Raw genomic sequence first — 56,684 nt, forward strand, 5'->3', positions numbered from 1 at the left:
GGCCAAGGTCAAGGCCGCCGCCGGCCGCGACGTGCAGCTGCTGGGCGAAGGCTGGAACTTCGGCGAAGTGGCCAACGGCCAGCGCTTCGTGCAGGCCGAGATGCTGTCGCTCAACGGCAGCGGCATCGGCAGCTTCAACCCGCTGATCCGCGACGCGGTGCGCGGCGGCGGCTGCTGCGATTCGGGCACCAGCCTCGTCTCGTCGCAAGGTTATGTGAACGGCCTCTGGTACGACCCCAACGACTTGGGCGGCGGCCGCTCGAAGACCGACCTGATGTGGCAGGGCGACGTGATCAAGGCGGCCTTGGCCGGCTCGATCCGCAGCTACCCGCTGACCACCCACTGGGACGCCACGCTGCCGCTCGAGCAGATCAACGTCGGCGGCATCCCGGCCGGCTGGGTGATCGACCCGGCCGAGGTGGTGAACTACTTCGAGAACCACGACAACCAGACCTTCTTCGACATCAACGCCTACCGCCTGCCGCTGGCCACCAGCAAGCAAGACCGGGCCCGCGTGCAGATGCTGGGCGCGGCGCTGAACACCTTCGCCCAAGGTGTCGCGTACTTCCACGCCGGCGTCGACACCGAGCGCAGCAAGTCGATGGACCGCAACAGCTACGACTCGGGCGACTGGTTCAACAAGCTCGACTGGAGCTACACCGACAACAACTTCGGCGTCGGCCTGCCGATGCAGCGCGACAACGGCAACGAGTGGTCGATGATCCAGCCGCGCCTGGCCAACCCGCTGATCAAGCCGACGAGCGACGAGATCGGCTGGACGCGCGACGTCTTCCGCGACCTGCTGAAGATCCGCCAGAGCTCGACGCTGCTGCGCCTGCGCACGGCCGACGACATCAAGGCCCGCCTCACCTTCTTGAACACCGGCTCGGGCCAGGAGGCCACGGTGCTCGCCGCACTGCTCAACGGCAGCGGCTACGCCGGCGCCAACTTCCAGAAGCTCGCCTACTTCGTCAACGTCGACAAGGTCGCGCACAGCGTCTCGGCCGACGCACTGAAGGGCCAGGCCTTCCAGCTGCACCCGGTGCACCAGTCGCCCAACGCCGCCGACAAGCGCGCGGCCGAAGCGAGCTTCGACGCCGGCACCGGCACGGTCACCGTGCCCGCCCGCACCGCGGTGGTCTTCGTCGTGAACTGAAACCCGGAGCCGGGCGCCTCAGCCCGGCTTCTTCGGCGCCAGGAGCTTGTCGACCCGGGCCTTGGCGCGGTTCGACACCACCATTTGCTCGAAGCCGTTGGCGTCGGCGTAGAGCTTGGCGCCTTCGGCCCGGCAACCGGCCGACAGCTGCCCCAGCGCGTCGGCCGGCATCGCCTTCTGCGCCGCGTGCGCCTCGTCGATCAAGCGGTCGGCCTCGGGCTTGCGCAGGCCGCGCAGGTAGGCCTTGCCGATGAACGTGAAACCCTGCTCGGTCAGGCGCACCAGGGCCGGTTTGACGCTGCGGTCGCCGGCCTTGTAGCGGCCGGCCATCTCGGTCGCGTCGCGCTCCAGCACCGCCACGCACGACGCCGCGCGCTTGAAGAACAGGGCATCGGCATCCGTGCCCGCCGCGTGGGCAGGCGCGGTGGTCAGGCACACGGCGGGCAGGATCAGGCAGGGCAGGCGTCGGAACACGGTGGGGCGTCGGGGCACGGGCTCGGTCGGGGCAGTATCGCGTGTCCGCCGGCCGACCCGGGCGCCGGCGCGGGCATCGTGCCCATGGTCAAGCCCCAACGCGGCCACGGCCGCCGCCGCCGACACGGCGCCGCGAATCCCCGCTGCCGCGTGATGCTTTGACGCGCAACAAACTGAACTTCCGGCGTGCGCGACACACTGACCAGACTGAAGCCGCTGCGCCCATGCCCACGACCCGCCTTCCCGCCGTGGCCGGTTCGTTCTACCCGGCCGAGCCACAGGCCTTGCGCGACGAGATCGCGCGGTGCTTCGCTTTGGCCCGGCCGGCGCTGCCCGACCCGAGCGGTCGCCCGCCCAAGCTGCTGGTGGTGCCGCATGCGGGCACGGTCTACTCCGGCCCGGTCGCCGCCAGCGCCTACGCCACGCTGGCCGCCGCCGCGCGGCACGGGCGCATCCGCCGCGTCGTGCTGCTGGGCCCGGCCCACCGGGTGCCGGTGCGCGGCCTGGCAGCCCCGGCCGCCGGCATCACCGCCTTCGACAGCCCGCTCGGCGCCGTGCCGCTGGACACCGCCGCGCTGGCCCGCCTGGACGATCTGCCGCAGGTTGAGCGCAGCAACCTCGCCCACGCGCAAGAGCATTCGCTCGAGGTGCAGTTGCCCTTCTTGCAACAGGTGCTGGGCCACGACTTTGCGCTGGTGCCGCTGGTCGTCGGCGACGCCCGCCCGGCCGAGGTGGCCGAGGTGCTGGAGCGCCTGTGGGGCGGCGACGAGACGCTGGTGCTGATCAGCAGCGACCTGTCGCACTACCTGCGCTACGACGACGCGCGCCGCTGCGACGAAGCCACCGTCGAGCGCCTGTTGGCGCAGGACGGCACGCTGGAGCCCGACGAGGCCTGCGGCGCCCGCGCGCTCAACGGCGCACTGCGCGTGGCCCGCCACCACGGCCTGCGCCCGCGCCTGCTCGACCTGCGCAACTCGGGCGACACCGCCGGCGACCGCCGCCGCGTCGTCGGCTACGCGGCGCTGGCGTTCGACGCCCCACCCGACCCCGAGCCAGCGCGCGCCGACAACGCCGCGGCCGACGTCGACCACGCCCTCGGCGCCGCGGCCTTCGCGGTCGCCCGCAACGCGATCGCCCAGGCGCTGGGCGAGCCGCCGATCGCCGAGCCGCCGCACCCGGCGCTCGACACCCCGCTGGCCTGCTTTGTCAGCCTGCACAGCGCCGACGGCGACCTGCGCGGCTGCGTGGGCCGGCTCGACACCGAGCAGACGCTGCGCGAGGCGCTGCGTGCCAACGCCCTCGCCGCGGCTTTCCACGACAGCCGCTTCCCGCCGCTGGCGGCCGACGAATGGCCCGGCCTGCGGGTCGAGGTCTCGCTGCTCAGCCCCTTGCAGCCGCTGCCGGCGCGCGACGAGGCCGAAGCCCTGGCCGCCATGCGCCCAGGCACCGACGGCCTGGTGCTGAGCTGGCGCCACCACCGCGCGGTGCTGCTGCCGCAGGTCTGGGACCAGTTGCCGACGCCCGGCGCCTTTCTCGAGGCACTGAAACACAAGGCCGGCCTGCGCAGCCACTTCTGGGCCGACGACCTGCGCCTCGAACGCTTCGAGGTGCGCTACTTCGAGGGCCGCGCATGAAGCCCGACACCGTGCCCGAAGCCACCCACCCGGGCCGCTGGTGGCACCGGCTCGACGATGGCCGCATCCAGTGCGACCTGTGCCCGCGCGACTGCCGCCTGCACGAAGGCCAGCGCGGCCTGTGCTTCGTGCGCCAGCGCGTCGGCGATGCGATGGTGCTCACCACCTACGGCCGCAGCTCGGGCTTTTGCATCGACCCGATCGAGAAGAAACCGCTGAACCACTTTCACCCCGGCTCCAGCGTGTTCTCGTTCGGCACCGCCGGCTGCAACCTGGCCTGCAAGTTCTGCCAGAACTGGGACATCTCGAAAAGCCGCGAGATGGACCGGCTGATGGACGCCGCCTCGCCCGAGCGCATTGCCGAGGTCGCGGCCGAGACCGGCTGCAAGAGCGTGGCCTTCACCTACAACGACCCGGTGATCTTTGCCGAGTACGCGATCGACGTGGCCCAGGCCTGCCACGCGCGCGGCGTGGCCACCGTCGCAGTGACGGCGGGCTACATCCACGCCGAGCCGCGGCGCGAGTTCTACGCCCACATGGACGCCGCCAACGTCGACCTGAAGGGCTTCACCGAAGACTTCTATTTCCAGCAGACCGGCGCCCACCTCGCACCGGTGCTCGACACGCTGCAGTACCTGAAGCACGAGACCGGCTGCTGGTTCGAGATCACCACACTGCTGATCCCCGGGCTGAACGATTCGAGCGAGGAACTCGAAGCGATGAGCCGCTGGATCGCCGAGCACCTGGGCCCCGACGTGCCGCTGCACTTCACCGCCTTCCACCCCGACTACAAGATGACCGACGTGGCGCCCACGCCCACCGCCACGCTGACCCGCGCCCGCGCCATCGCGCTGGCGCAGGGGCTGCACCACGTCTACACCGGCAACGTGCACGACCGCACCGGCGGCACCACCTTCTGCCCCGGCTGCCACGCGGCGTTGATCGAGCGTGACTGGTACGACGTGCTGCGCTGCGAGCTCGACGAGCGCGGCACCTGCCCCCACTGCGGCACCGTGATCGCCGGCCGCTTCAGCCGCTTCACGCGCGGCTTCGGCGCGCGCCGCGTGCCGCTGCGCGTGGCCAGCTGACGCCGGATCACATCGTCAGCCGCAGCGGCCAGACCTGATCAGCTGACCGCTTGCAGCGGCCAGGTGTGACCAGCGAGTGAATCGATCACCGCCTGCTGTGCCGGGCTCACCGGCCGCTCGGCCTGCACCAGCACCTTGACCTCGCGCACGATCGGGCAATCGGCCGTGCGCACGTGCGCCAGCCCCGCCGCATCGGCGATCGACTGCGGCATGAACGCCACGCCGAAGTTCGAGCGCACGAAGGCCTGGATCCAGTCTTCGCGGTGCGACTGCTGCACCACCTCGAGCCGCACGTTGCGCTCGTCGAGCAGGCGCTCGATGTAGCTCGAAAACTCGCAGTAGGTGCGTTCGCAGTAGCGCTCGCGGTCAAGCTCGGCCATCTCGATCGTCGCGCGGCCGCCGAAGCGGTGGTCGTCGCCGATCGCCACCACGTAGTCCTCGCGAAACAGCGGCGTGGCCTTGAAACGGCGCGGCGTTTCGTAAGGGCTGCACATGATGCCCAGGTCGACCTCGCCGCGGTCCAGTTCGTCGGTCAGCGCCTCGAGGTTGCCCTCGCGAAAGCTCAGCTCGATCGCGTGCCGGTCCTGGCTCTCGATGAAGCCGGGCAGCACCTGGTGAAAGTCGATCGTGCACATCACGCCCACCTTCACCACCTCGTGCTGCTCGCGCGTCAGGCGCCGCGCCTGCTCTCGCGTGGCCTGCGCGGTGTCGAAGATCTGGCGGAAGTTCGGCAGCATCGCGCGGCCCAGCTCGGTCAGCTGGACCGAGCTCTTGGTGCGGTCGAACAGGCGGCCGCCGATGGCCTCTTCGAGCCGCTGGATCGCCTTGGTCAGCGCCGGCTGCGAGACGAACGCGCGCTCGGACGCGCGGGTGAAGTTCAGCGTCTCGGCCACGGCCAGGAAGTAGCGGATCTGGTAGAGCTCCATCCGCGGCAGTCGCGCCAGGGCCCTGCGTCCTTACACCGGCGGCGATAACCACCGCACATGGGCCGATGAATTGATGCGATTTCACGGCAGAAGCGGCAATCCAGACACTGGCGGCCATTCCACACCGAGCCGCCATGACCACCCCGCCCACCCCACCCCGCACCCTCGCCATCGTCGGCGGCGGCTTTGCCGGCACCACGCTGGCCAAGGCGCTGTCCGGCCGCCTGCCGCCCGGCTGGCAGCTGCTGCTGATCAGCGAAGAGAGCTACACCACCTTCAACCCGATGCTGCCCGAGGTGGTGGGCGCGGGCGTGTTCCCCGAGCACGTGGTGGCCCCGATCCGCGAGATGCTGCCCGGCGTGCGCTTCGTGATGGGGGCCGTGCGCACGGTCGACACCGGCGCACGCCACCTGGTCTGCGACACGCTGGCCGGGCCGGTCGAATTCGCCTACGACCAGTTGGTGCTGGCGGTCGGCCAACGCGCCCGGCTCGACCTGCTGCCCGGCATGGCCGAGCACGCGCTGCCGCTGAAGCTGGTGGGCGACGCGATGCACATCCGCAACCGCGTGCTGCAGGCGCTGGCCCGCATCGAGCTGGCCTACGACCCGGCGCAGCGCCAGGCCCTGGGCCACGTGGTGGTGGTCGGCGGCGGCTTCTCGGGGGTCGAGGTGGCCGGCGCGATCGCCGACTTCCTGCACAGCGCGCGCCGCCACTACCCGAAGGCGCGCGAATCGCTGCTGCGCGTCAGCCTGCTGCACGACGGCGAGCGCCTGCTGCCCGAGCTGCCGGCCACGCTGGGCGAGGCGGCGGCCCGCTCGCTGGCCAGGCGCGGCGTGCAGGTGCGCTGCGGCGCGCGCGTCAGCCAGGTGCATGTCGACGGCGTCGAGCTGGCCGATGGTGAGCACCTGGCCAGCGCCACCGTGGTCTGCACCATCGGCACCCAGCCCAACCCGCTGGTGGCGCGGCTGGCGCTGCCCACCGTGCGCGGCCGCATCACCACCCAAGCCGACGGCCGGGTCGATGGTGCGCCGGGGCTGTGGGCGCTGGGGGATTGCGCCGCGGTGCCTAACGCGCTCGATGGCCGCATCTGCCCGCCGACCGCGCAGTTCGCCGTCGCCCAGGCGCGGCAGCTGGCCAACAACCTGCTGCGCCTGTTGCGCGGCGAGCCGACGCGGCCGTTCGCCTATGCCGCGCGCGGAATGATGGCCACCACCGGCCACCTCAAGGGGGTGGCGCAGGTCTTCGGCCTGCCGCTGACCGGCCTGCCGGCCTGGCTGCTGTGGCGCGGCTACTACCTGCTGCGCATGCCCACGCTGGGCCGAAAGCTGCGCATCTGGGTCGAGTGGACCTGGGGCCTGTTCTTCCCGCTCGACATCACGCACCTGCGCTTCACCCGCACCGCCGAGGCCGAACGCGGCCCCGCCCCCTCTTCCCTCTCACCCCGTTCCTAGGAGACCCCCCATGTTCATCGGCAAGACCGCGCTGGTCACCGGCTCCACGTCCGGCATCGGCCTGGGCATCGCCCGCACGCTCGCGGCGCAAGGCGCCAACGTCGTGCTCAACGGCTTCGGCGACAGCCGCGAGATCGAGCGCCTGCGCCACGAGCTGAGCGAGGTGCACGACGTGCAGGTGCGCTACGACGGCGCCGACATGAGCCAGCCCGAGCAGATCGAACGCATGATGGGCCGCGCGATCGCCGAGTTCGGCGCGATCGACCTGCTGGTCAACAACGCCGGCATCCAGCACGTGGCGCCGGTCGACGAGTTCCCGGTCGAGCGCTGGTACGCGATCCTCGCGATCAACCTCAGCGCCACCTTCCACACCGTGCGCTTGGCCGTGCCGGCGATGAAACGCAAGGGCTGGGGCCGCATCGTCAACGTGGCGTCGGCGCACGCGCTGGTGGCCAGCAAATACAAGTCGGCCTACGTGGCCGCCAAGCACGGCGTGGCCGGCTTCACCAAGACCGTGGCGCTCGAACTGGCCGAGGCCGGCATCACCGTCAACGCGGTCTGCCCGGGTTATGTGCTGACGCCGCTGGTCGAGCAGCAGATCCCCGACACCGCCAAGGCCCGTGGCATCACCGAGCAAGAGGTGATCCGCGACGTGCTGCTCGCCGCGCAGCCGACCAAGCGATTCGTCACCGTCGAACAAGTGGCCGCGTTGACCGCGTTCCTGTGTTCCGACGATGCCGCGTCCATCACCGGCGCCGTGCTGCCGATCGAAGGCGGCTGGACGGCGCAGTGAATCACCGGCCCACCGGCCACCCCATCAGTCCCCCATCCAAAGTACCGAAGGAGAAACCCATGAAGAACCGCTCGATCATCCGCACCCGTTCGTCCCGCTGGGCCCACATCGTCGCCGCGCTGGCGGCGATGGCCGCGTCGCTGGCCACCACCGGCGCCCATGCCGGCGAATGCCCGGCCAACCAGGTGATGCCCAACGCGCTGGCCGGCGCCGCGACCATGCCGATGGGCGTGGTCGACACCGAGCTGTCGTCGGTCGACCTGGCGCAAGAGAACGTCAAGCTTGAGCACCGCCGCCTGCGGCTGCGCCACATGACCATCGCCCCGGGCGGCGTCGTGCCGCTGCACAGCCACCAGGACCGGCCGGCGCTGATCATGGTCAACAGCGGCGAGATCTACGAGAACTCCAGCAAGTGCGCGGTGCCGATCCTGCACAAGGCCGGCGACATCTCGCGCGAGTTCCTGGGCACCCAGCACTGGTGGAAGAACTCCACCAGCCAGCCGGTGGAGCTGACCATCGCCGACATCGTCAACGACGGCAAGCCCGCCACGATGATGGAACACATGTAAGCCGCGCCGCGCTTCGACCGACCCACCAGACCGCTGCCCGCCGAGACCCACCATGCCCTCCCATCGACCCTCCAACAAGACCCCGCCCGCGTCACCGCTGAACGGCCACGAACGGCCCGGCCAGGTGGTGCTGGTGCTGCAAGGCGGCGGCGCGCTCGGCGCCTACCAGGTCGGCGTCTACGAGGCGCTGCACGAAGCCGGCATCGAGCCCGACTGGGTCATCGGCACCTCGATCGGCGCGATCAACGCGGCGCTGATCGCCGGCAGCCCGCGAGAGCAGCGGCTGCAGCGGCTGAACGCCTTCTGGCGGCATGTCGAGCAGCAGTCGTCGCTGGCCGGCCCGCTCGACTGGCTGGGCATGGGCAACCTGCTGGCCAACATGACCACGGTGATGCGCGGCATCCCGGCGTTCTTCGAGCCCAACCTCGGCGCGCTGCGCGGCACCCAGGCCGCGCTGGGCGTCGACCAGGCGGCCTACTACAGCACCGAGCCGCTGCGCCGCACACTGCGCGAGCTGGTCGACTTCGACCAGCTGCAAGACGGCGGCATGCGGCTGACGGTGGGTGCGGTCAATGTCTGCAGCGGCCAGATGCGCTATTTCGACACCCGCCAGGAGACGGTCGGGCTCGAGCACATCATGGCCTCGGGCGCGTTGCCGCCGGCCTTCCCGGCCGTGCGCATCGACGGCGAAGCGTATTGGGACGGCGGCCTGTACTCGAACACGCCGATCGAGGCCGTGCTCGACGACAACCCGCGCCGCGACGCGCTGATCTTCGCCGTCAACGTCTGGCACCAGACGGCACCGCAGCCCGAGTCGATCTGGCAGGTGATGGGGCGGCAGAAGGACATCCAGTACGCCAGCCGCGCCGACAGCCACATCGCACGGCAAAAGCAGATCCACCGCCTGCGCCACATCATCCGCGAGATGCACAAGCTGATGCCCGCGGCCCGCCAGCAAGAGGCCAAGGACCTGGCCGCCTGGGGCTGCGGCACGACGATGCACGTGGCCCATTTAGTGGCGCCGCGCCTCGAAGGCGAAGACCACACCAAGGACATCGACTTCACCGCCGCCGGCGTGCACGCGCGCCGCTCGGCCGGGCTGGTCGATGCGCGCCGCATGATCGAGCGCGCACCGTGGCGCGCACCGGTCGACCCGATCGAAGGCGTGATCGAGCACAGCCTCGACAGCCTGCAGCCGGCATGAGCCCCGCCCGCCCGCCCGTAGGGGCTCGTTCCCTCTTGGAGGGGCGGGCCGCAGGCCCGAGGGTGCTCCAATGAGCTGGGTCGCATGGCTGCTGGCGCTGGGCGCCGGCGCCTGCGCGCTGCTGATGGGCGCGGCAATCCAGCGCGGCGCCACCTGCACCGTCGCCGCCGTCAACGAGCTGATCGACCAGCGCCGCGCCACACGCCTGCGCAGCCTGCTCGAAGCGTCGTGCTGGGTCGCCGGTGGCCTGCTGATGCTGCGCGCCCTGCCGCTGCCCGCGCCGATGCTGCCGGCGCCCTACGCACTCAGCGGCTGGACGGTGCTCGGCGCCGCGCTGCTCGGCCTGGGCGCCTATGTCAACCAGGCCTGCGTGTTCGGCGCGATCGCGCGGCTGGGCAACGGCGAGTGGGCCTACCTGGCGACGCCGCTGGGCTTCTACCTCGGCTGCCTCAGCGTCGGCCCGCTGTTCGCCGGCGCGCGGCCCCAGCCGCTGCCGCCGGGCTCGCCCCTGTGGGCGGCGCCGCTGGCGCTGGGCACGGCCTTCGTCGTGTTCGTGCTGTGGCGACTGGCCCGTGCCTGGCCACAGCGCGCGGCGCCCGCGCGCCACTGGTGGACGCCGCACGTGGCCACCGTGTCGATCGGCCTGGCCTTTCTCGCGCTGCTGCTGCTCGAAGGCGCCTGGGCCTACACCGACGCGCTGGCCGAGCTGGCGCGTGGCATGGCGATGCAGCACGGCTTGCGCCTGGCCTTGTTCGGCTGCCTGCTCGGCGGCGCGGTGTGGGGCGGCCGGCGCGCCGGCCTGTGGCGCGCGCGGCCATTGCGCCCGGCCGATCTGCTGCGCTGCCTGGGTGGCGGCCTGCTGATGGGCTGGGGCAGCCTGCTGATCCCGGGCGGCAACGACGGCCTGATCCTGCTCGGCCTGCCGCTGCTGTGGCCTTACGCCTGGGTCGCGTTCGCGACGATGTGCCTGGTGATCGCCGTGGCGCACTCGGCCACCCGCATCGCGGTGCGCCGCTTCGCAGAGGTCTAAGCCGAGGTCCGAGCCGAGCCCTGTCCGGCCTCAGCGCAGCAAGCGCTGCGCCAGCATCGTCGCCTGGCCGACGTAGGCCCCGCCGAACAGCAGCGCGTGGTTCAGCAGGTGGTACAGCTGGTACAGCCCACGCCGCCGGGCATAACCGGCGTGCGCACCCATCACCGCCTGCCACGCGGGCCAGAAGCCCGGTGGCGGCGTGCCGAACAGCTCCATCATCGCGACCTCGGCTTCGGCGTCCGACACCGACACCGCAGGGTCGAAGACCACCGGCACACCGTCCTTGCGCATGCCCCAGTTGCCGCTCCACAGGTCGCCGTGGATCAGGCTCGGCCGCGGCACGTGGCCATCGTCGAAGAAGCGCGGCAAGGCCTGTTCGAGCGCGCCGACGGCGTGCAGCAGCTCGGTCGGCGCACCGGCCGATTGCAGGCGCGGCAGCAGCGCTTCGAGCCGCTCGCTGCGGTAGAAGGCCAGCCAGCCGTCGAGGCCGCCGCGCGCGCTCCAACGGTTGCGCTGCGTCGTGCCGCCGATGAAGTTGTCGCGCGCCCAGCCGAAGCGCCCGTCGCCCCGGGGCCGCGCCGCATGCAAGGCCGCCAGCGCTTCACCCAGGCGCTGGCCGAAGCCCTCGTCCGGCGGGCGCAGGTCCAGCCATTGCATCGCCAGCGCGGCCAGGCCCGAGGCCGCATCGACACCGCACCACGCCACCTTCGGCACGGCGATGCCACCTTGCGCGGCCAGCGCGCGCAGGCCATCGGCCTCGGCGTCCAGCCGCGCCAGGTCGGCTGCCGGCAGCGTCTTGACGAACAGCTGCGCGTTGCCGCGTGCGCGCCAGGTGCTGCAAAAGCCGCTGGCGCCCAGCGCCTGCACCACCCACGGGCCCCCCAGCGCCCGCTGCAATGCGGCCGCGACCGGCATGTCAGAGCTCGACGATGGTCTTGAAGCCGCCCCAGAACATGCGCTTGCCGTCGAACGGCATCGCCGCCGGATTCATCATGTCGGCCAGGCGCGGGTCGCTCATCACCAGCTTGTTGATGCGGTCGCGCTCGCGCCGGTTCTTGTAGACGATCCACGAGAACACCACCACCTCGCCCTCCTTCAGCTTCACCGCCTGCGGAAACGAGGTCGTCTTGCCCAGCTTCACATCGTCGGCCACGCACTCGGTGTACTGCAACGCGCCGTGTTCCATCCACACCTTGCCGGCCTTCTTGGCCAGGCGCTTGTAGTCGGCCAGCTTGTCCAGCGGCAGCGGGATGACGAATCCATCGACATACAAGCTCATGCAGCTTCTCCTTCGGGTTGGGTGGCGGGTGACGACGAGGAAGACGACGCGAGCCGGCCCGTGCGCAGGAACGCCGCACCCAGCCCACCCGCCAGCGCGGCGAACGCCGCGCCGAGCACAAACGCCAGCTGATAGCCCTGGTTCAGCGCATCGACAGGCGGCACGCCGGCGGCCTGCAGGCCGGCGGTGCGCGCCGCCGCGCCGCTGGCCAGCACCGCCAGCCCGAGCGCACCACCCATCATGAAGGCCGTGTTGACCACGCCGGACGCGAGGCCCGAGTCGGCCGCGTCCACATCGCTCATCGCGGCCAGCAGCACCGGGTTGAAGGCGATGCCGCCACCCAGGCCCAGCAGCAGCATGCCGGTCAGCACATCGACCACGAAATCGCCTTGCACCGGCGCGCGCGCAAACAGCGCCAGCCCCGCCGCAGCCAGCCACAAGCCCACCGCCAACGGGCCGCGCAGGCCCCACCTCATGACGATGCGGGCCGACAGGCCCAGCGAGAACACCGCCATGATCAGGTTGGCCGGCAGGAACCCCAGCCCTACCTGCCAGGGGCTGTAGCCCAGCACCAGCTGCATGTACAGCGCCGAGAGAAAGAACCAGGCGAACATCGCCGCGGCCCACAACACCCCCACCACGTTGGCGGTGGCCACGTTGCGGCGCTTGAACAGCGTGAGCGGCATCAGCGGCACGGCGACCTTCGTCTCGACCAACACGAAGGCCACGAACAACGCTACCGCGAGGCCCAGCAGCCCCAGCGTCTGCGCCGAAGCCCACCCGGCGGCGTTGCCGTTGACCACCGCATAGACCGCCAGCATCAGCGACAGCGTGATGCTGCCGGCGCCGGCCCAATCCAGCTTGGCACGCTGCGCGGCCGACACACCCGCGGGCAGCAGGCGCAGGCACAACGCCACCACCGCCACACCGATCGGCAGGTTGACCAGGAACACCGCACGCCAGCCCAGCGTGCCGGTCAGCAGGCCGCCCAGCAGCACGCCGATGCTGCCGCCACTGGCGCAGACAAAACCGTAGACGCCCATCGCCTTGGCGCGCTCACCGGCCTCGGTGAACAGGTTCATGATCAGCGACAGGGCCACCGCCGACACCACCGCGCCGGCCACGCCCTGCACCGCACGCGCCGCGATCAACACCACCTGCGTCGGCGCCACGCCGCACGCCAGCGAGGCGAGCGTGAAGCCGACGATGCCGGCAATGAACAGGCGGCGATGGCCGTACAGGTCACCCAGCCGGCCGCCCAGCAGCAGAAAGCCGCCGAAGGTCAGCATGTAGGCGTTGACCACCCAGACCAGCGAGGTCTCGCTGAAAGCCAGGTCGGCGCGGATCGACGGCAGCGCCACGTTCACGATCGTCGTGTCGAGCACGATCATCAGCACGCCCAGGCACAACAGAATCAGCGCGAGCCAGCGGCGGCGGTGGTCCAGCAACAGAGGGTCGGTGGTCATGGGCGATCAGGTCCGGCAAGGGTTCATCGGCGCACTCAACGCCACGACGAACGGCCAGACGCCGATTCGACATCAGCACCACGAAACATGTCGAGGGCAGGGTTTCGGGCGGGGTGGCCCGTGAAGCGCCCCGTCGCGCTTCAGCATGAAGCAAGGCCGCTCGACGGGCCTCAGCGCTTGATCAGGCCTTGAGCCAATCCACCAGTTCGCGCCCGAGCAGCTTGGCGATGAGCTCGTCGTCCGGCAGGTTCACGAACGCCTCGGGGTCCGTCGCCATCACGATCCCGGTGTTCTTGAACTCCTTCGCGATCGCCTCGACGAACGCGAACTCCTCATGCTCGCAGGCGCCGATGAACAGGAAGTAGACCTCGTCGCCGCGGTGCTGCGAGGTCAGCAGCACCTCGCGGGTGCGCTGCTTGTCGCGGAAGCTGTCGCCCGGGTCGTTTTCGCCGTCGGTGACGAACAAGACGATCGAGCGCTTCTTCTCGTGCCGGTGCGTCGGGGCCGACTTCGGCGCATCGGGCGCCAGGCCGAGCAGGCGCTGCCAGAAGCGAGGTTTCACCGGCTCGTGGTCACGGTGGCATGGCAGCCAGCCGAAGATGCGCAAGGCCTCTTCCAGCGCGAAGCTGTAGGTGGTGCCGCCCTTCCAGCCCCGCACCTTGTCGACCACGTGGTTGACGATGTAGCCGCGAACGTTCGTCTCGTCGATCGTGCCCAGGTGCTGCACCGAGTCCTTGCCGTTGCTGAAGGTGACGAGGTCGATCTTGCCGTCCGGGTCGAGCACCTTGGCCAGCGGCACGAAGCGCTCGAGCAGGATGTCTGTCGTTCCTTCTTCGTGCTCGTGTTCGAACGAGCCCGACACGTCCATCACGACGAGCAGCTCGGCGCGGATCTCGGGCGGCACACCGGCCTTGTCCAGAGACAGGCGGAAGGTGGTGGCCGACTTGTTCAGGTCGAGCTTGAAGGGTTGCGTCATGTCGATTCCTTTAGTTCTTCAGCTGTTGAAGGATGTCTCGAAGCCGATAGCTCATGTTGAGCGCCTCGGCGGGAAAAGCGCGCCCGGCCTTGGCCAGGGCCTGCAACGAAGCCATCTCGGTGACGAGCCCCTGCACCTTCACCAACGCCACGCCCTGGATCGCGCCGATGAGCTGCAAGGGTTGCGCGACATGGGTGCGGTAGGCACCGTCACCCTGCCTCGTCTGCGCCAAGGTGGCGCCGAGGCTCATGTGGCGCTCGGCAAATCGCTGCGCGAGGGTCGGCGACGACCCGGCCAGGCGGTTCGACAGGAACAGCGCCGCCAAGGCAGCGGCCTCCACCTCGACCTGGCGCCGCTCGAACGCGCCGGCCCGCTGGCGCAGCCCATCCTGCAGCGCCAGCAAGCGGCCCACGCCTGCGTGCATGCGCTGCAGCAGCGATCGAAGCTCGTCCAAGGCACCCGCCAGCTTCGCCGGCGTGTCGATCTTGCGGTTGACCGACTTCGCCAGGCCCGCGAGCAAACCCCCTTGGGCATGCGCGCACACCGCCTTCAAATCGATCGCCTCGAGGATGCCCGTCATGCGTGCCAGGTCGGCGCGCGCCTGTTCGATGAACGGTGCCGATACCGGGGCGACACTGCCGCCGCTGAAACCATCCTGGCAAGCCCGCTGAACCTCTTGCCCCCAACGCTCGGCTCGGCGCTGGCTGAGCATCGCGACCGTCAGCGCCTGCAGCAGGCGAGCGGCTTCATCGCAGACCGGCTCGGACGCATCGGCCGACAGCGCTCGCAGCTCATCGACATGCACCTCGATCCGCTCGGGCCGCACACCGTCGATGGCCGTCGGCTGTGCGACGGCGGATGAAGAAGCGGGCGGCGCCGTCTTCTTGCCGCGCGCACCGGCCGCCGACGGCTTCACGACGGTCGGCCGCAGAGGCCCTGGCTTGTGCGCCACGCGCTCGCTCAGCAGAAGTGGCCGAGCACGTCGTTGAAATCGCCCTTGAAGCCGACGCCGACTGGCACGTATTCCCAACCGCCGCTCGGGGCGAGCATCACGGTGCCGAGCTGCACGACGTTGAACTCGCCGAACTCGTCGGACAGCTGGTACTTCCCGAGCACCCGGCCCGAGTCGTCCGAGATCGTGACCACGCAGATGTCGATGTCGGCGAACGCGGCCTCGTCATCGTCGTCATGCTCGTCCTCATGCCCTTCGCCGTGATCGGCCTTATGGACCGTGGCGAAGAGCGGGATCTCGTTGACGGCCGGCGGCACCTTCGAGCCGTCGACTGTCAACACCTCGGCCTGGCTGCCCTGCACGCGGATGTCGCCGGAGTGCGAGAGCCCACCCGAAGGCGTGGCGAACGAGCCATCCGGGTTCGTCTTCAGCGCCCCGGTGCGCGACATGCGGGTCGTGTTGTAGGTCGAGAGGATGCCCTCCAGCGCCGTCACCTTGGCCCCATGGCCACTGTTCACCGCTTCGAGCGCGTGCACATCGACATCGTCCTGGTGATCGGCCTTGCAGTCCCACTCGACCTTCACGCTGAAGCGAGCACCTTTGCTCAGCGACAGCGTGAGCCGGCGAACGGGCGCCGCATCCGGCTTCTGGAGACTCAAGGTCAGCATCTGGTTTTCATCCCTGTGTGGTTCGATCGGCTTGCTCCACGCCCCTCAGGCTGACAGGGCACCGAAATGGTGGCTTCGATGCACGCGCCGACGAGGGCCTGGCGACAAAGCGGCTCAGGGGCGGAGGCGTAGAGATGAAGCAGCTGAGACAACGGCGTGGCCGAAGGTCGAGTTCAGTTTATCGCTAGCCGGCGTGCGAAGCCGCGCAGCTGGCACCCCGGCGCCGTGGCGAACTTCCCGAAGAATGCCGACACGTTTTCTGCCGCAGCGAAATAGCCCACCCGTGTACGCCATAACTGACAAACTGATCAAGACCGGCCTAGCATGCAGGCCATGGCTGACACGATCCGCCTCCCCGACGAACTCGGCCGGCTGCTGAAAACGCAGCGAGAAGCCGCTGGCCTGAGCAAGAAAGAACTGGCCCAACGCGCCGGCAAGGTGCGCGAGGTGAGCTATCGCCTGGAAGACGGCGACGACGTCACCGTGTCTTCACTCTTTGCGGTGCTCTCGGCGCTTGGCCTCGGCATGCGCATCGAGAAGGTCGGCTTGCCGACCATGCAAGAAGTGGCAGCCCGGTTCAGCGATGACGACTAGGAGGACGACCATGCTGCCGGAGAAGCAGGACTCACAACCCTCGGCTGTCACTCCATTCGTGCGGCGCGCCGCCGCCGCAATCGAACTAGCCAAGGCACAAGGGACCGGCGTAGCGGCCGAACTGGTGATCTCGAAGTTGGCGGCAAAGCTTCGACAAGCCCAGAAGCGCTAAGGCGCCTGATCAGCACGAGGCGCCGCGATTCCAGGCGCTGGAACTCAGCGGGGCCACCAGTCCAAAAAAACAGGGGCAAGCGTGAAGAACAACTATGTGCTGGTCGACTATGAGAACGTCCAACCGGACATGGCCTCATTGTTGGCCGCAGACGTCTTCAAAGTATTGGTCTTCGTCGGCGCGGCTCAGACCAAGATCGGCTTCGAGTTGGCCAACCTACTGGCCACCAAGAATAACGGCTCGAAGTTCATCAAGATCAGCAGCAACGGGCGCAACGCGCTCGACTTCCACATCGCCTATTACATCGGCCGCTTGTCGACACAAGAGCCGGACGCCTACTTTCACGTGATCTCTGCTGACAAGGGTATGGATCCGTTGATCGACTACTTGCAACACCAGGGGATCCATGCCAGTCGCTGCGTCAACGTGCAAGACATCGCAATCGTCAAGACGCCGGCAGCAGCGACCTCCGAAGACGAAAGGCTGTCGACGATCATTGAATACCTCGTCCGACGCGGCTCACAGCGACCAGCCAGTTTGAAGACGTTGCAGGGTTCGATCGCCGCGTTGTTTCAACCGAAACTGGACGAATCAGAAGCCAGCTCACTGCTTCAGACCCTGCAGCAGAACGGCGTCTTCGACGTCAGCGGCAACCGGGTGACCTACTGCCTACCAGATTGCTGAGGAGACATCCTGTGCCGATCTTCAAGAACACTGCTGGAAAGCTGAAGAAGCTCAACGTCCTTCCCCTGGACAAGGAAAAGGCACTTCAGCAGCTCCTGGAAAGCAATCTGCAAGAAGTGCTGGACCTTCGATTCCTGGCGACGGAGTACCCGACCACCTTCGGCGGGCGAATCGACACTCTCGCGGTAGATAGCACGGGAGCGCCAGTGATCATCGAGTACAAACGCAACAGGAACGACAACGTCATCAACCAAGCGCTGTCCTACCTGAAGTGGCTCAAGACCCAGAAGCCGGGCTTCTTCGAGAAGCTGATGATCGACAAGCTGGGGCCGCACGCGGCGGAGCACCTGAGACTTGACTGGCACAACCCCCGCGTCATCTGCATTGCCGAGTCGTACAGCAAGTTCGACATCGATACGGTGGAGGTGGTGCCTCTGCGCATCGAACTGATGCGCTACCGCTACTACGAGGACGGTGTCTTCGCGTTGGAGCCGATCAACCTGCCTGAGGAGCCCGTCCTCGCCGCAACTTCCGCCAAGCCACCCCAGGACAAGGCCGATGCCAGCGCACCCTCATCCTTCGATCTGCTGCTGAACAAAGCCTCGCCAGCCACACGCGAACTCTTCGAGCAACTGCGCGAGCGGGTTCTAGCCCTCGACGAGACCATCGTCGAGAAACCCACCGCTTTCTATGTCGCCTACAAGGTGTCAAACAATTTCGCCGAGGTCCACATCGGCAAGAACCAGCTGAAGATCCACTTGCGGCCGATCGACTACGTGGACCCTCAAAATGCGGTCGACAAGATCCCAGAGGGCTACAACTGGACGATGGATCGCCGGGTCTACCTCAAGTCCGCTGACGAGTTGGACTATGTGGTCGGCATCATTGAACAGTCCTACAAGAACGTTCTCTAGGCAGATCGACGCCGTGCCTTCCTACACGCCGGCGGAGCCTCAACACAAGCCATGAATCAAATCGAACAACAGTTTTTCAACGATCTCGAGAAAAAACTCTGGACTGCCGCGGACAAGCTGCGGTCTAACCTGGACGCAGCCGTCTACAAGCACATCGCGCTCGGTCTGCTGTTCCTCAAGTACGTGTCTGACGCGTTCGAGGAGCGACAGAAGGAACTGGACGCCCAATTCCGCGATCCGGCCCATGACTACTACATGGATCCGGCGGACTACTCCGAGAACTACGAGGCAAACGTCGCGGCTGAGCAGGAGGTGCGCGACTACTAACATGCTGCAGCCCTTCAGGGGGCGGGTGTACGACCCTGCCATGGGCTCGGGAGGCTTCTTCGTGCAAAGCGAAGACTTCATTGAAGAGCACGCCGGCAAGAGCACCAACGGCCAAGGAAACAAGGCCAGCGGCCAGATCAGTGTCTACGGGCAAGAGAGCAACCCCACCACCTGGAAGCTGGCCGCCATGAACATGGCCATCCGCGGCATCGACTTCAACTTTGGTGGAGGCCCGGGCGACACGCTGCAGAACGACCTGCACCCCGACCTGCGGGCCGATTTCGTGATGGCCAACCCGCCCTTCAACATGAAGGAGTGGTGGAGCGAGAAGCTGGCCAATGACCCCCGCTGGCTGCCTGGATGCACGCCGCCGCAGGGCAACGCCAACTTCGCCTGGCTGCAGCACATGCTGTACCACTTGGCGTCCACCGGCAGCATGGCCCTGCTGCTGGCCAATGGCTCGATGAGCAGCAACACCAACAACGAGGGCGAGATTCGCAAGCGGCTGGTGGAAGATGACTACGTGGAATGCATGGTGGCCTTGCCTGGTCAGCTGTTCACCAATACCCAGATCCCGGCTTGCATCTGGTTCCTTACCCGCGACAAGGCCAACGGCTTCAACCTCAGCAAGAGAAAGCGTGACCGACGCCGACAGTTCCTCTTCATCGACGCCCGCCAGATGGGCTACATGAAGGACCGCGTGCTGCGCGACTTCACCGCGCAAGACATCCAGACGATCGCTGACACCTTCCACGCTTGGCAGCAGGGCGAAGGGTATGAAGACATCAAGGGATTCTGTTACTCCGCCAGCCTGGACGACATCCGCAAGCACGAACACGTGCTGACGCCAGGTCGCTATGTGGGCGCCGAAGAGCAAGAAGACGACGGCGAAGCCTTTGCCGACAAGATGGCACGGCTGACGGCACAGCTGGCGGGGCAGTTCGCTGAGAGCGCGAAGCTGGAGGTTGAGATCAAGAAGAATCTAGCGGGGTTGGGCTATGGTTTTTGACTGGAGCCGAGCGACCGTCGGTCAATTTGTTGATCTTCAGCGAGGCAACACCTACCGCAGTGAACTCTTGGACCAGCCAGGTCCTGTTCTCCTCGGTTTGGCGTCAATTGAGCGTGACGGTGGATTCCGTTCGGACAAACTTCGTACATACGGCGGCGATAGTCCGTCCAAGTTGTTGGTATATCCCGGGGACATCTACGTGTCGCTGAAGGACGTTACTCAATCTGGTGACTTGCTGGGTTCGGTCGCCCGCGTACCTGACACGGTTGCTGTAGGTCGAATGACTCAGGACACCGTGAAACTCATCTTCAAGAGTGATTTGATCGACAAGACCTACTTGTATTGGGTACTGCGATCTCCAGAGTACCGAGAGTACTGTCGTTCGCGTTCGATGGGCACAACGAACTTGTCGATGAGTCGGGATGACTTCCTTTCGTTCTCGATCCCGCAGCCTTCCGAAACACGGCTTCTCCTGGCCCAAGTACTGGACGAAGTTGAAGCCAAAATTGCCCTCAACCGCCGTATCAATCAGACCCTCGAAGCCATAGCCCAAGCCATCTTCAGGTCGTGGTTTGTGGATTTCGACCCCGTCAAAGCCAAGATCGTCGCCAAGACCGAAGGCCGCGACCCGCTGCGCGCGACGATGAGCGCCATCAGCGGCAGGCCCGTCGACGAACTTGATGCGCTGCCCCCCGAGCAATATGGCCAGCTTGCCGACACCGCCGCGCTGTTTCCGGATGAGCTGGCGCAATTGCCGCCCGGTGATGCGCCTGCAGGTTGGTCCGTAAAGTCATTCGCACAGTTGACCGACAAGATCGGCAGCGGCGCAACTCCGCGCGGAGGTAAAGAGGTATACGAGGACGAAGGTGTCGCGCTCATTCGCAGCCAGAACGTGTACGACAGCCTGTTTGTCTGGGATGGCTTGGCACGGATCACGGATGAGGCGGCCAACCAACTCAAGGGTGTCACCGTGCAAGAAGGCGATGTGCTCCTGAACATCACCGGTGCGTCCATCCTGCGCACCTGCGTCGTGCTGCCTGATGCCCTGCCCGCACGCGTCAATCAGCATGTGGCCATCATTCGGGCCAAGGCAGGCGTGCCGCCTCGATTTCTGCATCAGCATTTGCTTCTGGCTGAGACCAAGAGTTTCCTCCTGGGCTTAAACGCCGGGGCGTCACGCGAAGCCATCACCAAGGGCCATATCGAATCATTGGAAGTGCTGGTACCGGCCCCGGAACTGCTGGCGTCATTTCAGGCAATCACAGACCCACTATTCCGACGGGTCGAGTGCGGAGCCCGACAGATTGGGGCGCTAGCTGAGATGCGTAATGCGCTGCTGCCCAAACTGCTATCGGGCGAACTGACGGTCAATTCGGCTGCGGCTGCTGTTGAGAGCCTGGGAGAGAACTGATGGATATCCAGAAGCTCCGGGATAGCAAGCTCATCGTCGACAAGGTCGAGGAAGCGTTGCAGGCGGCTTACAACTCCAAGGCCGATTTCAATGAGCAGCTGGATCAAGCCGACCCGGTTGTGCTCAAGAGCTTGAGAGACCCTGAACACGAGTACGTGGTCAAGGTCAGCGACGTGCTGTACTGGGCAGAGCGTGACGCCTATCTGGATGAACTGGACCATTGGGAGGGCAAGAGGCAAGCAGATGAGCACGAGAGCGCCATCGGATTCATTCGCGACTCGGACCAACGCGCGGTGTTCTTGGACTTGGTCGACGCGATCCGAGGCGGGCGAGTTGCACCCTTTGTGGGTGCTGGCGTCTCCGCGGCCTGTGGCTATCCCATGTGGCGAGAAGCACTGCGCAAGATGGCGCTGAAGCTCCAGGGCTTGGGTGTGCAAGACATCGAGCCGTTGATGTCGCAATACGACTACTTGCAAGCCGCTCAGGTGTTCCACGATGCGGCGGCCGATCAAGTCCGGCACTTTATTAAGACCGAGTTCCGCCAGCGGGGTGCCATCGTTGGTCCGGTCAAATTGCTCCCCGATCTGGCCAAAGGGTGCATCGTCACCACCAACTTCGACACCGTCATCGAGGACCTGTTTCGTGACCGCGGCCAGCCGCTGGATGGCTATATGCACGGCACCCAGGCTGGGAACAACTTCGTGCAGCGGCTGCTACGCGGCGAGCGGTGCATTCTCAAGCTCCATGGAGACGCCGGGCAAGCCAACACCCATGTGTTCACTCGATCGCAGTACGAAGCGGCCTACGGTGACCCGCTCGCGTTCCAGAACCAGCTCCCCAGAGCACTGCGGCAGATCTTCATCAGCCATTCGCTCCTGTTCATCGGCTGCAGCCTGGAACAGGACAAGACCCTGGAGCTGTTCCAACGGATAGTGGACGAGGCCGCCTTCGAGATCCCGGATCACTTTGCAGTGTTGAACGAGCCCAACGACGCTGCATTGAAGGCCCAGAAGGAGGCCCGCCTCCTACACCTCAAGGTGCGCCCGATCTGGTACCCCACGCCGCTGTCCAGCGATGGCAAGCCTGATCACGGCATGTTGGAACAGATTCTTCGCCTTGCGATCGCGGTGTCGCGTCGGCAGGTTGTGTTCGATTGACGAGACTCTGATGCGACCTAAATGCTGAACGAACATCAACTCGAGGAACAGTGCAGCCGCTGGTTTGAAGAGGCTGGCTGGCGGTGTGTGCACGGCCCGGACATTGCGCCCGAGGGAGTGAATGCCGAGCGGACCGACTATCGGCAGATGGTGTTGCGCGGACGTCTGTTGGCCGCCCTGGCGCGCATCAACCCGCACATCCCGCCGCAGGCGCTGGAAGAGGCCGCCGATGCCATCACCCGGGTAAGCGAGCCGCTGCTGGCGGTGCGCAACCGCGCCGTGCACCGGTTGCTGCTGGGCGGTGTGGAGGTGGCCTTCCCCAAGCCTGACAGCGAAGGCAAGAAGACCACGGATCTAGCCAGCCTCATCGACTTCGCCACCCCATCGAATAACGAGTTCCTGGTGGTAAACCAGTTCACCGTACAGGGCAGCAAGCAGCCGCTGCGGCCGGATCTGGTGGCCTTCATCAACGGCCTGCCGGTGGCGGTGATCGAGCTGAAGAATCCGGCCAACGAGCAGGTGGATATCTGGGATGCCTTCAACCAGCTTCAGACCTACAAGGCCGAAGCGGCTGACCTGTTCAACTGCAATGCGGTCCTGGTGATCAGTGATGGCTTCACGGCCCGTGTGGGCTCGTTGACAGCCGATGCCGAGCGCATGCTGCCCTGGCGCACCATCGCCAACGAAGATGACCGCCCCCAGCTGCAGATGGAGCTGGAAACACTGGTGCGTGGCTTCTTCAAGCCCGAGCTGCTGCTGGACTACCTACGGCACTTCGTGCTGTTCGAGCAGGATGGCGATGTCCTCGTCAAAAAGGTGGCGGGCTACCACCAGTTCCACGCAGTGCGTGAGGCCGTTGCCGCCACGGTGATCGCGGCCCAAGGAACCGACAAGGGCCTGCTGGAGGTGAAAGAGGAGCGCGCCACTTACGGCAAGCAAGTGCAGCCCGGCTCTCGCAAAGCCGGGGTCGTATGGCATACCCAGGGCTCCGGCAAGAGCATCACCATGGCCTGCTACGCCGGTAAGCTGCTGCAACAGCCGGCGATGAAGAACCCGACGCTGGTGGTGGTGACTGACCGCAACGATCTGGACGGACAGTTGTTCGGCACATTCTGTGCGGCCAGCGACCTGCTGAAGACCACACCGCTGCAGGCCGCCAGCCGCGATGAGCTGCGCGACATGCTGGCCTCGCGCCAGGCTGGCGGCGTCATCTTCACCACGGTTCAGAAGTTCGCGTTGCTGGAAGGTGAGGAGGTACACCCTGAGCTATCGGCGCGAACCAACATTGTGGTGATGTCGGACGAAGCTCACCGCAGCCAGTACGGCATGAACGGCCGGCTGGACACCAAGACCGGCAAGTACGTATTCGGCTTCGCCAAGCACATGCGCGACGCTTTGAAGAACGCCACCTTCATCGGCTTCACCGGCACGCCCATCGCGCTGGAGGACAAGGACACCCGGGCGGTATTCGGCGACTATGTCAGCATCTACGACATCCAGGACGCGGTGGACGACGGCGCCACGGTGCCGATTTACTACGAAAGTCGTCTGGCCAAGCTGGATGTGAACCAGGCCGAGATCGACGCGCTGAACGCGCAGGTCGATGAGGTGGTGGAAGACGAAGAGGATGTTGCCAGCCGCGAGAAGACCAAGAGTGAATGGGCGGCGCTAGAGAAGTTGGTGGGCGCCGATCCGCGCCTGAAGCAGGTGGCAACGGACCTGGTGCAGCACTTCGAAGCGCGCATCAGCACCATCGACGGCAAAGCGATGATCGTGTGCATGAGCCGCGAGATCTGCGTACGGCTGTACGACGCTATCACGGCCCTGCGACCAGACTGGCACCAGGACGACCCGGCGGAGGGCTCCATCAAGATCGTGATGACCGCAGCTTCGGCAGACAAGCCTCTGCTGCAACCGCACCGCTACCCCCACGCGGTAAAGAAGTCGCTGGAGAAGCGCTTCAAGAACCCCGCCGATCCGCTGAAGTTGGTGATCGTGCGCGACATGTGGCTGACCGGCTTCGACGCCCCCTGCTGCCACACGATGTATGTGGACAAGCCGATGAAGGGCCACAACCTGATGCAGGCCATCGCCCGAGTGAACCGGGTGTTCAAGAACAAGCCAGGTGGCCTGGTGGTGGACTACATCGGCATTGCTAACGAGCTGAAGGCGGCACTGAAGACCTACACCGACGCCAAGGGCAAGGGCGACCCGACGCACAACGCGACTGAAGCATTGGCCCTGTTGCTAGAGAAAATAGACGTCGTGCGCGGGATGATGCACGGCTTCGACTACAGCGCCTACGAGACCCAGGCGATGGCCCTGTTGGTTCCCGTGGCCAACCACCTGCTAGGACTGAAGGATGGCAAGCAACGCTTTCTGGACGTGATGACGGCTGTGAGCAAGGCGTTCTCGCTGTGCGGCACGCTGGATGAAGCAATCGCGCTGCGTAAGGAGATCGCCTTCTTCGCGGCTGTCAAGGCGGCCATCACCAAGTTCACAACGGTAGACAAGAAGCGTACCGCCGAGGACAAGAACAGCGCGCTCAAGCAGATTTTGGACAACGCCATCGTCGCGGACGGTGTATCAGACATATTTGCACTGGCCGGGCTGGACAAGCCCAACATTGGCCTTCTGTCCGACGAGTTCCTGGAAGACGTGCGGCAGATGAAGAGCCGCAACCTGGCAGTGGAACTCCTGGAGAAGCTGCTGCGCGACGAGATCAAGGCCCGAGCCCGCAACAACGTCGTGCAAGAGAAGAAGTACGGCGATCGGTTGCTGGAGACCTTAAGGCAATACCACAACCGCGCGATCGAGACCGCCCAGGTCATCGAAGAGCTGATCGCCATGGCCAAAGAATTTCAGGCCGTGCTGGAGCGGGAGGCCTCACTGGGCCTCAACCGTGATGAGATCGCCTTCTACGATGCGCTGGCCAACAACGAAAGCGCAGTTCGAGAGCTGGGCGATGAAATCCTAAAAAAGATCGCCGTCGAAATCACGGAGAAGCTGCGGGCGAGCACGACGGTGGACTGGCGTGTGCGAGAGAGTGTTCGAGCAAAGCTGCGAATCCTCGTTCGACGCACCTTGCAGAGATGGAAGTACCCGCCAGACGAGCAAGCCGATGCAGTAGAGCTAGTTCTAAAGCAGGCCGAATCGCTATCCGACAAGTGGTCCTCCTAGACCAAATCTGTATTGGCCGAGACTTCCTCTGACCCGTCGCACCAGACTCAGCTGGTATCGCCATCACGCGTCGATATTCGCCGCGCTCAACGCTTTCGTCTCGATGAAATTCCGCCGCGGCTCGACCTCGTCGCCCATCAAACTTCGTGAACACCTTGTCCGCCTCGATCGCCATCGTCCTGAGAGGACGTGATACCTGTCACCGCTACAAGTCGAAATGTCTTCGCGGCGGTACCAGGTGAAGGGCCGAGGCGGCGCTGCCCTCTACTTGGACTTCGATGGCGTCCTGCATCCCGAAGCGGTCTACTGGCGGCCTCAGCGCGGCGCCTACATCGAGGACAGCCTGGCAAGCGCTGGACACAGACTCTTTGAGCATGCGGGACTGCTCACTGATCTTCTTGAGCCCTACCCGCATATCAGCATCGTCCTGAGCACCTCGTGGGCGAGGCACTACCGGTTCAGCAAAGCGTCACGCCGACTACCGATCGGTCTTCGCGAACGCGTCATCGGAGCAACCTTTCACTCTCAGATGGACAAGGTGTTGTTCGACAGACTCTCTCGAGGTCGCCAGGTCCTGAGCGATGTTGAGCGACGCCAACCCACGTCATGGATGGCAATCGACGACACCGACGAGGGGTGGGACAGGGCGCGCGGCAACGTTGTTATTTCCGACGAACGCTATGGCATTGCCGAGCCGTCGGTGCTGGAGAAACTCAGAGACTTGTTGTCCCTGACCTTCGATGCTGTTCGGCCCCAACCCAGAACCGACTACCAATGAGTCGACCTCACCCGCCATATTCGCCGTCCCATAGCTCTCGGTAAGCCTCAACGTACCAGGCAGCAGCGGCCACATCGACTGACCAGTAGTGGCGGCACAGTGCCCTGAACATCGCCAACATCGGCTCTTGATCGCAGAAGTCCAACAGGCCGTCCAAGGTGCGCTCTACTATGTAGCTGGCGTCAAGGCAGCCGGTGCGCAAGATGTCGTTGACCACCGGCTGATACTGCTGTGCAGCCCGGTCCTTCAGATCTCCTACCTCACGCACAAGGTCGATGAGCACCTGATGTGAGCTGTCCACAGGTTTCAACGGCTGTCTTCCCCAGCAAGCAGACGACGCTCCACCTGTTTCCTGAATTCTTGCGACATCGTCGCAAGAATCCGCTTCATCAGATCACGCGTCGATATTCGCCGCTCGCAACGCGTTGGTCTCAATGAAGTCGCGCCGCGGCTCAACCTCGTCGCCCATCAGCATCGTGAACACCTTGTCGGCCTCGATCGCGTCTTCGATCTGCACGCGCAGCAGGCGGCGCACGGTTGGGTCCATCGTCGTTTCCCAGAGCTGGCCGGGGTTCATTTCGCCCAGGCCCTTGTAGCGCTGGCGGCCGACGGAGTTTTCGGCTTGGGTCATCAGCCAGGCCATGGCCGCGCGGAAGTCGCTGACCTTCTGCTCTTTCTGCTTCTCGCCTTCGCCACGCTTGGCCACCGCATCCGCGGTCAGCAGGCCCTTGAAGGTGCGGCCGGCGGTGGCCAGCGCGTCGTAGTCGGCGCCGTGCACGAAGTCGGGGCTGATGATGCTGGACTTGATGTTGCCGTGGTGGCGACGGCTGATGCGCAGCAGGTGCTTGTCGGTGCGCTGGTCGAACACCGCTTCGACCTCGGCGTCGTGCAACGCGCCCTTCAGCGCGATCGCGCTGGCTTCGGCGCTGGCCGTGTCGTCCAGGTTCAGCGTCAGGCCATCGCTGATCGCGCGCAGCGCTTCCACGTCCATCCAGGCGGACAGGCGGTCGATCACGTTGGTGGCCTGCACATAGGCGCGGGCCTTCTCGGCCAAGTCGTCGCCGGCGATCGCGGCGCGGCCGTCGCCGGGCTCGACGCGGGCACCGTCGAGCGCCACGCGCATCAGGTAGGCATCCAACTCGTGGCCGTCTTTCAGGTACTGCTCGGCCTTGCCGTGCTTGACCTTGTACAGCGGCGGCTGCGCGATGTAGATGTGGCCGCGCTCGACGAGGTCGGGCATCTGGCGGTAGAAGAAGGTCAGCAGCAGCGTGCGGATGTGGGCGCCGTCCACGTCCGCGTCGGTCATGATGATGATGCGGTGGTAGCGCAGCTTGTCGGGGTTGAAGTCGTCCCCGCCCATGCCCTTGCCGATGCCGGTGCCCAGCGCCGTGATCAGGGTCAGGATTTCGTTCGAGCTCAGCAGCTTTTCGTAGCGCGCCTTTTCGACGTTCAGGATCTTGCCGCGCAGCGGCAGGATGGCCTGGAACTTACGATCGCGGCCCTGCTTGGCGGAGCCGCCGGCGGAGTCACCCTCGACGATGTAGATCTCGCACAGCGCCGGGTCTTTCTCTTGGCAGTCGGCCAGCTTGCCGGGCAGGCCCATGCCGTCTAGCACACCCTTGCGGCGCGTCATCTCGCGCGCCTTGCGCGCGGCTTCGCGGGCGCGGGCGGCGTCGACGATCTTGCTGCAGATGATCTTGGCGTCGTTCGGGTTCTCGAGCAGCCAGTCGTTCAACAGGCGGCTGACGATGTCTTCGACCGGCGCGCGCACTTCGCTCGACACCAGCTTGTCCTTGGTCTGGCTCGAGAACTTGGGCTCGGGCACCTTGACGCTGACCACGCAGGCCAGGCCTTCGCGCATGTCGTCGCCGGCGATCTCGACCTTGGCTTTCTTGGCCAGCTCGTTGTCGTCGATGTACTTGTTGATGACGCGGGTCATCGCGGCGCGCAGGCCGGTCAGGTGGGTGCCGCCGTCACGCTGCGGGATGTTGTTGGTGAAGCACAGCACGTTCTCGCTGAACGAGTCGTTCCACTGCATCGCCACCTCGACACCGATGTTGGTGCCCTGGTCGCTGGTCTTGTCGCCCACCGCGTGGAAGATGTTCGGGTGCAGGGTCTTCTTGCCCTTGTTGACGAACTCGACGAAGCCCTTCACGCCGCCGGCATAGGCGAAGTTGTCTTCCTTGTTGTTGCGCTCGTCGACCAGGCGGATCTTGACGCCGTTGTTGAGGAACGAGAGCTCGCGCAGGCGCTTGGCCAGGATGTCGTAGTGGAACTCGTTGTTCTGCTGGAAGATCTCGGTGTCCGGCAGGAAGTGGACCTCGGTGCCGCGCTTCTCGGTGTCGCCGATGATCTTCATCGGGCTGGTGTCGAAACCGTCGCGCTGCTCGATCACGCGGTCTTGCGGGATGCCCTTGCGGAACTCGATGAAGTGCACCTTGCCGTCGCGCCGCACCGTCAGGCGCAGCCATTTGGACAGGCCGTTGACGCAGCTCACGCCCACGCCGTGCAGGCCGCCCGAGACCTTGTAGCTGTTCTGGTTGAACTTGCCGCCGGCGTGCAGCTCGGTCAGCGCGATCTCGGCCGCCGAGCGCTTGGGCTCGTGCTTGTCGTCCATCTTCACGCCGGTCGGGATGCCGCGGCCGTTGTCGATGACCGAGATCGAGTTGTCGGTGTGGATCGTGACGACGATGTCGTCGCAGTGGCCGGCCAGGGCTTCGTCGATCGAGTTGTCGACAACTTCGAACACCAGGTGGTGCAGGCCGGTGCCGTCGGACGTGTCGCCGATGTACATGCCCGGGCGCTTGCGCACCGCCTCGAGGCCTTCGAGGATCTGGATCGAGCCTTCGCCGTAGGCGGCCGAGGCCTCCGCACCCGTCGAAGCCCCCTGGCCTTCAGGCGAGGGGATCTCGCGCCGGGTGACGCCATCGTCAGGGCTGCCGGGGGTGGGGGTCTTGGGGTCGCTCATGGCATTTCTTCAGGTGGGGGCTCGGCAACGGGACAGGCCCGGCAAGCCCCTTAAAAACGGCTTGGCGGGCTTGGAAGCCCGCCGGTCAGGGGTGGGGGTGGGTCAGGCCCCGCGCGGCGCCTAGATGCGCATCGGCATCACGACGTACTTGAAACCCTCTTGCTCGGGCACGGTGATCAGGGCCGCCGAGCTGCCGTCGTGCATCTCGAGCCTGACCATCTCGTGGCCGATGTTGGCCAGCGCGTCCATCAGGTAGGTCACGTTGAACCCCACCTCGATCGCCGGGCCGTCGTAGTCGATCTCGAGCTCTTCCTTGGCTTCTTCCTGCTCGGCGTTGGACGACGCGATCTTCAGCGCGCCCGGCTCGATGTTCAGCCGCACCCCCTTGAACTTCTCGCTCGTCAGGATCGCGGCGCGCTGCAGGCTGGCCAGCAGCGGCTGGCGGCCGAGCGTGATGATGTTCTTGTGGTTCTTCGGGATCACGCGGTTGTAGTCGGGGTACTTGCCCTCGACCAGCTTGGTGACGAATTCCATGCCCGAGAAGCTGAACTTGGCCTGGTTGCCGGCAAAGCGCATCTCGATCGCTTCGTCGCCGCCGTCCTTGTCGTCCTTCAGCAGGCGCATCAGCTCGAGCACGGTCTTGCGCGGCAGGATGACCTCTTGCTTCGGGATGTCGTTCTCGAGCTGGGCCTGGGCCAGCGCCAGGCGGCTGCCGTCGGTGGCCACCAGCGTCAGCGTCTTGCCCTCGGCCACGAACAGGATGCCGTTGAGGTAGTAGCGGATGTCGTGCACCGCCATCGAGAAGTGCACTTGGTCGATCAGCGTCTTCAGCGTCTTCTGCGGCACCGAGAAGACTGGGCCGAAGTCGACCGCCTCGTTGACCAGCGGGAAGTCTTCGGCCGGCAGCGTCTGCAGCGTGAAGCGGCTCTTGCCGCCTTGCAGCGTGAGCTTGGCGCCGCTGGCCGACAGGCTGACGACCTGGTCGCCCGGCAGGGTGCGCAGGATGTCGATCATCTTGCGCGCACCGACGGTGGTCGACAGGCTGCCCGCATCACCGCCCAGGCTGGCGCTGGTGCGGACCTGGATCTCCAGGTCGCTGGTCGTGAACTCGATCGTCTCGCCGGTCTTGCGCAACAACACGTTGGCCAGGATGGGCAAGGTGTGGCGCCGCTCCACGATGCCGGCCACGGCCTGCAGGGCAGCCAGCAACTTTTCTTGTGGGGCTTTCAGAACAATCATGTCTTCCTCTTTGAACTTAGTCGTTCTAGTAGGCTCGGGCGCCAACTGTGGAAAAGCGCATTTTCGCCTGATTCTTCAATGCTTTAGCGTCTGGGCAACCCTGTGTGCGGGGGGCTTGTTTGAGCAGGGGCCAAAAGACAGCAACTTGTCGCGACGCTTCGGGGCTGTGGGTAACTGGGTGCTTGTTCGAAAGTTGTCCCCAGGCTTGCACGTTGACAGTGGGCCCAGGATCGGTCATGCGTTAAAAAAATGGGGGCCTGCTCAGCCCGGGATCAGCCCTTGAGGGTCTGTTCGAGCACGTGCAGCTGCTGGTTCAGCTCGGTGTTCTTGTGGCGCTCGCCACCGATCTTGCGCACCGCGTGCAGCACGGTGGTGTGGTCGCGGCCACCGAAGAGCTCGCCGATCTCGGGCAGGCTCTTCTGGGTCAGCTCCTTGGCCAGGTACATCGCGATCTGGCGCGGGCGGGCGATCGAGGCCGGGCGCTTCTTGCTGTACATGTCGGCGACCTTGATCTTGTAGAAGTCGGCCACCGTCTTCTGGATGTTCTCGACCGAGATCTGCCGGTTCTGGATCGACAGCAGGTCTTTCAGCGCCTCGCGGGCGAGGTTGATCGAGATGTCCTTGTGGCTGAACTTCGAGTACGCCAGCACCTTGCGCAGCGCGCCTTCGAGCTCGCGCACGTTGGCGCGCACGTTCTTGGCGACGAAGAAGGCCACGTCTTCGGGCATCAGCGTGCCCTCGGCGCGGGCCTTGGCGAGCAGGATCGCGACCCGCATCTCCAGCTCGGGCGGCTCGATTGCCACCGTCAGGCCGGAGTCGAAGCGCGAGGTCAGGCGCTCGTCGATGTCCACCAACCCCTTGGGGTAGGTGTCGCTGGTCATGATGATGTGGGCCCGCTTGGCCAGCAGCGCCTCGAAGGCGTTGAAGAACTCTTCCTGCGTGCGTTCCTTGCCGGCAAAGAACTGCACATCGTCGATCAGCAGCAGGTCGAGCTGGTGGTACTTGGCCTTCAGCTCGTCGAAGGTCTTGCGCTGGTAGTTCTTGACGACGTCGGAGATGAACTGCTCGGCGTGCAGGTACAGCACGCGGGCGTTAGGGTTGTCGGCCAGCAGCGCATTGCCCACGGCGTGCACCAGGTGGGTCTTGCCCAGGCCGACGCCGCCGTAGATGAACAGCGGGTTGTACATCTGGCCCGGCGCGCCGGCCACGTGCAACGCGGCGGTGCGGGCCATCTGGTTGGCGCGGCCGGCGACGAGGTTGTCGAAGGTCAGCGCGGTGTTCAGGCGATGCCGGTTGGACGCCGGCGGCAGATGGGTGCCGGGTGCGGCCGTCGGCACGCTGGGGCCAGACGGGCGCTGCAGCGTGGCGGTGTTGTCGGACGCGCGTGGCCAGGCCGAGGGGGCGCCCGCCGTGGTGGCCAGGCTGTCCTCGCGCCGCGGCAGCGCGGCGTTGGCCAGCACCTGGGCGGCGGTGATCGGCTGGTTCGGATGGCCCAGCGGCGGCATCACGCGGGCATGGGCGCTGCCGTTGGCCGGCCGCATCGACAGGCCGGCCATCGGCATCGGCTCGCGCGGGGCCAGGCTGAGCTCCAACCGCACCGGCTTGCCGGCGAGGTCGGTCAGGATGGTTTCGATGCGGGCGCCGTACTGCGAGCGGATCCAGTCCAGCTTGAAACGGTTGGGCACGCGCAGGCAAGCCACCGCGCCGGCGTCGCCGTCATCGGTGATGTCCGCCGGCGGCAGCGGGCGGATCCAGGTGGCGAACTGCTGTTCGGGCAGTTCGGTCGCGAGTCGCTCGCAACCACGCTGCCAGAGATCAAGGCTCATTGTGGACAAGTTCTTATCGAGCGGCCGGATTCTACGCACGGAACGGTGGGGCAAGGCGGTGGTTATCCACAGTTTTTGGAGGTGGGTCAAGCCCCGCGCCAAGCCGCGTGCTGCCGTGCAAGTGTTTGACCCTCCTCACGTTTTTTGCTCTAATAGTGGGTTTCCCGAATCGGGGCCGTCAGGCAGGTGTCGCGTTTTGCATCAAGCAAGCCACGCGGTGCGGTCTGGGTGGTCACCGGGGGCTGGCCGAACCCGACAGCGGGTGGGGTCACGCCCCAGGCTGCTGCGCTAAAGCTTTGCCAAGCTTGATCTCTGGCGGCTGGGAAGCCCCTTCCAACTCCCTGAAGCAAGCACCATGAAGCGCACTTACCAGCCTTCCAAGATCCGCCGCGCCCGTACGCATGGCTTCCTCGTTCGCATGAAGTCGCGGGGCGGCCGCGCCGTCATCAACGCGCGCCGTGCCAAGGGCCGCAAGAAGCTGTCCCAGGTCTAAAGCGCACGCCATGATCGGCCGCATCGTGCGACCGGCCGATTTCGAACGCGTGCTCGCAACAGCGTCCCGCTCGCGAAGTGCTCACTTCGCCGTTCATCATGTGAGCGGCAGGCCTTCGCTTGCGCGTGCGAGCACCGCCGAAGGTGTTCGCCGGGCGGTTGTCCCGCCTGTTTCACCAGACTTATCCACAGGTGCCGACCCAACGGGTGCGGGCCTTGTGGATGAATCTTCAACACCGCCGGCCCAGCCCGCGCCTGAAGGGCACTGGCTGGGCTTGGTCGTGCCCAAACGGCACGCCAAGCGAGCGGTCACTCGCAACCTGATCAAGCGCCAGATTCGCGCGGCGATGGCGCAGCATGCGCCTGCCCTGCCGCCGGGCCTGTGGGTGGTCCGGCTGCGCTTGCCGTTCGACAAGCGCGAGTACCTGAGCCCGTCGTCCGAGCCCCTGCGGCTGGCGGCCCGGGCCGAGATTGCCGAGTTGTTCCGCCGCGCCGTGGCGGGCCGCCGCACGCCATGAACGGGCGCGAGCGCATCCTGCCCCGCCTGAAGCTGGTGCCGCGGCTTGCGCTGGTGCTGTTGTTGCGTGGCTACCGCTTGCTGCTGAGCCCGTGGCTCGGCAACCAGTGCCGCTTCGCGCCGAGTTGCTCGGTCTACGGCATCGAAGCCCTGCAGCGCCACGGGGCGTTGGCAGGCACCTATCTGACGGCGGCGCGCGTGCTGCGCTGCCACCCCTGGTGTGAAGGTGGCTGTGACCCGGTGCCGGCCGAGCGGCCGCGCCTGTTCACCCATTTGCTGCCGGCGGCCACCGTGGCCGACCCCTCTACGATTTTTTCCAGGCCCTTGCCATGACCGATATGCGTCGCACCCTGTTGTGGGTGGTGTTCATCATGTCGCTCGCCCTGCTGTGGGACGGGTGGAACAAGCACAACGGGCATCCGACGATGTTCGGCATGCCGATCGCCGATGCCACGGCGCCGGCCAGCGCGGCGGCTTCGGGCGCGGCCGGTGCGGCCAGCGTCGCCGCCGCCGGTGGCGTGCCTTCGGTGGCCGGCGTGCCAGCCACGGCGGCCACCGCTGCGGCGGCCGCAGCCAGCGCGCCGAGCGAGCAGATCACCGTGCAGACCGACGTGATGAAGCTGACGCTGGACACGCTGGGTGCGACCGTGACCCACCTGGAGCTGACCGGCTACCCCGACAGCGTCGACCCCACGCACCCGGTGGTGCTGTTCGACCAGAGCGCCTCGCGCACCTACCTGGCCCAGACTGGCTTCTTCAACGCCGCCGGCGGTGCGCCGCTGCCGCGCCACCTGAGCCCGTTCACCGTGGTGCCGGGCGAGCGCACGCTCAAAGACGGCGCCAGCGAGCTGAACGTGCGCTTCGAGTCGCCCGAGATCGGCGGCGCCAAGCTGGTCAAGACCTACAGCTTCAAGCGCGGCGACTACACGATCCGGGTCAAGCACGAGCTCACCAACGTGTCGGCCGAGCCGATCACGCCCAAGATCTACCTGCAGCTGCTGCGCGACGGCCGGCCGCCCGAAGGGCAATCGACCTCGTACTTCTCATCGACCGGTTTCACCTACACCGGCCCGGCGATCTACAACGACGCGAGCAAGTTCAAGAAGGTTGAACCGGCCGAGATCGACAAGCGCGGCGCCAACCCGTCCAAGGCCGAAGCCACGGCCAACGACGGCTGGGTCGCGATGATCCAGCACCACTTCGTCAGCGCCTGGACGCTGCCCGGCAACACCGCGCCGCGCGAGTTCGTCACCAACAAGATCGGCAGCGACTACACGGTGGCGATGGTGCAGCCGCTGCAGACGCTGCAGCCGGGCGCGACGGTGAGCCACCAGGCCACGCTGTACGCCGGCCCGCAAGACGAGAAGAAGCTCGAGGCGATGGAGCCGGGGCTGGAGCTGGTCAAGGACTACGGCCGCGTGACGATCCTGGCCAAGCCGCTGTTCTGGCTGCTGGACCACCTGCACAGCCTGCTGGGCAACTGGGGCTGGTCGATCATCGCGCTGGTCGTGCTGCTGAAGATCGCCTTCTACTGGCTCAACGCCAGCGCCTACAAGTCGCAGGCCAAGATGAAGGCGGTCAACCCGCGCATCATGGAAATGCGCGAGCGGCTGAAGGACAAACCGCAGGAGATGCAGCAAGAGATGATGCGCATCTACCGCGAAGAGAAGATCAACCCGCTGGGGGGCTGCCTGCCGATCGTCGTGCAGATGCCGTTCTTCATCGCGCTGTACTGGGTGCTGCTGGCCTCGGTCGAGATGCGTGGCGCGCCGTGGCTGGGCTGGGTCCACGACCTGTCCAAGCCCGACAGCCTGTTCGGCCTGCTGCCCTTGGGCAACATGCCGATCGGCCCGCTGCCGATCCTGATGACCCTGAGCTCGATCCTGCAAGTGGCGCTGGGCCCCAAGGCGCCGGATCCGACGCAGGCCAAGATGATGTGGCTGATGCCGCTGATGTTCAGCTTCATGTTCTTCTACTTCCCGTCGGGCCTGGTCCTGTACTGGCTGACGAACAACCTGCTGTCGATCGCGCAACAGTGGTTCATCAACAAGCGCCTGGGCGTCGCCTGATCGCTTCGTGATCCATGCCACGAAAGGCCTCGTTCATAGGGGCCTTTTTTCATTTTGAGGGGTACAAGCGCGCCGCCCGTTGGGCGATCATCGGCGTGCGGGGTCCACCCGGAACCTCCGGTGAGTGAGTGATCGGACGCGGCCGATGAAGGCCATGATCGACACTCCCCCCGCGCCAACACCGCTCGCCCTGAGCGAAGCCACCGGCGTCCTTGCGGCCGCGGCGCTCAGGGGACAATCCAGGCCGTGATCCTCGGCCGCCACCAAGACCCCATCGTCGCGATCGCCACTGCCCCCGGGCGGGGCGCGGTCGGCATCGTGCGCGTGTCGGGCCGCGGCCTGGCGCCGCTGGCCGCCGCGTTGACCGGTGCCACGCTGGTGCCGCGCCGCGCCCACTACGGGCCGTTCCTCGGCGCCGATGGGCAGGCGATCGACCAGGGGCTGGCGCTGTTCTTCCCCGCACCGCATTCGTACACCGGCGAAGACGTGCTCGAACTGCAGGCCCACGGCGGGCCGGTCGTGCTGCAACTGCTGCTGGCGCGCTGCCTGGAGTTGGCGGCTGGCACCGACGGCGCACAGTTGTTGTCGGGACTGCGCCTGGCCGAACCCGGCGAGTTCACGCAGCGCGCGTTCCTCAACGACAAGCTCGACCTGGCCCAGGCCGAGGCGGTGGCCGACCTGATCGACGCCAGCACCGAGGCCGCGGCGCGCTCGGCCAGCCGCTCGCTCGCCGGCGCCTTCTCGGCCCAGATCGACGGCCTGGCCGAGGCCATCGTGCGGCTGCGCATGCTGGTCGAGGCAACGCTGGACTTTCCCGAAGAGGAGATCGACTTCCTCGAAAAAGCCGATGCGCGGGGCCAACTGGCGCGCATCCAACGGCAGCTCGACGAGCTGCTGACCCGCACGCGCCAAGGTGCGCTGCTGCGCGAGGGCCTGCGCGTCGTGCTCGCCGGCCAGCCCAACGTCGGCAAGAGTTCGTTGCTGAATGCGCTGGCCGGTGCCGAGCTGGCCATCGTCACGCCGATCGCCGGCACCACCCGCGACCGCGTCAGCGAGACGATTCAGATCCACGGTGTGCCGGTGCACGTGACCGACACTGCCGGCCTGCGCAGCGACGCGGCCGACGAGGTCGAGCGCATCGGCGTGGCCCGCAGCTGGGAGGCGATCGCCGGTGCCGACGCGGTGTTGTTCCTGCACGACCTGACGCGCGTCGACGAGCCGGCCTACCAGCAGGCCGACGCGCTCATTGCCCAGCGGCTGGCCGAGGTCGAGCCCGAACGCCTGCTGCACCTGTTCAACAAGGCCGACGCGGCCGGCGCGGCCGGTGGGTTCGAAAGCGCCCGGCCGGGCTTGCGCCTGTCTGCCCGCACCGGCGCCGGGCTGGACACGCTGCGCGACACCTTGCTCGAACGCGCCGGCGGCCTGGCCTCGCCCGAAGGCCTGTTCATCGCCCGCAGCCGCCATGTCGAGGCGCTGCGCGAAGCCGGCGCGCACCTGGCCGGTGCCGCTGAACATGCCGCCCAGGCCGACACCGCGCTCGACCTGTTCGCCGAAGAGCTGCGCCTAGCCCACCAGGCGCTGCAGCGCATCACCGGCGCCTTCAGCGCCGACGACCTGCTGGGCGAAATCTTCAGCCGTTTCTGTATTGGCAAGTGAGTGCCCGCCGAGGCGGCGACAGGCCGCGTCGGCGCGACGAGCGGCGGCTCGGCGCCGATGAGCGAAGCTCGGTTGGTTGCTGGCGCTTTGTAACCTGCTGATAATGAATCTCCAATCATCGTCAAGAGCGGGTTCCATCGGGCCCGCCGAGCCGATGCCGAAGGAAGCCCCTCCATGGCCGTCGAGATCCTGCATCAAGCCATCCAGACCCTGAACGCCGACGACTCGTTCCGGCCTCGGCTGGACCTGAGCCAGTGGCGACAGCTGGCGGCCTTCATGCAGCAGTTCAAGCTGCGTGCCGGCGACACGCTGATCCGCTACCGCGACATGGACCGCGTGATGTACCTGCTCGAAAGCGGCACCTTGCAGGTCTACGTGCCCGACGCCGGCCCGGCGCGCCGCCCGGTGGCGATCCTGCGCCCCGGTGCGGTGGTCGGTGAGCCGACGCTGTTTGCCGAGACACCACGCATGGCCCAGGTCGAGGCGATGTCGCCGAGCGTGCTGTGGGGCCTGACCCGCAACCGCTTCGACGAGTTCGCGCAACGCCAACCCGAGATGGCGCTCGAATTCCTGCGCGCCGCCGGGGCGGTGATGGCCGAGCGCATGCGGGCCAATTTGGAGCGGGGGATGCCGGCGGCGTAGTGTTGGCCCCCACGCCCCCTTCCGGGGGCTGCCCCCCGAGGGGGCTCGCGCAGCGGACTGGCAAAGCCAGATCCGCGCACGCCACTTGACGTGCGGCGGCTCCTGCGGAGCGCCGCGTTGGTTAGCCTGAGAGCAGTTTCGATTCGGCCAGGGCCAGGGTTTCGGGCAGGCCGGCCAGGACCAGGGTGTCGCCGCCGGCCAGGCGCAGGTGGTCTTCGGGGGTCACGGTGCGGCCGTCGGCGCGGCGCACCGAGACCACGTTGACGTCCAGCGCGTGCAGCGCCAGGTCTGACAGCGTCGAGCCGACGCTGGCGGCGGCGTGGGGCAGGCTGACAGTGCGCAGGCGGGCCTGGGTCAGTTCTTCCGAGGTGTCGTCGTCGGCACCGTGGAAGTAACCGCGCAGCAGGCGGTAACGCGCATCGCGCGCGTCGCGCGTCAGGCGGATCACGCGGCGCATCGGCACGCCCACCAGCGCCAGCGCGTGGCTGGCCAGCATCAGCGAGCCCTCCACCGCCTCGGGCACGACCTCGGTCGCACCGGCCTCGCGCAGTTTCTCCAGGTCGGTGTCGTCGATCGTGCGCACGACCACCGGCACATGCGGCGCATGCTGGCGCACCAGGCCCAGGATCTTCAGCGCCGAGGGGGTGTCGTGGTAGCTGACGACGACGGCGCTGGCACGCGCCAGGCCGGCGGCCATCAGGCTTTGCAGCCGCGCGGCGTCGCCGAAGACCACGCTCTGGCCGGCGGCGGCAGCCTGGCGCACGCGGTCCGGGTCGAGGTCGAGCGCCATGTAGGGCATCTTCTCCTGGTCCAGCAGGCGCGCCAGGTTCTGGCCGCTGCGGCCGTAGCCGCAGATGATGATGTGGGCCTCGGTGCGAATCGCCTTCTTCGCGATCGCCGTCAGCGCCACCGACTGCATCAGCCAGTCGCTGGACGACAGCCGCACGACGATGCGGTTGCTGTACTGGATCAGCAGCGGCGTCGCCAGCATCGACAGCACCATCGACGCGAGCACCGGGCTCATCCACTGCGCGTGGATCAGCTGGTTGTCGGCGCCCAGCGTCAGCAGCACGAACCCGAATTCGCCCGCCTGCGCCAGGTACAGGCCGGTGCGCAGCGCCACCCCGGGCGCAGCGCGAAAGGCCCAGGCCAGCCCCGCCACCAGCGCGGCCTTGGCGACGACCGGCAGCAAGGTCAGCAGCAGCACCAGCAGCCACTGCTCCCACAGCGGCCGCCAGTCGAGCTTCATGCCGATCGTGATGAAGAACAGGCCCAGCAGCACGTCGTGGAAAGGCCGGATGTCGGTCTCGACCTGGTGCTTGTACTCGGTCTCAGCGATCAGCATGCCGGCGATGAAGGCGCCCAGCGCCAGCGACAGCCCGGCATGCTCGGTCAGCCAGGCCAGGCCCAGCGTCACCAGCAGCAGGTTCAGCACGAACAGCTCGTCGCTCTTGCGCCGCGCCACCAGCGTCAGCCACCAGCGCATCAGCTTCTGCCCGCCCAACAGCAGCACGGCCAGCACGCCGGCCGCTTTCAGCAGCGCCATGCCGAGCGAGCGCGCCATGTCGCCGCCGCTCGAATCCAGCGCCGGGATCAGCACCAGCAGCGGCACCACCGCCAGGTCCTGGAACAGCAGCACGCCCATCACGCGCTTGCCGTGCTCGCTCTCCAGCTCCAGCCGCTCGGCCATCATCTTGACGACGATCGCGGTCGACGACATCGCCATCGCGCTGCCCAGCACCACCGCGCCCTGCCAGCCCAGGTCCCACTGCAGGCCGAGCCAGCCGAAGGCCACCGCCAGCAGCCCATTGCCGATGACCGCGCCGATGATGGTCACGCTGACCTGCGACAGGCCGAGGCCGAACACCAGCGTGCGCATGCTGCGCAGCTTGGGCAGGTTGAACTCCAGCCCGATCACGAACATCAGGAACACGACACCGAACTCGGCCAGGTACTTGATCGCCGCCGAGTCCCTGGCCAGCGCCAGCGCGTTCGGCCCGATCAGCACCCCGACCGCCAGGTAGCCCAGCATCGGCGGCAGCTTCAGGCTGCGGCACAGCGCCACGCCGGCGACCGCAGCCACCAGGTACAGCAGAACCAGTTCCAGTGTTGATGCCATGCGGGGTCGTCAGGCCATGCCGAGGGGCCACGGGCGGCCGACGGGCAGGCTCCTAGAATCCCCCCATTCTGTACCCTGACCCCGCCTTGAACACTGCCGTCACGCCCTTCGATCCCGCCCGTGCCCTGGCGCTGGCGCGCGAGACCTTCACCATCGAGGCGGCCGCGCTGCAAACGGTGCGCGACCGGCTCGACGACAGCTTTGGCCGCGCGGTCCAGGCGATGCTGGACACCCGTGGCCGCGTCGTCGTGATGGGCATGGGCAAGAGCGGTCATGTCGGCCGCAAGATCGCCGCGACGCTGGCCTCCACCGGCACGCCGGCGTTCTTCGTGCACCCGGCCGAGGCCAGCCACGGCGACCTGGGCATGGTGACGCCGGGCGACCTGCTGCTGGCGATCTCGAACTCGGGCGAGAGCGACGAGATCAACGCGATCCTGCCGGCCGTGCGCCGCCTCGGCGTGCCGCTGGTGGCGATCACCGGCAGGCCCGGCTCGACGCTGGCCCGGCACGCCGAGATCACCTTGTCGTCTGCGGTCGACCAGGAGGCCTGCCCGCTGAACCTGGCACCCACCGCCAGCACCACCGCGCAGATGGCGCTCGGCGACGCGCTCGCGGTGGCGTTGCTCGATGCCCGGGGTTTTCGCGAACACGACTTTGCCCGCTCGCACCCCGGCGGCTCGCTCGGCCGCAAGCTGCTGATGCACGTGCACGACCTGATGCGCACCGGCGACGCCCTGCCCTGCGTCAGCGCCGACACCGGCTTCATCGAGATGATGCACACGATGACCGACAAGGGCCTGGGTTTCGCCGTCATCGTCGACGACCACCGGCCGGCCGGCATCTTCACCGACGGCGATCTGCGCCGCCTGCTCGAAACCGGTGCCGACCTGCGGGCGCTGCGGGCGCGCGAGGTCATGCACGGCCAACCCAAGCACGTGCGCGCCGATGCGCTGGCCGTCGATGCGGCCGACCTGATGGAGCAGCACAGCATCACCAGCGTGCTGGTGGTCGACGAGCAAGGCCTGCTGGTCGGCGCGCTGAACACCAACGACCTGCTGCGGGCCAAGGTCATCTGATGGCCGCCCCGACCCCCACCACCCTGGCACCGGCCCTGCGCTTCGCGCCCGAGCTGCTGCTGAAGGCCCAGGGCACCGGGCTGGGCATGAAGGCCGCGATCTTCGACGTCGACGGTGTGCTGACCGACGGGCGCCTGTTCATCGGCGAACAGGGCGAGCTGTTCAAGGGCTTCTGCACGCTCGACGGCCACGGCCTGAAGCTGCTGGCCCAGGGCGGCATTGTGCCGATCGTCATCACCGGCCGCGATTCGCCCGCGGTGCGGCGGCGGGTCGCCGACCTGGGCCTGCCGCATGCGGTCTACGGGGCCGGCGACAAGCTGGCCGCTGCCGAGCCGCTGCTCGCCTCGCTCGGCTTCGCCTGGCCCGACGTGGCGGCGATCGGCGACGACTGGCCCGACCTGCCGCTGCTGGCCCGCGCCGGCTTCGCCTGTGCGCCGGCCAACGCGCACGCCGAGGTCAAGGCCATCGCCCACCATGTGACCGCGGCGGCCGGCGGCGACGGTGCAGCGCGCGAGTTCTGCGACCTGCTGCTGATGGCGGCCGGCCGCTACGCCGGCCTGTTGCACGGCCACCTGCGCACGCTGGACAGCGCTTGACACCCCCCCAGATGAGCGCCGAGCTGCACCTGCCCGACCTGCCCGAGGTGCCGGTGGCGATCGGCGGTGCGGCGGTGTCGCCGCCGGGCGATGGGCCCGGCCCGGCGCGCCGGCAGCGCGAAGCCTGGGGCTACCGCGTGCGGCAGCTGCTCGGCACCTACCTGCCGCTGCTGCTGATGAGCCTGCTGGCCGGTCTGACCTGGTGGCTGGCGCGCTTGTCGCCCGGTGCCCCCGGCGAGCGGGCGGCGGTGGCGGTGCGCCACGACCCCGACTACACCGCCCAGAGCGTCACGCTGCAGCGCTTCAACCCCGAGGGCCGGCTGGTCGCGCAGATCGAAGGCGAACAGGTGCGCCACTACCCCGACAGCGACGAGATGGAGGTCGACACCGTGCGTGTCTCCACCACCGCCCCGGACGGCCGCCGCACCCGCGCCACCGCGCGCCAGGCGGTGGCCGCGGGCGACAACTCGCGCTACAGCCTCGAAGGTGGCGCGCGCGTCGTCAGCACCGGCGCCGATGGCCACGTGGTCGAGATCGAAGGCGAACACCTGCTGGTGCTGGCCGACGAGCGCCGCGTGCGCGCCGACCGGCCGGTGACGGTGCGCCAGGGCGGCAGCCAATTGGTGGCCGATGCGATGGACTTCGACGAGACGACGCAGCAGGTCACGCTGCACGGCCATGTGCGCGGCCTGCTGCTGCCGACCGACGTGAAGGCGGCGGCGAAATGAGCGCGGCGGCCCCGCTGGTCTTCATCACCGGCGCGTCCAGCGGTATCGGGCAGGCGCTGGCCGCCCGTTACGCGGCGGCCGGCTGGCGGCTGGCGCTGGTGGCGCGGCGCACCGAGGTGGTCGAGGCCTGGGCGCGCGGGCAAGGCTGGTCGGGCGATCGCTGGCGCGTCTATGCGGCCGACGTGCAGGTCATCGACAGCATCGTCGCGGCCGGCCAGCGCTGCATCGCCGAGCAAGGCCTGCCCGATGTCGTGATCGCCAATGCCGGCATCAGCGTCGGCATCGACACCGCCGAGCGCGAAGACCTGGACGTGTTGCGCGAGACGCTGGCCACCAACAACATCGGGTTGGCGGCCACTTTTCACCCGTTCCTGAAGGCGATGCGCGAGCGGCGCCGCGGCACGCTGGTCGGCATTGCCAGCGTTGCCGCGATCCGCGGCCTGCCGGGCCACGGCGCCTACTGCGCCAGCAAGGCCGGCGTGGTCGCCTATTGCGAAAGCCTGCGCGGCGAGTGCCGCGGCTCGGGCGTGCAGGTGGTGACCGTCGTGCCGGGCTATATCGCGACCCCGCTGACGGCAGGCAACCGATACCCGATGCCGTTCCTGATGCAGCCCGAGGTCTTCGCCGACCGCGCGTTTCGCGCGATTGAGGCCGGCACCAGCTACCGCGTGATCCCGTGGCAGATGGGCGTGGTGGCGAAGCTGATGCGGGTGCTGCCGAACTGGTTGTTCGACCGCCTGCTCGCGGGCCGCGGCCGCAAGCAACGCAGAACCGCCTAGCCAAAACAAAAGGGCGCCGCGGTTTCCCGTTGCGCCCTCTTTGCTTGTTCGGGCGAACAGGCCTGCAGGCCTGTCGTCCCGTGGTCAGCGATCAGTAACCGCCGCCACCGCCGCCGTAGCCACCACCACGGTTGCCGCCGCGGTTGCCACCGCCGCCGCCGTAGGGGCTGCGACCACCGCCGCCACCGCCACCACCGTAGCCGCCACCACCACCGCCGCCGCCGTAGCCACCGCCGCCACCACCACTGCCGTAGGGGCTGCGGCCACCGCCGCCGCCGCCACCGTAGCCGCCGCGGCCACCACCACCGCCGCCACCGAAGCCACCCGGGCGCTCTTCACGCGGGCGGGCTTCATTGACGACGATTGCACGGCCCTCGAGGGGTTGGCCGTTCATACCGTTGATCGCGGCTTGCGCTTCCGCATCCGAACCCATTTCGACGAAGCCGAAGCCCTTCGAACGGCCGGTGTCACGGTCCATCATGACCTTGGCGGACGTGACGGTACCGAACTCGGAGAACGCTTGTTGCAGGGAGTCGTCACGCACGCTGTAAGCGAGGTTGCCGACGTAAAGCTTGTTTCCCATGGGGAAAGCTCCTCAATCTCTCAAGACACAAAGACCATGTGGAGCTTCAACCCAGCGTGAACCCATCAAGCGAAGGTGCCGCGTCCATACACAGCAAACTAGGGCGACGAAAGGCAAGTCACCCCAAAACCATTATGAGACTATTTCCACAGCTGCGGCAAAGCGCGGCCGGCGAAAGTGTCGTATTTCCGCGCCGTGATACCGGTCTTTAGACACTCGTTTTCCCTGCAAGCTACGGGTATCGCGCCCCACAATCGCGCATGGACCTGCTGAAACCCCTGATCGCGCTGCTGGCGATCGTCAACCCGATCGGCGTGGTGCCCTTCTTCTTGCACTTCACGCAGAACTTTTCGCCCGAGCAGCGCCGCCACACGATGCGTGTCAGTGCCACCGCGGCCTTTCTGGTGGTGTCGATCAGCGGCCTGGCCGGCCTGAAGATCATCGAGTTCTTCGGCATCACGATCGCCAGCTTCCAGGTCGGCGGCGGGCTGCTGCTGCTGATGTCGGCGATCCACATGCTCAATGCCCAGCAGGCCGAAAGCCGGCCCGACGACGTGCACCAGGGCCAGCAGAAGGCCGACGCCGGCTCGTCGATCGCGGTCGTGCCGCTGACGATCCCGCTGCTGACCGGGCCGGCGACGATCTCGACGATGGTGATCTACGCCGAGAAGACCAAGACCTTCTGGCAGCACGCGGTGCTGGTCGGCTATGGCGTCGTGATCGGCTTGGCCGCCTACCTCGCCTTCCTGGCCTCGGGCCGCATCGCACGCGCGCTGGGCCAGACCGGCATCAACGTGATGACGCGGCTGATGGGCCTGATCCTGGCCGCGATGGCGGTCGAGCTGCTGGCCGATGGGCTGACCAAGCTGTTCCCGGTGCTGGCTTCGCCGTTCGCGCCGATCGCGCCGTGAGTGCGGCCGAACCCGCACGCATCCTGCTGCTGGAAGACGACCCGGCGATCGGCGGCACGGTGGCCTTTGCGTTCGAGCGCGAGGGGTGGCGGGTCGAGCAGGTCTTGTTGGTGCGAGAGGCCGAGCGTTCGGCGCGCGCTGCGCCGCCGTCGCTGGCGGTGCTCGATGTCGGCTTGCCTGACGGCAACGGACTGGCGCTGTGCCGCCAGTGGCGAAGCGACGCCGACGTTCGGCTGCGCACCCTGCCGGTGCTGATGCTGACCGCCCAAGGCGAAGAGATCGACCGTGTGCTGGGCCTGGAGGCCGGTGCCGACGACTACCTGGCCAAGCCCTTCAGCCCACGCGAGCTGGTGGCGCGCGTGCGCGCGCTGCTGCGCCGCTCGGCCTGGTCGCCGCCGGTGGCCGACGCGCCGCTGATCGAGGTCGACGCGGCCGGCCAGCGCGCGCTGCTGGCCGGGCAGCCGCTGGACCTGACGCGGCTGGAGCTGAAGCTGCTGCAGGCGCTGTGGCGCGCGGGCGGCCGCATCAAGAGCCGCGACGCGCTGCTGGCCGAGGTCTGGGGGCCCGACAGCGAGGCCAGCGACCGCACCGTCGACACCCACGTGAAGACGCTGCGTGCCAAGCTGCGCGAGCGCCGGCCGGACCTGGACCCGATCGTGACCCACCGCGGGCTGGGCTACGCGCTGGTGTTGCCGGGCGCCGGCCTGTCGCGCTGACCTGTCGCGCTGACCACGCGCCCGCGATGCACCTCGGCCTGCGCCTGTTCTTCGGCTTCCTGGTCATCACCGGGCTGGCGGCGTTCTTCGTGATGCGGGTCTTCGTTGCCGAGGTCAAGCCCAGCGTGCGCGAGGTGATGGAAGACATCCTCGTCGACACCGCCAACCTGCTGGCCGAAGACGCCGCCGACGACCTGGCCGCGATGCCGCCCGGCGGCGACCTGCGCACCAGCCGCTTCGCGCAGGTGGTGCAGGCCTATGCCGGCCGGCCGGTCGACGCCCAGATCTGGGGCCTGGACAAGCGCCGGCTGGACCTGCGCATCTACGTGACCGACGCCACAGGCCGCGTCGTGCTGGATGCTGGCGCCGAGCAGCCCCGCGGCAACGATGGCGCGCTGGGGCAGGACTACTCGCGCTGGCGCGACGTGGCGCTGACGCTGCGCGGCGAGTACGGCGCCCGCGCGACCCGCGAGGTGAAGACCGACGAACGCAGCTCGGTGATGTACGTGGCGGCGCCGGTGCGGGCGCGTGACGGCGGCCTGCTGGGCGTGTTGACGGTGGCCAAGGCCCAGTCGACCGTCGCGCCGTTCGTGGACCGCGCGGAGCGCAAGATCCTGGTGGCCGGCGCGTGGTTGCTCGGCTTGTCGCTGTTGATCGGCGTGGCGGTCACGCTGTGGTCGGTGCATTCGGTGCGGCGCCTGCGCCGCTATGCCCAGCAGGCGGGTCAGGACAGCGCGCCAGGCGTGCGCGCGGTGCAGCCGCCGGCGCTGCCCGGCGAGCTGGGCGAGCTGGCGCGCGCGATGGGCGCGATGCGCGAGCGGCTGGACGGCCGCGCGCAACGCGAGCAGTTCCTGCGTGCCCTGACGCACGAGCTGAAAGGCCCGCTGGCGGCGATCCGCGGTGCGGCCGAGCTGCTCGAAGACCCGTCGCTGACCGAAGCCGACCGTGCCCGCTTCAACGGCCAGATCGCCGAGCAGACCGAGCGCCTGCGCGAGCTGGTCGACCGGCTGCTGGCGCTGTCGAAGCTCGAAAGCGCGGCCCAGCCGCCGCGGCGTGAGCCGGTCGCCCTGGCGCCCCTGACCGACCAGGTGCTGGCCGACCATGCGGCGGCGCTGCAGCAGCGGGGCCTGGCGGTGCAATGGCCGCAGCGCGACGAGGCGGCCGTGGTCGACGGCGACCCGGCCCAGCTGGCGCTGGCGCTGTCGAACCTGCTGGCCAACGCGATCGATTTCGCGCCCGCGGGCTCGGCGCTGGTGCTGTCGATCGGCCGGCTCGACGGCCGGGTGCGCTGGGCACTGCGCGACCACGGCCCCGGCGTGCCCGACTACGCGCTGCCGCACCTGGGTGAGCGCTTCTACGCCACCGCCCGCCCGGGCAGCGCGCGCAAGGGCAGCGGGCTCGGCCTGGCCATCGTGCGCCAGGTGGCGGCGCTGCACGGCGGCACGTTGGCCATCACGCCGGCGGCACCCGGCCTGCAGGTCGAGCTGACGCTGCCCTCCGCGCCGACTTAAAGACTTCACCCTCGCTTCACACAGCCCTTCATCGCTTCACCTCGGCGCGCGACGCTCTCGGGCATCGCAAACCGCCTGGAGGAGGCATGCAAGTGAAGAACTCGTTGTGGAGCAAGGTGCTGGCGATCGGCGCCGTGGTGGGGTTGTTGACGCTGGTGCTGGCGCGCATCGGTTTCCTGGTCGACGAGCGGCGCGGCCGCCAGCAGGAAGCGATTCAAAGCGTGCAGCAGTCGCAAGCCGGCGCCCAATCGGTGATGGGGCCGTGGCTGCACCGCGCCTGCGTCGAAGAATGGGAGGTCGAGGTCGGCGAAGGCAAGGAGCGCCGATTGCAGACCGAGCGGCGCGAATTTCGCCTGCAGCAAGCCGCGCAAGACCTGAAGGTGCAGAGCTTTGCCACCGCCGAGTCGCGCTACCGCGGCCTGTTCAAGGTCAACGGCTTTCTGGGCCGGCTGGACCTGGACGCGCAGTGGCCGTCGCTCGCCGCGCTGGAGCCCAAGGCCGAGGTGCGCGGCTCGCGCCTGACCTGCGGCCCGATCACGCTGACGCTCGCGGTGGCCGACACCCGCGGCGTGCAGCGCGCCGAGTTGAAGCTCAACGGCCAGGCCTACCCGGTCAGTGCCGGCACCGAGCACCCGAAATACGCGCGTGGCCTGCATGCGCCGGTGGCCCTGGCCACCAACGCCGGGCCGCTGCAGGCGCAGTTGTCGCTGGACCTGCGGGGCACCGGCCGGCTCGAGTTCGTGCCGGCCGCGGCGCAGACCGAGTGGGACCTGAAGTCCGACTGGCCACACCCCTCGTTCGGCGGCCGTTTCCTGCCGGTGCAGCGTGATGTCAGCGAAGAGGGCTTCCACGCCGTCTGGCGGGTGTCCGAACTGGCCAGCAGCGCCGCGCGCGACGTGGCCCAGGGCACCGCGATGTGCGTCGGCGAAGTGGGTGGCAACCCGTACACCGAAGACGCCGGCAGCGTGCGCGACAACCCGAACTGCCTGGACAGCCTGGCCGTCTCGTTCATCGACCCGATCAACCCGTATGTGTTGGCCGACCGCGCGGTGAAGTACGGCCTGTTGTTCGTGGCGCTGACCTTTGTCGCGGTCGCCCTGACCGAGGTGCTGGGCCGGGCGCGGGTGCGCCGCGTGCACCCGGTGCAGTACGCGCTGGTCGGCCTGGCGCTGAGCCTGTTCTTCATGCTGCTGCTGGCCTTGTCCGAGCACTTGCTGTTCGAGATCGCCTACGCCGCGGCCAGCGTGGCCTGCGCCGGTGTGCTGGCGGTCTACGGCGCGCACATGCTCGGCGGCTGGCGCGCCGGTGCCGCGTTCGGCGCTGCGCTCGGCGGGCTCTATGGCCTGATGTACGTGCTGCTGACGCGTGAGCAGACCGCGCTGGTGGTCGGCACGATCGGGCTGTTCGCCGCCGTGGCCGCCGTGATGCTGCTGACCCGCAAGCTCGACTGGTACCGGCTGTTCGACGACCTGTCGGCGCCGCGGGTGCGCACCGAGTGAGCGCGGCGATGCGAACGACCCGCGGGATCCTGCGCGTGCTCTCATGCATCGGTTAGTGGCAGCCCGCGGTGCAACGGGCCCGCCGGATGCGAGATCATCCGGCGATGAGCCCCACGCCCACCTACGACCACATCGTCATCGGCGCCGGCACGGCCGGCTGCCTGCTCGCCAACCGGCTGTCGGCCGACCCCAAGCGGCGGGTGCTGCTGATCGAAGCCGGCGGCGCCGACGACTACCTGTGGATCCACATCCCGGTGGGCTACCTGTACTGCATCGGCAACCCGCGCACCGACTGGCTCTACCAGACCGACGCCGACCCGGGGCTGAACGGCCGGCGCCTGCGCTACCCGCGCGGCAAGGTGCTGGGTGGTTGCTCCAGCATCAACGGCATGATCTACATGCGCGGCCAGGCCCGCGACTACGACGGCTGGGCCGCCGAGGTGGGCGACGCCAACTGGCGCTGGGAGCATTGCCTGCCGTTCTTCAAGCAGCACGAAGACCACTGGAACGGCGCCGACGCGCTGCACGCTGCGCCGGGCTTCGACGCCAAGGGCCTGCGCGCCGGCGGCGAGTGGCGGGTCGAGCGGCAACGCCTGCGCTGGGACGTGCTGGACGCGTTCGCGCAAGCCGCGCAACAGGCCGGCATCCCGGCCACCACCGACTTCAACCGCGGCGACAACGAGGGCGTCGGCTATTTCGAGGTCAACCAGCGCGGCGGCGTGCGCTGGAACGCGGCGAAGGCCTTTCTGCGCCCGGTGATGCACCGCGAGAACCTGCAGGTCTGGACTGGGGCGACCGTCAGCCGCCTGCTGTTCGAGCCGGGCGCCGACGGGCGTTTGCGCGCCCAGGGCGTCGAGGTGCTGCCGGTGGGGGGCGGCGCACCACTGCAGGCCCACTGCCGCGGCGAGATCGTGCTCGCGGCCGGCGCGATCGGCACGCCGCAGATCCTGCAGCTGTCGGGCATCGGCGCGGCCGACTGGCTGCAGCCGCTGGGCATCACGCCGCGGCTGGACTTGCCGGGCGTCGGCGCCAACCTGCAAGACCATCTGCAGATCCGCGCGGTGTTCGCGGTCGATGGCGTCAAGACGCTGAACACGCTGGCGGCCCACTGGTGGGGCAAGGCGATGATCGGGCTGGAATACCTGGCCATGCGCAGCGGCCCGATGAGCATGGCGCCGTCGCAGCTGGGCGCGTTCACCCGGTCCGACCCATCGCGGCCGCACGCCAACCTCGAGTACCACGTGCAGCCCCTCTCGCTCGAGGCCTTCGGCGAGCCGCTGCACGGCTTCAACGCCTTCACCGCCAGCGTCTGCAACCTGAACCCCGAGGCGCGCGGCCGGGTGCGCATCACGTCGCCCCGGCCCGAAGACGCGCCGTCGATCCTGGCCAACTATCTGTCGACACCGGGCGACCGCCAGGTGGCGGCCGACTCGTTGCGGCTGACGCGGCGCATCGCCGCGATGCCCGCGCTGGCGCGCTACCAGCCGCGCGAGGTCAAGCCGGGCGTCGAGTTCCAGACCGACGACGAGCTGGCGCGCCTGGCCGGCGACATCGGCACGACGATCTTCCACCCGGTGGGCACGGCCAGGATGGGGCGCGACGACGACCCGGCGGCGGTGGTCGACGCGCGGCTGCGGGTGCGTGGCGTGCAGGGCTTGCGCATCGCCGATGCCAGCGTGATGCCGAGCATCACCAGCGGCAACACCAATGCGCCGACGTTGATGATCGCCGAGCGCGCTGCCGCCTGGATGCTGGCGGCCCTGCCCGATGCGCCGGCTTGACCAGCGTCAAGCCCCGGGGTTAGACCCAATGGGCGGCGATCAGGCGCACCCTTACAGTGCGCCCACTTTCTGCCTCCGCCCTTCACGGGTGCGTGGCTGAAGGGGGTCCGAGGAGACAAGTCCGGGCCAAAAATACAACTCGTTGATAGGCCCCCGCGAGCCACACGCTGGCCGCGAGAGTGACCATGTGAGAATGCAAGGGCGCCGGCCTATCGCTGGCGCCCTTTGCTTTTTGTTGGCCCCCACGGCCCCCCGGGGCCTGCCCCCCGAGGGGGCTCGCGCAGCGGACCGGCGAAGCCGGCTCCGCGCACGCCACTGGATGGCGGCGGCGCTGCGCGCGCCTGGCTATCCCCACGTTCGTCGCGATCGATGACCGATCTCGTTGTTGTTGCCGTTGCTTCGCTGCTTGCTGGCCTGATCGACGCGATCGTCGGTGGCGGGGGGCTGGTCCTCGTGCCGACGTTGTTTGCCACCTACCCCGGTGCCGTGCCGGCCACGCTGCTGGGCACCAACAAGGGCGGCGCGATCTGGGGTACGGCCTGGGCGGCGGTGCAGTTCACGCGCCGCGTCTCGCTGAGCCGCGCGACGATGGTGCCGGCGATGCTGGCGGCGCTGCTCGGCAGCTTTGCCGGAGCCTGGGCGGTGACGGCGGTCGACGCCAGCCTGATGCGACGCGCGCTGCCGCTGGTGCTGCTGGCCATCCTGGCCTACACGCTGGCGCGCAAAGACCTGGGGCGTCACCATGCGCCCCGCTACGCGGCCCACCCCGAGCGGGTGGCGGCGTCGGTCATCGGTGGGGCGATCGGCTTTTATGACGGCTTCTTCGGCCCCGGCACCGGCAGCTTCTTCGTCTTTCTCTTCGTGCGCGTGCTGGGCTTCGATTTCCTGCACGCATCGGCCTCGGCCAAGCTGCTGAACACCGCCACCAACCTCGCTGCGCTGGTGCTGTTCACGTGGAAAGGCCATGTCTGGTGGCAGGTGGCGGCGGTGTTGGCGGTGGCCAACGTCGCCGGCAGCCTGATCGGCACCCGGCTGGCCCTGAAGCACGGCGCCGGGTTCGTGCGCGGCGTGTTCATCGCGGTGGTCGGCGCGCTGATCCTGAAGACCGGCTACGACGCGTTCCTGCGCTGAGGCGCCGGACGGGCGAAGCGGGCATTCCGCACGGTGTCGTGCGCGCGTCGCCCGCGCGACACGCCTGGTGAGGGTTCGCGCCGATGCCGGTGCGGTGGTGGGCTGGCTACCCTTTCCCGCCAAGCCCACTATTGCCCCCAAGAGCGCCCATGACCGCCAACGACCCGTCCTTCGGCCTGCCCATCCCGCCTTCGTCCCTGGCGCTGCAGCGCCTGTACCACTGGGAGCGCACGGCGCCGAACCGCATCGCCTACACCCAGCCGATGGGGGGGGGCGTGATCAAGGACCTGACCTGGAAAGAGGTGATGGACCAGGCCCGGCTGCTCGCCGGGTACCTGCAGGCACAGGGTTATGCGCCGGGCTCGAAGATCGCGCTGCTGTCGAAGAACACCGCCTGGTGGCTGATCTGCGATTTCGCGATCTGGATGGCGGGCTACGTCTCGGTGCCGCTGTACCCCACGCTGGCGGCCGAGACGATCCGCCAGATTCTCGAGCACAGCGAAGCCAGGCTGCTGTTCGTTGGCAAGCTCGACGGCTTCGAGGGCATGAAGCCCGGCATCCCGGCCGGCCTGCCCTGCGTGGCGCTGCCGCTGGCGCCGCCCAACAACTACCCGAAGTGGGACGACGTGCTGGCCCAGGCCAAGCCGCTGCAGGGCGAGCCGGTGCGCCCGGCCGACGACCTGGCGACGATCATGTACACCTCGGGCACCACCGGCATGCCCAAGGGCGTGATGCACAGCTTCGGCACCTTTGCCTGGTCGATCCAGTCGGGGCTGGACCGCGTCAAGGCGATCGACGAGAACGCACGCATGCTGAGCTACCTGCCGCTGTCGCACGTGGCCGAGCGCACGCTGGTCGAGCATGGCCAGCTGGCCACCGGCATGCGGGTGTACTTTGCCGAAAGCCTGGAGACCTTCACCGCCGACCTGCAGCGCGCGCGGCCGACGGTGTTCTTCTCGGTGCCGCGGCTGTGGGTCAAGTTCCAGCAGGGGGTGCACACCAAGATGCCGCCGGCCAAGCTGGCCCGGCTGCTGAAGATCCCGATCCTCGGCGGCATCGTGCGCAAGAAGATCCTGGGTGCGCTTGGGCTGGACCAGTGCATGCTGGCCGCCGGCGGCGCGGCGCCGATGCCGCCCGACCTGCTGCGCTGGTACGAGCGCCTGGGCCTGCCGATCATCGAGGTCTACGGCATGACCGAGAACTGCGGCGTCAGCCATGCCACGCTGCCCGGCGTGCCGCGCCCCGGCACGGTGGGCGTGCCCTACCGCGGGGTGCAAAGCCGCATCGACCCGGCCAACGGCGAGATCCAGGTCAAGCACCCCGGCACGATGCTGGGCTATTTCAAGGAGCCCGAGCTGACGCGCGACGCGCTGACCGCCGACGGTTGGCTGCACACCGGCGACAAGGGCCAGCTCGACAGCGAGGGCAACCTGCGCATCACCGGCCGCGTGAAGGACCTGTTCAAGACGAGCAAGGGCAAGTACGTGGCGCCGGCGCCGATCGAAGACCGGCTGGTGATGCACGCCTCGGTCGAGGCCTGCTGCGTGACCGGCGCCAACCTGGGCCAGCCGCTGGGCATCGTGATGCTGAATCCCGATGCAGCGAAGGCCGCCAGCAACGGTGGTCGTGCGGCGATCGAGACCTCGCTCGCCGAGCACCTGAAGTCGATCAACGCGGTGCTCGACCCGCACGAGCAGCTCGACTGCATCGTCGTCGTGGTCGAGCCGTGGACGGTCGACAACGGCGTCATCACGCCGACCTTCAAGGTCAAGCGCAACCGCATCGAAGAGCTGTACGCGCCGAACTACGAGCGCTGGGTCGGCAGTCGCAAGCCCGTCCTATGGGCGTGACGTTCCTCGGCGGGTTGAGCGGCGCTCTGCGCCGTTCGAACCCGCCGAGTTAGGACGTCGCCGGAGGTGACGGCTTAACAGCTCTTGACCTTCAAGCGCCATGCGTGCAACAGCGGCTCGGTGTAGCCGCTGGGCTGTTCGACCCCCTTGAAGACCAGGTCGCAGGCGGCCTGGAAGGCCATCGACTCGTCGAAGCGGCCGGCCATCGGCCGGTAGGCCGCGTCGCCGGCATTCTGCTGGTCGACCACCTTGGCCATGCGCTTGAGCGTGTTGCGCACCTGGGCCTTGCTGACCACGCCGTGCAGCAGCCAGTTGGCCATGTGCTGGCTCGAGATGCGCAGCGTTGCGCGGTCTTCCATCAGGCCCACGTTGTGGATGTCGGGCACCTTCGAGCAGCCCACGCCCTGGTCGACCCAGCGCACCACATAGCCCAGGATGCCCTGCGCGTTGTTGTCCAGCTCCTGCTGCTTCTCGGCGTCGCTCCACTGCGGCGCGGCGACCACCGGGATGCTGAGCAAGCCCTTGAGAATCTCTTCGCGCACGTCGTCGCGGGTCGACTTCTTGTCGGCCTTTTCGAGGTCCTTCTGCACCTGGGCCACATCGACCTGGTGGTAGTGCAGCGCATGCAACGTGGCGGCGGTCGGGCTGGGCACCCAGGCGGTGTTGGCGCCGGCCTTCGGGTGGCCGATCTTCTGCTGCAGCATCGCGGCCATCAGGTCGGGCATCGCCCACATGCCCTTGCCGATCTGCGCGCGGCCGCGCAGGCCGCACTGCAGGCCGACCAGCACGTTGCTGCGCTCGTAGGCCTGGATCCACGCGCTGGTCTTCATGTCGCCCTTGCGCATCATCGGGCCGGCGTGCATGGCGGTGTGCATCTCGTCGCCGGTGCGGTCGAGGAAGCCGGTGTTGATGAAGGCCACGCGCGACTTGGCGGCGGCGATGCAGGCCTTCAGGTTGACCGAGGTGCGGCGCTCCTCGTCCATGATGCCGAGCTTGACCGTGTGCTTGGGAAGGCCGAGCAGCTTCTCGACGCGGCCGAACAGCTCGTCGGCAAAGGCGACTTCGGCGGGGCCGTGCATCTTCGGCTTGACGATGTAGACGCTGCCGGTGCGCGAGTTGCGCAGGCCATTGGCGCCATGGCCCTGCAGGTCGTGCAGCGCGATCGTCGTCGTGACCACCGCGTCCATGATGCCCTCGGGGATCTCGCGGCCTTCGGCGCCCCACAGGATCGCCGGGTTGGTCATCAGGTGGCCGACGTTGCGCACGAACAGCAGCGAGCGCCCATGCAGCGTGACCGCTTCGCCCTTCGGCCCGGTGTAGACGCGGTCGGCGTTCAGGCCACGCGTCATCTCTTGGCCGCCCTTGACGAAGGTCTCGGTCAGCGTGCCCTTCAGGATGCCCAGCCAGTTGCCGTAGGCCTGCACCTTGTCGGCCGCGTCGACGACCGCGACCGAGTCTTCGAGGTCGAGGATGGTCGACAGCGCCGACTCGATCACCAGGTCGCTGACACCCGCGGCGTCGGCCGCGCCGATCGCTGTCGAACGGTCGATACGGATGTCCAGGTGCAGGCCGTGATGTTGCAGCAGCACCGAAGACGGTGCGGCGGCATCACCTTGGTAGCCGATGAACTGCTTGGCCTTCTTCAGCGTCGTCGTGCTGCCGTCTTTCAGCGCCACGACCAGCGCGCCGCCTTCGACGCGGTAGCCGGTCGAGTCGACGTGCGAGCCGCTGGCCAGCGGTGCGGTGCGGTCCAGCACATGACGCGCGTACTCGATCACCTTGGCGCCGCGCACGGGGTTGTAGCCCCGGCCCTTCTCGGCGCCATCGGTCTCGGGCAGCACGTCGGTGCCGTACAGCGCGTCGTACAGAGAGCCCCAGCGCGCATTGGCGGCGTTCAGCGCGTAACGGGCATTGGTGATCGGCACCACCAGCTGCGGGCCGGCCTGCGTGGCCAGCTCGGCGTCGACGTTCTTGGTCTTGGCCTTCACGTCGCCCGGGTCGGCCACCAGGTAGCCGATCTTCTGCAGGTGCTTGCGGTAGGCCTTCATCTTGGCCTTCTTGTCCAGCGGGCCGGGGTTGGCGCGGTGCCAGTCGTCCATCGCCAGCTGGAGGCGGTCACGCTCGGCCAGCAGCGCGGCGTTCTTCGGCGCCAGCTCGTGCACGATCCGGTCGAAACCGGCCCAGAAATCGCCCACATCGACACCGGTGCCGGGCAGCACCTGCTCGTCGATGAAGGCCTTCAACTCGGTGGCGACCTGCAGGCCGTGGATCGTGGTGCGGTTGGTCATCGTCAATGCCTCGTTATGTTGGGGAAATCAGGAAGGAAAGAAGTCGAGCACGTCGCGCAGGCTGCGGCCGGTGCGCGTGGGCTCGGTGCCCAGGCGTTCGAGCGGCCCGCCGGCGCGGTTGACCCACAGCGTCGTGAAGCCGTACCAGGTGGCACCGATCGCGTCCCAGCCGTTGCTCGAGACGAACAGGATCTCGCGTGCCGGCAGGCCCAGCGCGGCGGGGCCGATGGCGTAGGCGGCCGGGTCGGTCTTGAAGCGCTGCGTTTCGTGCACGCTCAGCACCGGGTCGAGCAGCTCGGCCATGCCGGCGCTCTTGACCGCGCTGGCCAGCATCTCGGGGTCGCCATTGGACAGCACGCCGGCGCGGATGCCGCGCTGCTTCAGCGCCGCCAGCACCGCGTGGTTCTCGGGGAAGGCCGACAGGTGCCGGTACTCGTTGAGCAGGCGCTGCTCGGCCTCGGCACCCAGCGTCAAGCCCAAGCGCTCGGCCGAGAACTGCAGCGCTGCGCGGGTCAGCGCCCAGAACGGCTGGTAGCGCCCGCTCATCGAAGTCAGCCGCGAGTATTCGATCTGCTTGTCGCGCCACGCCTGCGCCAGCCGCTCACCGGCGCCGGGGAAGAGCTGCTCGGCCGCCAGCCCGACGCTGTAGACGTCGAACAAGGTGCCGTAGGCGTCGAACAGCACCGCGCGCGGCGCGGGGGTGGCTTTGTCCATGGTCGTGAATTTATTCGATACCTGGTTCGCCATTACCAACGCCAAATGCGATGGATTTGTGACTTGGACGCACAGATCGACCGCCTTACCATCGTGACGTGGACCGCTTGAAGCAGATCGAGACCTTTGTCGCGGTGGCGGCCAAGGGCAGCCTGACGGCCGCGGCGCTGGCCGAGGGCGTGGCGCCGGCGGTCATCGGCCGGCGCATGGACGCGCTCGAGGCGCGGCTGGGCGTGAAGCTCTTGCAGCGCACGACGCGGCGCATCAGCCTGACCCACGAGGGCAGTGCCTTCCTCGAGAACTGCCAGCGGCTGATCACCGACTTCAACAACGCCGAGGCCAGCGTCTCGGCCGGTGGCGTCAAGGCCAGTGGCCACCTGCGGGTGACCGGGCCGGCCGGCTTTGGCCGCCGCCACCTGGCGCCGCTGGTGCCGGCGTTCATGTCGCGCCACCCCGACGTGAGCCTGTCGCTGAATCTGTCGGACCGGGTGGTCGACCTGGTCAACGAGGGCTACGACTGTGCGGTGCGCGTCGGCGACCTGCCCGACTCCAGCCTGGTCAGCGTGCGGCTGGCCGACAACCGGCGTCTGTGCGTGGCGGCGCCGGCCTACCTGCAGCGCGCCGGCACGCCGGCCCACCCGAACGACCTGGTGCGGCACCAGTGCCTGACGCTCAGCTCCGAGGCGAGCCAGTCGCGCGGCTGGGCGTTTTCGGTCGGCGGCGAGGTGACGCACCTGCGGCCGGCAGGCCGGCTCGACTGCAGCGACGGCCAGGTGCTGCACGAATGGTGCCGCGAAGGGCTGGGCATCGCCTGGCGCAGCACCTGGGAGGTGCAGGCCGACATCGCCAGTGGCCGGCTGCTCAGCGTGTTGGACGACTTCGCGGCGCCGCCGAACGGCATCTACGCCGTGTTCCCCAGCGCCCGCCACCTGCCGTTGCGGGTGCGGCTGTGGATCGATTTCCTCAAGCACAGCTACGGCGACGCCGGCTACTGGGCCCGCGCGGCTTGACGGCGCAGGCACCCCTGTAAGGCGCCGACCCTGCCCGGCGACTAGGGATCACCCTTGGTTTGCTAGCACGTCTTTCGGGTAATCCCGCATT

At 67.7% G+C, this 56,684-nt stretch carries 50 protein-coding genes and 1 pseudogene (1 of these 51 running past the window's edge); 35 read left to right on the forward strand and 16 right to left on the reverse strand.

All coding sequences use genetic code 11. The features are described 5' to 3' along the window. Positions 1–1,156, forward strand: partial view of a pullulanase-type alpha-1,6-glucosidase gene (gene pulA, locus ACE3SG_RS06725; protein WP_374563436.1) — the 3' end only. The gene continues 2,372 nt to the left of window position 1, outside the view; 1,156 of the gene's 3,528 nt are visible here — the last part of the coding sequence; its start codon lies beyond the left edge, outside the window; it ends in the stop codon at positions 1,154–1,156. A gap of 18 nt (positions 1,157–1,174) precedes the next feature. Here pulA and ACE3SG_RS06730 read toward each other — a convergent pair whose 3' ends face one another. Beyond that, positions 1,175–1,630, reverse strand: a complete 456-nt coding sequence (locus ACE3SG_RS06730; protein WP_374563438.1) for a hypothetical protein — start codon at positions 1,628–1,630, stop codon at positions 1,175–1,177. Positions 1,631–1,854: 224 nt separating this feature from the next. On the opposite strand from ACE3SG_RS06730, the gene amrB reads away from it, so the two are divergent. Both amrB and amrS read left to right on the forward strand, forming a co-directional pair. Continuing rightward, entirely contained in the window at positions 1,855–3,264 is a 1,410-nt protein-coding gene (gene amrB, locus ACE3SG_RS06735) for an AmmeMemoRadiSam system protein B (RefSeq protein WP_374563440.1), read from the forward strand. After that, positions 3,261–4,352, forward strand: a complete 1,092-nt coding sequence (gene amrS, locus ACE3SG_RS06740; RefSeq protein WP_374563442.1) for an AmmeMemoRadiSam system radical SAM enzyme — start codon at positions 3,261–3,263, stop codon at positions 4,350–4,352. Before amrB ends, amrS begins: the two co-directional genes overlap by 4 nt. A 38-nt stretch (positions 4,353–4,390) precedes the next feature. Here the strand turns inward: amrS and ACE3SG_RS06745 are convergent, their stop codons facing one another. Then, the gene (locus ACE3SG_RS06745; RefSeq protein WP_374563444.1) at positions 4,391–5,278 is read right to left on the reverse strand and encodes a LysR family transcriptional regulator; all 888 of its coding nucleotides are present in this window, start codon (positions 5,276–5,278) and stop codon (positions 4,391–4,393) included. Positions 5,279–5,412: 134 nt separating this feature from the next. On the opposite strand from ACE3SG_RS06745, the gene ACE3SG_RS06750 reads away from it, so the two are divergent. The 5 genes from ACE3SG_RS06750 (at position 5,413) to ACE3SG_RS06770 (ending at position 10,325) form a co-directional block, all read left to right on the forward strand. Then, positions 5,413–6,729: an NAD(P)/FAD-dependent oxidoreductase gene (locus tag ACE3SG_RS06750; RefSeq protein WP_374563446.1), complete on the forward strand. Its 1,317-nt coding sequence runs from the start codon at positions 5,413–5,415 to the stop codon at positions 6,727–6,729. 10 nt (positions 6,730–6,739) lie between these two features. Next, positions 6,740–7,522, forward strand: coding sequence for a 3-hydroxybutyrate dehydrogenase (locus ACE3SG_RS06755; protein ID WP_374563449.1), 783 nt, complete (start codon positions 6,740–6,742; stop codon positions 7,520–7,522). A gap of 59 nt (positions 7,523–7,581) precedes the next feature. After that, positions 7,582–8,091: a cupin domain-containing protein gene (locus ACE3SG_RS06760; protein WP_374563450.1), complete on the forward strand. Its 510-nt coding sequence runs from the start codon at positions 7,582–7,584 to the stop codon at positions 8,089–8,091. Between the two features lie 52 nt (positions 8,092–8,143). After that, entirely contained in the window at positions 8,144–9,295 is a 1,152-nt protein-coding gene (locus tag ACE3SG_RS06765) for a patatin-like phospholipase family protein (RefSeq protein ID WP_374563453.1), read from the forward strand. A gap of 70 nt (positions 9,296–9,365) precedes the next feature. Beyond that, positions 9,366–10,325, forward strand: a complete 960-nt coding sequence (locus ACE3SG_RS06770; protein WP_374563455.1) for a YeeE/YedE thiosulfate transporter family protein — start codon at positions 9,366–9,368, stop codon at positions 10,323–10,325. A gap of 30 nt (positions 10,326–10,355) precedes the next feature. Here ACE3SG_RS06770 and ACE3SG_RS06775 read toward each other — a convergent pair whose 3' ends face one another. The 6 genes from ACE3SG_RS06775 to ACE3SG_RS06800 form a co-directional block, all read right to left on the reverse strand. Continuing rightward, a complete protein-coding gene (locus ACE3SG_RS06775) occupies positions 10,356–11,240 on the reverse strand; it encodes a fructosamine kinase family protein (RefSeq protein WP_374563458.1) in 885 nt (294 codons plus the stop codon). Position 11,241: 1 nt separating this feature from the next. Continuing rightward, entirely contained in the window at positions 11,242–11,604 is a 363-nt protein-coding gene (locus ACE3SG_RS06780) for a DUF1428 domain-containing protein (protein ID WP_374563460.1), read from the reverse strand. Beyond that, entirely contained in the window at positions 11,601–13,070 is a 1,470-nt protein-coding gene (locus ACE3SG_RS06785) for an MFS transporter (RefSeq protein WP_374563462.1), read from the reverse strand. Before ACE3SG_RS06785 ends, ACE3SG_RS06780 begins: the two co-directional genes overlap by 4 nt. A 181-nt stretch (positions 13,071–13,251) precedes the next feature. Further along, positions 13,252–14,046 carry a VWA domain-containing protein gene (locus ACE3SG_RS06790; RefSeq protein WP_374563464.1) on the reverse strand — a complete coding sequence of 265 codons (795 nt, stop codon included), beginning with the start codon at positions 14,044–14,046 and terminating at the stop codon, positions 13,252–13,254. A gap of 10 nt (positions 14,047–14,056) precedes the next feature. Continuing rightward, positions 14,057–14,962 carry a hypothetical protein gene (locus ACE3SG_RS06795; RefSeq protein ID WP_374563467.1) on the reverse strand — a complete coding sequence of 302 codons (906 nt, stop codon included), beginning with the start codon at positions 14,960–14,962 and terminating at the stop codon, positions 14,057–14,059. A gap of 44 nt (positions 14,963–15,006) precedes the next feature. Next, complete coding sequence (locus ACE3SG_RS06800; protein WP_374563469.1) at positions 15,007–15,666, reverse strand: TerD family protein; 660 nt, start codon at positions 15,664–15,666, stop codon at positions 15,007–15,009. 333 nt (positions 15,667–15,999) lie between these two features. On the opposite strand from ACE3SG_RS06800, the gene ACE3SG_RS06805 reads away from it, so the two are divergent. The 9 genes and pseudogenes from ACE3SG_RS06805 (at position 16,000) to ACE3SG_RS06845 (ending at position 25,892) form a co-directional block, all read left to right on the forward strand. Beyond that, entirely contained in the window at positions 16,000–16,260 is a 261-nt protein-coding gene (locus tag ACE3SG_RS06805) for a helix-turn-helix domain-containing protein (protein ID WP_374563472.1), read from the forward strand. Between the two features lie 10 nt (positions 16,261–16,270). Beyond that, on the forward strand, positions 16,271–16,432 hold the full coding sequence (locus tag ACE3SG_RS06810; protein WP_374563475.1) for a hypothetical protein: 162 nt from the start codon (positions 16,271–16,273) through the stop codon (positions 16,430–16,432). 81 nt (positions 16,433–16,513) lie between these two features. Further along, a complete protein-coding gene (locus ACE3SG_RS06815; RefSeq protein WP_374563478.1) occupies positions 16,514–17,116 on the forward strand; it encodes a PIN domain-containing protein in 603 nt (200 codons plus the stop codon). Positions 17,117–17,127: 11 nt separating this feature from the next. Next, a complete protein-coding gene (locus ACE3SG_RS06820) occupies positions 17,128–18,030 on the forward strand; it encodes a DUF5655 domain-containing protein (RefSeq protein WP_374563481.1) in 903 nt (300 codons plus the stop codon). Between the two features lie 51 nt (positions 18,031–18,081). Beyond that, positions 18,082–19,366, forward strand: a pseudogene (locus ACE3SG_RS06825) (N-6 DNA methylase). A gap of 199 nt (positions 19,367–19,565) precedes the next feature. Then, complete coding sequence (locus ACE3SG_RS06830) at positions 19,566–20,777, forward strand: hypothetical protein (protein ID WP_374563484.1); 1,212 nt, start codon at positions 19,566–19,568, stop codon at positions 20,775–20,777. After that, positions 20,777–21,934 (forward strand): SIR2 family protein, encoded by a 1,158-nt coding sequence (locus ACE3SG_RS06835; RefSeq protein ID WP_374563487.1) that lies wholly within the window; start codon positions 20,777–20,779, stop codon positions 21,932–21,934. Before ACE3SG_RS06830 ends, ACE3SG_RS06835 begins: the two co-directional genes overlap by 1 nt. A 21-nt stretch (positions 21,935–21,955) precedes the next feature. Beyond that, positions 21,956–25,114: a type I restriction endonuclease subunit R gene (locus ACE3SG_RS06840; protein WP_374563489.1), complete on the forward strand. Its 3,159-nt coding sequence runs from the start codon at positions 21,956–21,958 to the stop codon at positions 25,112–25,114. 268 nt (positions 25,115–25,382) lie between these two features. Continuing rightward, entirely contained in the window at positions 25,383–25,892 is a 510-nt protein-coding gene (locus ACE3SG_RS06845) for an HAD domain-containing protein (RefSeq protein WP_374563491.1), read from the forward strand. A 7-nt stretch (positions 25,893–25,899) separates the two neighbouring features. Here ACE3SG_RS06845 and ACE3SG_RS06850 read toward each other — a convergent pair whose 3' ends face one another. From ACE3SG_RS06850 to dnaA, 4 genes are all read right to left on the reverse strand, one after another. Beyond that, positions 25,900–26,202 (reverse strand): hypothetical protein, encoded by a 303-nt coding sequence (locus tag ACE3SG_RS06850; protein WP_374563493.1) that lies wholly within the window; start codon positions 26,200–26,202, stop codon positions 25,900–25,902. 84 nt (positions 26,203–26,286) lie between these two features. Further along, positions 26,287–28,860: a DNA topoisomerase (ATP-hydrolyzing) subunit B gene (gene gyrB / locus ACE3SG_RS06855; RefSeq protein WP_374563494.1), complete on the reverse strand. Its 2,574-nt coding sequence runs from the start codon at positions 28,858–28,860 to the stop codon at positions 26,287–26,289. 120 nt (positions 28,861–28,980) lie between these two features. Continuing rightward, positions 28,981–30,099, reverse strand: a complete 1,119-nt coding sequence (dnaN, locus tag ACE3SG_RS06860; protein ID WP_374563496.1) for a DNA polymerase III subunit beta — start codon at positions 30,097–30,099, stop codon at positions 28,981–28,983. A gap of 272 nt (positions 30,100–30,371) precedes the next feature. Continuing rightward, positions 30,372–31,925: a chromosomal replication initiator protein DnaA gene (gene dnaA, locus ACE3SG_RS06865; protein ID WP_374563498.1), complete on the reverse strand. Its 1,554-nt coding sequence runs from the start codon at positions 31,923–31,925 to the stop codon at positions 30,372–30,374. A 355-nt stretch (positions 31,926–32,280) separates the two neighbouring features. On the opposite strand from dnaA, the gene rpmH reads away from it, so the two are divergent. The 6 genes from rpmH (at position 32,281) to ACE3SG_RS06895 (ending at position 37,301) form a co-directional block, all read left to right on the forward strand. Continuing rightward, complete coding sequence (rpmH, locus tag ACE3SG_RS06870; protein ID WP_324158085.1) at positions 32,281–32,418, forward strand: 50S ribosomal protein L34; 138 nt, start codon at positions 32,281–32,283, stop codon at positions 32,416–32,418. A gap of 10 nt (positions 32,419–32,428) precedes the next feature. Then, positions 32,429–32,935 (forward strand): ribonuclease P protein component, encoded by a 507-nt coding sequence (locus ACE3SG_RS06875; RefSeq protein WP_374563500.1) that lies wholly within the window; start codon positions 32,429–32,431, stop codon positions 32,933–32,935. Beyond that, on the forward strand, positions 32,932–33,267 hold the full coding sequence (yidD, locus tag ACE3SG_RS06880) for a membrane protein insertion efficiency factor YidD (protein ID WP_374563502.1): 336 nt from the start codon (positions 32,932–32,934) through the stop codon (positions 33,265–33,267). The genes ACE3SG_RS06875 and yidD overlap by 4 nt, the downstream gene beginning before the upstream one ends. After that, positions 33,264–35,003, forward strand: a complete 1,740-nt coding sequence (gene yidC / locus ACE3SG_RS06885; protein ID WP_374563504.1) for a membrane protein insertase YidC — start codon at positions 33,264–33,266, stop codon at positions 35,001–35,003. The genes yidD and yidC overlap by 4 nt, the downstream gene beginning before the upstream one ends. Before the next feature lie 249 nt (positions 35,004–35,252). Next, the gene (mnmE, locus tag ACE3SG_RS06890) at positions 35,253–36,659 is read left to right on the forward strand and encodes a tRNA uridine-5-carboxymethylaminomethyl(34) synthesis GTPase MnmE (protein ID WP_374563919.1); all 1,407 of its coding nucleotides are present in this window, start codon (positions 35,253–35,255) and stop codon (positions 36,657–36,659) included. A gap of 174 nt (positions 36,660–36,833) precedes the next feature. After that, positions 36,834–37,301, forward strand: coding sequence for a cyclic nucleotide-binding domain-containing protein (locus ACE3SG_RS06895; protein ID WP_374563506.1), 468 nt, complete (start codon positions 36,834–36,836; stop codon positions 37,299–37,301). A 121-nt stretch (positions 37,302–37,422) separates the two neighbouring features. On the opposite strand, the gene ACE3SG_RS06900 is transcribed toward ACE3SG_RS06895, so the two are convergent. Then, complete coding sequence (locus tag ACE3SG_RS06900; RefSeq protein ID WP_374563508.1) at positions 37,423–39,420, reverse strand: cation:proton antiporter; 1,998 nt, start codon at positions 39,418–39,420, stop codon at positions 37,423–37,425. Between the two features lie 68 nt (positions 39,421–39,488). Between ACE3SG_RS06900 and ACE3SG_RS06905 the strand changes: the two genes are divergently transcribed. From ACE3SG_RS06905 to ACE3SG_RS06920, 4 genes are read left to right on the forward strand one after another with little or no spacing between them, the layout of a single operon-like run. Next, positions 39,489–40,496 carry an SIS domain-containing protein gene (locus ACE3SG_RS06905; RefSeq protein WP_374563921.1) on the forward strand — a complete coding sequence of 336 codons (1,008 nt, stop codon included), beginning with the start codon at positions 39,489–39,491 and terminating at the stop codon, positions 40,494–40,496. Further along, positions 40,496–41,092 (forward strand): KdsC family phosphatase, encoded by a 597-nt coding sequence (locus ACE3SG_RS06910; RefSeq protein WP_374563510.1) that lies wholly within the window; start codon positions 40,496–40,498, stop codon positions 41,090–41,092. Before ACE3SG_RS06905 ends, ACE3SG_RS06910 begins: the two co-directional genes overlap by 1 nt. Further along, the gene (gene lptC / locus ACE3SG_RS06915; protein ID WP_374563512.1) at positions 41,089–41,820 is read left to right on the forward strand and encodes an LPS export ABC transporter periplasmic protein LptC; all 732 of its coding nucleotides are present in this window, start codon (positions 41,089–41,091) and stop codon (positions 41,818–41,820) included. Before ACE3SG_RS06910 ends, lptC begins: the two co-directional genes overlap by 4 nt. Further along, positions 41,817–42,599, forward strand: a complete 783-nt coding sequence (locus ACE3SG_RS06920; RefSeq protein WP_374563514.1) for an SDR family oxidoreductase — start codon at positions 41,817–41,819, stop codon at positions 42,597–42,599. Before lptC ends, ACE3SG_RS06920 begins: the two co-directional genes overlap by 4 nt. A gap of 91 nt (positions 42,600–42,690) precedes the next feature. On the opposite strand, the gene ACE3SG_RS06925 is transcribed toward ACE3SG_RS06920, so the two are convergent. Continuing rightward, positions 42,691–43,182: an RNA recognition motif domain-containing protein gene (locus tag ACE3SG_RS06925; RefSeq protein WP_374563515.1), complete on the reverse strand. Its 492-nt coding sequence runs from the start codon at positions 43,180–43,182 to the stop codon at positions 42,691–42,693. Positions 43,183–43,442: 260 nt separating this feature from the next. Between ACE3SG_RS06925 and ACE3SG_RS06930 the strand changes: the two genes are divergently transcribed. From ACE3SG_RS06930 to ACE3SG_RS06960, 7 genes are all read left to right on the forward strand, one after another. After that, positions 43,443–44,093, forward strand: coding sequence for a MarC family protein (locus ACE3SG_RS06930; protein WP_374563517.1), 651 nt, complete (start codon positions 43,443–43,445; stop codon positions 44,091–44,093). Further along, positions 44,090–44,809, forward strand: a complete 720-nt coding sequence (locus ACE3SG_RS06935) for a winged helix-turn-helix domain-containing protein (RefSeq protein WP_374563519.1) — start codon at positions 44,090–44,092, stop codon at positions 44,807–44,809. The genes ACE3SG_RS06930 and ACE3SG_RS06935 overlap by 4 nt, the downstream gene beginning before the upstream one ends. Positions 44,810–44,835: 26 nt before the next feature. Further along, positions 44,836–46,320 (forward strand): two-component system sensor histidine kinase CreC, encoded by a 1,485-nt coding sequence (gene creC, locus ACE3SG_RS06940; RefSeq protein WP_374563521.1) that lies wholly within the window; start codon positions 44,836–44,838, stop codon positions 46,318–46,320. Between the two features lie 86 nt (positions 46,321–46,406). After that, positions 46,407–47,819, forward strand: coding sequence for a cell envelope integrity protein CreD (creD, locus tag ACE3SG_RS06945; protein ID WP_374563523.1), 1,413 nt, complete (start codon positions 46,407–46,409; stop codon positions 47,817–47,819). A gap of 104 nt (positions 47,820–47,923) precedes the next feature. After that, a complete protein-coding gene (locus ACE3SG_RS06950; protein ID WP_374563525.1) occupies positions 47,924–49,600 on the forward strand; it encodes a GMC family oxidoreductase in 1,677 nt (558 codons plus the stop codon). Between the two features lie 369 nt (positions 49,601–49,969). Then, a complete protein-coding gene (locus ACE3SG_RS06955; RefSeq protein ID WP_374563527.1) occupies positions 49,970–50,731 on the forward strand; it encodes a TSUP family transporter in 762 nt (253 codons plus the stop codon). A 149-nt stretch (positions 50,732–50,880) separates the two neighbouring features. After that, on the forward strand, positions 50,881–52,581 hold the full coding sequence (locus ACE3SG_RS06960) for an AMP-binding protein (RefSeq protein WP_374563529.1): 1,701 nt from the start codon (positions 50,881–50,883) through the stop codon (positions 52,579–52,581). Positions 52,582–52,655: 74 nt separating this feature from the next. On the opposite strand, the gene ACE3SG_RS06965 is transcribed toward ACE3SG_RS06960, so the two are convergent. Together ACE3SG_RS06965 and ACE3SG_RS06970 are read right to left on the reverse strand one after the other, a co-directional pair. After that, entirely contained in the window at positions 52,656–54,869 is a 2,214-nt protein-coding gene (locus ACE3SG_RS06965) for a malate synthase G (protein ID WP_374563531.1), read from the reverse strand. Between the two features lie 27 nt (positions 54,870–54,896). Beyond that, complete coding sequence (locus ACE3SG_RS06970; protein WP_374563533.1) at positions 54,897–55,583, reverse strand: haloacid dehalogenase type II; 687 nt, start codon at positions 55,581–55,583, stop codon at positions 54,897–54,899. Between the two features lie 98 nt (positions 55,584–55,681). Between ACE3SG_RS06970 and ACE3SG_RS06975 the strand changes: the two genes are divergently transcribed. After that, the gene (locus ACE3SG_RS06975; protein WP_374563535.1) at positions 55,682–56,593 is read left to right on the forward strand and encodes a LysR family transcriptional regulator; all 912 of its coding nucleotides are present in this window, start codon (positions 55,682–55,684) and stop codon (positions 56,591–56,593) included. Positions 56,594–56,684: the final 91 nt, after the last annotated feature.

This window comes from Ideonella sp. (assembly GCF_041914305.1).
GTDB lineage: Bacteria > Pseudomonadota > Gammaproteobacteria > Burkholderiales > Burkholderiaceae_C > Ideonella.

Coding starts and splice junctions, on each gene's coding strand:
- amrB (WP_374563440.1), top strand. CDS start 1,855: ATGCCCACGACCCGCCTTCCCGCCGTGGCCGGTTCGTTCTACCCGGCC.
- amrS (WP_374563442.1), top strand. CDS start 3,261: ATGAAGCCCGACACCGTGCCCGAAGCCACCCACCCGGGCCGCTGGTGG.
- ACE3SG_RS06745 (WP_374563444.1), bottom strand. CDS start 5,278: ATGGAGCTCTACCAGATCCGCTACTTCCTGGCCGTGGCCGAGACGCTG.
- ACE3SG_RS06750 (WP_374563446.1), top strand. CDS start 5,413: ATGACCACCCCGCCCACCCCACCCCGCACCCTCGCCATCGTCGGCGGC.
- ACE3SG_RS06755 (WP_374563449.1), top strand. CDS start 6,740: ATGTTCATCGGCAAGACCGCGCTGGTCACCGGCTCCACGTCCGGCATC.
- ACE3SG_RS06760 (WP_374563450.1), top strand. CDS start 7,582: ATGAAGAACCGCTCGATCATCCGCACCCGTTCGTCCCGCTGGGCCCAC.
- ACE3SG_RS06765 (WP_374563453.1), top strand. CDS start 8,144: ATGCCCTCCCATCGACCCTCCAACAAGACCCCGCCCGCGTCACCGCTG.
- ACE3SG_RS06770 (WP_374563455.1), top strand. CDS start 9,366: ATGAGCTGGGTCGCATGGCTGCTGGCGCTGGGCGCCGGCGCCTGCGCG.
- ACE3SG_RS06775 (WP_374563458.1), bottom strand. CDS start 11,240: ATGCCGGTCGCGGCCGCATTGCAGCGGGCGCTGGGGGGCCCGTGGGTG.
- ACE3SG_RS06780 (WP_374563460.1), bottom strand. CDS start 11,604: ATGAGCTTGTATGTCGATGGATTCGTCATCCCGCTGCCGCTGGACAAG.
- ACE3SG_RS06785 (WP_374563462.1), bottom strand. CDS start 13,070: ATGACCACCGACCCTCTGTTGCTGGACCACCGCCGCCGCTGGCTCGCG.
- ACE3SG_RS06790 (WP_374563464.1), bottom strand. CDS start 14,046: ATGACGCAACCCTTCAAGCTCGACCTGAACAAGTCGGCCACCACCTTC.
- ACE3SG_RS06800 (WP_374563469.1), bottom strand. CDS start 15,666: ATGCTGACCTTGAGTCTCCAGAAGCCGGATGCGGCGCCCGTTCGCCGG.
- ACE3SG_RS06805 (WP_374563472.1), top strand. CDS start 16,000: ATGGCTGACACGATCCGCCTCCCCGACGAACTCGGCCGGCTGCTGAAA.
- ACE3SG_RS06810 (WP_374563475.1), top strand. CDS start 16,271: ATGCTGCCGGAGAAGCAGGACTCACAACCCTCGGCTGTCACTCCATTC.
- ACE3SG_RS06835 (WP_374563487.1), top strand. CDS start 20,777: ATGGATATCCAGAAGCTCCGGGATAGCAAGCTCATCGTCGACAAGGTC.
- ACE3SG_RS06840 (WP_374563489.1), top strand. CDS start 21,956: ATGCTGAACGAACATCAACTCGAGGAACAGTGCAGCCGCTGGTTTGAA.
- gyrB (WP_374563494.1), bottom strand. CDS start 28,860: ATGAGCGACCCCAAGACCCCCACCCCCGGCAGCCCTGACGATGGCGTC.
- dnaN (WP_374563496.1), bottom strand. CDS start 30,099: ATGATTGTTCTGAAAGCCCCACAAGAAAAGTTGCTGGCTGCCCTGCAG.
- dnaA (WP_374563498.1), bottom strand. CDS start 31,925: ATGAGCCTTGATCTCTGGCAGCGTGGTTGCGAGCGACTCGCGACCGAA.
- rpmH (WP_324158085.1), top strand. CDS start 32,281: ATGAAGCGCACTTACCAGCCTTCCAAGATCCGCCGCGCCCGTACGCAT.
- ACE3SG_RS06875 (WP_374563500.1), top strand. CDS start 32,429: ATGATCGGCCGCATCGTGCGACCGGCCGATTTCGAACGCGTGCTCGCA.
- yidD (WP_374563502.1), top strand. CDS start 32,932: ATGAACGGGCGCGAGCGCATCCTGCCCCGCCTGAAGCTGGTGCCGCGG.
- yidC (WP_374563504.1), top strand. CDS start 33,264: ATGACCGATATGCGTCGCACCCTGTTGTGGGTGGTGTTCATCATGTCG.
- ACE3SG_RS06895 (WP_374563506.1), top strand. CDS start 36,834: ATGGCCGTCGAGATCCTGCATCAAGCCATCCAGACCCTGAACGCCGAC.
- ACE3SG_RS06900 (WP_374563508.1), bottom strand. CDS start 39,420: ATGGCATCAACACTGGAACTGGTTCTGCTGTACCTGGTGGCTGCGGTC.
- ACE3SG_RS06910 (WP_374563510.1), top strand. CDS start 40,496: ATGGCCGCCCCGACCCCCACCACCCTGGCACCGGCCCTGCGCTTCGCG.
- ACE3SG_RS06920 (WP_374563514.1), top strand. CDS start 41,817: ATGAGCGCGGCGGCCCCGCTGGTCTTCATCACCGGCGCGTCCAGCGGT.
- ACE3SG_RS06925 (WP_374563515.1), bottom strand. CDS start 43,182: ATGGGAAACAAGCTTTACGTCGGCAACCTCGCTTACAGCGTGCGTGAC.
- ACE3SG_RS06930 (WP_374563517.1), top strand. CDS start 43,443: ATGGACCTGCTGAAACCCCTGATCGCGCTGCTGGCGATCGTCAACCCG.
- creC (WP_374563521.1), top strand. CDS start 44,836: ATGCACCTCGGCCTGCGCCTGTTCTTCGGCTTCCTGGTCATCACCGGG.
- creD (WP_374563523.1), top strand. CDS start 46,407: ATGCAAGTGAAGAACTCGTTGTGGAGCAAGGTGCTGGCGATCGGCGCC.
- ACE3SG_RS06950 (WP_374563525.1), top strand. CDS start 47,924: ATGAGCCCCACGCCCACCTACGACCACATCGTCATCGGCGCCGGCACG.
- ACE3SG_RS06955 (WP_374563527.1), top strand. CDS start 49,970: ATGACCGATCTCGTTGTTGTTGCCGTTGCTTCGCTGCTTGCTGGCCTG.
- ACE3SG_RS06960 (WP_374563529.1), top strand. CDS start 50,881: ATGACCGCCAACGACCCGTCCTTCGGCCTGCCCATCCCGCCTTCGTCC.
- ACE3SG_RS06965 (WP_374563531.1), bottom strand. CDS start 54,869: ATGACCAACCGCACCACGATCCACGGCCTGCAGGTCGCCACCGAGTTG.
- ACE3SG_RS06970 (WP_374563533.1), bottom strand. CDS start 55,583: ATGGACAAAGCCACCCCCGCGCCGCGCGCGGTGCTGTTCGACGCCTAC.